This is a genomic window from Citrobacter sp. S-77 (genome assembly GCF_963864895.1).
Taxonomy (GTDB): domain Bacteria; phylum Pseudomonadota; class Gammaproteobacteria; order Enterobacterales; family Enterobacteriaceae; genus Citrobacter; species Citrobacter murliniae.
The window spans coordinates 1,503,671-1,560,849 of sequence record NZ_CAWLWU010000002.1; the positions used below are offsets into that span (position 1 = coordinate 1,503,671).

At 51.7% G+C, this 57,179-nt stretch carries 59 protein-coding genes and 2 pseudogenes (1 of these 61 cut by a window edge); 43 read left to right on the top strand and 18 right to left on the bottom strand.

The window, feature by feature from the left end; all coding sequences use genetic code 11:
- On the top strand, positions 1–102 hold a 102-nt coding region (locus AACS05_RS07715; RefSeq protein ID WP_045441309.1), incomplete at its 5' end, for a M15 family metallopeptidase.
- 15 nt (positions 103–117) lie between these two features.
- Positions 118–345, top strand: coding sequence for a hypothetical protein (locus AACS05_RS07720; protein ID WP_045441310.1), 228 nt, complete (start codon positions 118–120; stop codon positions 343–345).
- 169 nt (positions 346–514) lie between these two features.
- Here AACS05_RS07720 and AACS05_RS07725 read toward each other — a convergent pair whose 3' ends face one another.
- Both AACS05_RS07725 and AACS05_RS07730 read right to left on the bottom strand, forming a co-directional pair.
- Positions 515–730, bottom strand: coding sequence for a hypothetical protein (locus AACS05_RS07725; protein ID WP_045441311.1), 216 nt, complete (start codon positions 728–730; stop codon positions 515–517).
- Positions 731–940: 210 nt separating this feature from the next.
- Positions 941–1,132 (bottom strand): hypothetical protein, encoded by a 192-nt coding sequence (locus AACS05_RS07730; RefSeq protein ID WP_045441312.1) that lies wholly within the window; start codon positions 1,130–1,132, stop codon positions 941–943.
- 384 nt (positions 1,133–1,516) lie between these two features.
- Between AACS05_RS07730 and AACS05_RS07735 the strand changes: the two genes are divergently transcribed.
- From AACS05_RS07735 to pepN, 27 genes and pseudogenes are all read left to right on the top strand, one after another.
- Positions 1,517–2,065: a terminase small subunit gene (locus tag AACS05_RS07735; protein ID WP_045441313.1), complete on the top strand. Its 549-nt coding sequence runs from the start codon at positions 1,517–1,519 to the stop codon at positions 2,063–2,065.
- Positions 2,037–3,953 (top strand): phage terminase large subunit family protein, encoded by a 1,917-nt coding sequence (locus tag AACS05_RS07740; RefSeq protein ID WP_045441314.1) that lies wholly within the window; start codon positions 2,037–2,039, stop codon positions 3,951–3,953. Before AACS05_RS07735 ends, AACS05_RS07740 begins: the two co-directional genes overlap by 29 nt.
- 3 nt (positions 3,954–3,956) lie before the next feature.
- Positions 3,957–4,166 carry a phage head-tail joining protein gene (locus AACS05_RS07745; RefSeq protein ID WP_000640654.1) on the top strand — a complete coding sequence of 70 codons (210 nt, stop codon included), beginning with the start codon at positions 3,957–3,959 and terminating at the stop codon, positions 4,164–4,166.
- A 44-nt stretch (positions 4,167–4,210) separates the two neighbouring features.
- Positions 4,211–5,734 carry a phage portal protein gene (locus tag AACS05_RS07750; protein ID WP_045449529.1) on the top strand — a complete coding sequence of 508 codons (1,524 nt, stop codon included), beginning with the start codon at positions 4,211–4,213 and terminating at the stop codon, positions 5,732–5,734.
- Positions 5,724–7,070 (top strand): annotated as a pseudogene (locus AACS05_RS07755) (S49 family peptidase); the annotation flags it as partial. The gene AACS05_RS07750 and the pseudogene AACS05_RS07755, both read left to right, overlap by 11 nt.
- Before the next feature lie 307 nt (positions 7,071–7,377).
- Positions 7,378–7,716 carry a head decoration protein gene (locus AACS05_RS07760; RefSeq protein WP_045441316.1) on the top strand — a complete coding sequence of 113 codons (339 nt, stop codon included), beginning with the start codon at positions 7,378–7,380 and terminating at the stop codon, positions 7,714–7,716.
- Between the two features lie 70 nt (positions 7,717–7,786).
- The gene (locus AACS05_RS07765; RefSeq protein ID WP_045441317.1) at positions 7,787–8,815 is read left to right on the top strand and encodes a major capsid protein; all 1,029 of its coding nucleotides are present in this window, start codon (positions 7,787–7,789) and stop codon (positions 8,813–8,815) included.
- A gap of 52 nt (positions 8,816–8,867) precedes the next feature.
- Entirely contained in the window at positions 8,868–9,245 is a 378-nt protein-coding gene (gene gpFI, locus AACS05_RS07770; protein ID WP_045441318.1) for a DNA-packaging protein FI, read from the top strand.
- Positions 9,229–9,603, top strand: a complete 375-nt coding sequence (locus AACS05_RS07775; RefSeq protein WP_223306981.1) for a head-tail joining protein — start codon at positions 9,229–9,231, stop codon at positions 9,601–9,603. Before gpFI ends, AACS05_RS07775 begins: the two co-directional genes overlap by 17 nt.
- Positions 9,604–9,624: 21 nt before the next feature.
- Positions 9,625–10,317 carry a hypothetical protein gene (locus AACS05_RS07780; RefSeq protein WP_045441319.1) on the top strand — a complete coding sequence of 231 codons (693 nt, stop codon included), beginning with the start codon at positions 9,625–9,627 and terminating at the stop codon, positions 10,315–10,317.
- A gap of 7 nt (positions 10,318–10,324) precedes the next feature.
- Complete coding sequence (locus tag AACS05_RS07785) at positions 10,325–10,888, top strand: hypothetical protein (RefSeq protein ID WP_045441320.1); 564 nt, start codon at positions 10,325–10,327, stop codon at positions 10,886–10,888.
- Positions 10,881–11,501: a phage baseplate assembly protein V gene (locus tag AACS05_RS07790; protein WP_045441321.1), complete on the top strand. Its 621-nt coding sequence runs from the start codon at positions 10,881–10,883 to the stop codon at positions 11,499–11,501. Before AACS05_RS07785 ends, AACS05_RS07790 begins: the two co-directional genes overlap by 8 nt.
- Positions 11,502–11,539: 38 nt before the next feature.
- Entirely contained in the window at positions 11,540–13,009 is a 1,470-nt protein-coding gene (locus AACS05_RS07795) for a phage tail sheath C-terminal domain-containing protein (RefSeq protein WP_045441322.1), read from the top strand.
- The gene (locus AACS05_RS07800) at positions 13,006–13,512 is read left to right on the top strand and encodes a phage major tail tube protein (RefSeq protein WP_045441323.1); all 507 of its coding nucleotides are present in this window, start codon (positions 13,006–13,008) and stop codon (positions 13,510–13,512) included. The genes AACS05_RS07795 and AACS05_RS07800 overlap by 4 nt, the downstream gene beginning before the upstream one ends.
- 53 nt (positions 13,513–13,565) lie before the next feature.
- The gene (locus AACS05_RS07805) at positions 13,566–13,865 is read left to right on the top strand and encodes a phage tail assembly protein (RefSeq protein WP_045441324.1); all 300 of its coding nucleotides are present in this window, start codon (positions 13,566–13,568) and stop codon (positions 13,863–13,865) included.
- A gap of 102 nt (positions 13,866–13,967) precedes the next feature.
- Entirely contained in the window at positions 13,968–15,599 is a 1,632-nt protein-coding gene (locus AACS05_RS07810; RefSeq protein ID WP_045441325.1) for a hypothetical protein, read from the top strand.
- Complete coding sequence (locus AACS05_RS07815; RefSeq protein ID WP_223306982.1) at positions 15,596–16,078, top strand: phage tail protein; 483 nt, start codon at positions 15,596–15,598, stop codon at positions 16,076–16,078. Before AACS05_RS07810 ends, AACS05_RS07815 begins: the two co-directional genes overlap by 4 nt.
- On the top strand, positions 16,053–16,268 hold the full coding sequence (locus AACS05_RS07820; RefSeq protein ID WP_045441327.1) for a tail protein X: 216 nt from the start codon (positions 16,053–16,055) through the stop codon (positions 16,266–16,268). Before AACS05_RS07815 ends, AACS05_RS07820 begins: the two co-directional genes overlap by 26 nt.
- 1 nt (position 16,269) lies before the next feature.
- Positions 16,270–17,388 carry a contractile injection system protein, VgrG/Pvc8 family gene (locus AACS05_RS07825; protein WP_045441328.1) on the top strand — a complete coding sequence of 373 codons (1,119 nt, stop codon included), beginning with the start codon at positions 16,270–16,272 and terminating at the stop codon, positions 17,386–17,388.
- A 2-nt stretch (positions 17,389–17,390) separates the two neighbouring features.
- On the top strand, positions 17,391–17,744 hold the full coding sequence (locus tag AACS05_RS07830; protein WP_045441329.1) for a GPW/gp25 family protein: 354 nt from the start codon (positions 17,391–17,393) through the stop codon (positions 17,742–17,744).
- The gene (locus AACS05_RS07835) at positions 17,728–18,636 is read left to right on the top strand and encodes a baseplate assembly protein (RefSeq protein WP_045441330.1); all 909 of its coding nucleotides are present in this window, start codon (positions 17,728–17,730) and stop codon (positions 18,634–18,636) included. Before AACS05_RS07830 ends, AACS05_RS07835 begins: the two co-directional genes overlap by 17 nt.
- Entirely contained in the window at positions 18,636–19,190 is a 555-nt protein-coding gene (locus AACS05_RS07840) for a phage tail protein I (RefSeq protein WP_045441331.1), read from the top strand. Before AACS05_RS07835 ends, AACS05_RS07840 begins: the two co-directional genes overlap by 1 nt.
- A 2-nt stretch (positions 19,191–19,192) precedes the next feature.
- Positions 19,193–20,284 (top strand): phage tail protein, encoded by a 1,092-nt coding sequence (locus AACS05_RS07845; RefSeq protein WP_052369274.1) that lies wholly within the window; start codon positions 19,193–19,195, stop codon positions 20,282–20,284.
- A 2-nt stretch (positions 20,285–20,286) separates the two neighbouring features.
- Entirely contained in the window at positions 20,287–20,832 is a 546-nt protein-coding gene (locus tag AACS05_RS07850) for a tail fiber assembly protein (protein WP_045441332.1), read from the top strand.
- 22 nt (positions 20,833–20,854) lie between these two features.
- A pseudogene (locus AACS05_RS07855) lies at positions 20,855–22,151 on the top strand (prophage tail fiber N-terminal domain-containing protein); the annotation flags it as partial.
- 468 nt (positions 22,152–22,619) lie between these two features.
- On the top strand, positions 22,620–23,189 hold the full coding sequence (locus AACS05_RS07860; protein WP_045441333.1) for a DUF4376 domain-containing protein: 570 nt from the start codon (positions 22,620–22,622) through the stop codon (positions 23,187–23,189).
- A 382-nt stretch (positions 23,190–23,571) separates the two neighbouring features.
- A complete protein-coding gene (pepN, locus tag AACS05_RS07865) occupies positions 23,572–26,184 on the top strand; it encodes an aminopeptidase N (RefSeq protein ID WP_045441334.1) in 2,613 nt (870 codons plus the stop codon).
- Between the two features lie 37 nt (positions 26,185–26,221).
- Here the strand turns inward: pepN and ssuB are convergent, their stop codons facing one another.
- From ssuB to ssuE, 5 genes are read right to left on the bottom strand one after another with little or no spacing between them, the layout of a single operon-like run.
- Positions 26,222–26,989, bottom strand: a complete 768-nt coding sequence (gene ssuB, locus AACS05_RS07870) for an aliphatic sulfonates ABC transporter ATP-binding protein (protein WP_045441335.1) — start codon at positions 26,987–26,989, stop codon at positions 26,222–26,224.
- Positions 26,986–27,777, bottom strand: a complete 792-nt coding sequence (gene ssuC, locus AACS05_RS07875) for an aliphatic sulfonate ABC transporter permease SsuC (RefSeq protein ID WP_045441336.1) — start codon at positions 27,775–27,777, stop codon at positions 26,986–26,988. Before ssuC ends, ssuB begins: the two co-directional genes overlap by 4 nt.
- Positions 27,778–27,788: 11 nt before the next feature.
- Positions 27,789–28,934: an FMNH2-dependent alkanesulfonate monooxygenase gene (gene ssuD, locus AACS05_RS07880; RefSeq protein WP_045441337.1), complete on the bottom strand. Its 1,146-nt coding sequence runs from the start codon at positions 28,932–28,934 to the stop codon at positions 27,789–27,791.
- On the bottom strand, positions 28,931–29,905 hold the full coding sequence (locus AACS05_RS07885) for a sulfonate ABC transporter substrate-binding protein (RefSeq protein ID WP_045441338.1): 975 nt from the start codon (positions 29,903–29,905) through the stop codon (positions 28,931–28,933). Before AACS05_RS07885 ends, ssuD begins: the two co-directional genes overlap by 4 nt.
- Positions 29,898–30,473, bottom strand: coding sequence for an NADPH-dependent FMN reductase (gene ssuE, locus AACS05_RS07890; protein WP_045441339.1), 576 nt, complete (start codon positions 30,471–30,473; stop codon positions 29,898–29,900). The genes AACS05_RS07885 and ssuE overlap by 8 nt, the downstream gene beginning before the upstream one ends.
- 244 nt (positions 30,474–30,717) lie before the next feature.
- Between ssuE and pyrD the strand changes: the two genes are divergently transcribed.
- Positions 30,718–31,728 carry a quinone-dependent dihydroorotate dehydrogenase gene (pyrD, locus tag AACS05_RS07895; protein WP_045441340.1) on the top strand — a complete coding sequence of 337 codons (1,011 nt, stop codon included), beginning with the start codon at positions 30,718–30,720 and terminating at the stop codon, positions 31,726–31,728.
- A 166-nt stretch (positions 31,729–31,894) separates the two neighbouring features.
- Positions 31,895–32,437: a cell division protein ZapC gene (gene zapC, locus AACS05_RS07900; protein WP_045441341.1), complete on the top strand. Its 543-nt coding sequence runs from the start codon at positions 31,895–31,897 to the stop codon at positions 32,435–32,437.
- On the opposite strand, the gene AACS05_RS07905 is transcribed toward zapC, so the two are convergent.
- Entirely contained in the window at positions 32,434–33,543 is a 1,110-nt protein-coding gene (locus AACS05_RS07905; protein ID WP_045441342.1) for a YcbX family protein, read from the bottom strand. The two genes, zapC and AACS05_RS07905, sit on opposite strands and share 4 nt — an antisense overlap.
- A 98-nt stretch (positions 33,544–33,641) precedes the next feature.
- On the opposite strand from AACS05_RS07905, the gene rlmKL reads away from it, so the two are divergent.
- From rlmKL to rmf, 6 genes are all read left to right on the top strand, one after another.
- Positions 33,642–35,750, top strand: coding sequence for a bifunctional 23S rRNA (guanine(2069)-N(7))-methyltransferase RlmK/23S rRNA (guanine(2445)-N(2))-methyltransferase RlmL (gene rlmKL, locus AACS05_RS07910; RefSeq protein ID WP_045441343.1), 2,109 nt, complete (start codon positions 33,642–33,644; stop codon positions 35,748–35,750).
- Positions 35,751–35,762: 12 nt separating this feature from the next.
- Positions 35,763–37,670, top strand: coding sequence for an ABC transporter ATP-binding protein (locus AACS05_RS07915; protein ID WP_045441344.1), 1,908 nt, complete (start codon positions 35,763–35,765; stop codon positions 37,668–37,670).
- A 14-nt stretch (positions 37,671–37,684) separates the two neighbouring features.
- Positions 37,685–38,938, top strand: coding sequence for a membrane integrity-associated transporter subunit PqiA (pqiA, locus tag AACS05_RS07920; RefSeq protein WP_045441345.1), 1,254 nt, complete (start codon positions 37,685–37,687; stop codon positions 38,936–38,938).
- A 4-nt stretch (positions 38,939–38,942) separates the two neighbouring features.
- Positions 38,943–40,583 (top strand): intermembrane transport protein PqiB, encoded by a 1,641-nt coding sequence (pqiB, locus tag AACS05_RS07925; RefSeq protein ID WP_045441346.1) that lies wholly within the window; start codon positions 38,943–38,945, stop codon positions 40,581–40,583.
- Positions 40,580–41,143 carry a membrane integrity-associated transporter subunit PqiC gene (gene pqiC, locus AACS05_RS07930; RefSeq protein WP_045441347.1) on the top strand — a complete coding sequence of 188 codons (564 nt, stop codon included), beginning with the start codon at positions 40,580–40,582 and terminating at the stop codon, positions 41,141–41,143. Before pqiB ends, pqiC begins: the two co-directional genes overlap by 4 nt.
- Before the next feature lie 256 nt (positions 41,144–41,399).
- A complete protein-coding gene (gene rmf / locus AACS05_RS07935; RefSeq protein ID WP_003035871.1) occupies positions 41,400–41,567 on the top strand; it encodes a ribosome modulation factor in 168 nt (55 codons plus the stop codon).
- Positions 41,568–41,674: 107 nt separating this feature from the next.
- Here rmf and fabA read toward each other — a convergent pair whose 3' ends face one another.
- Positions 41,675–42,193, bottom strand: coding sequence for a bifunctional 3-hydroxydecanoyl-ACP dehydratase/trans-2-decenoyl-ACP isomerase (fabA, locus tag AACS05_RS07940; RefSeq protein WP_010429339.1), 519 nt, complete (start codon positions 42,191–42,193; stop codon positions 41,675–41,677).
- Positions 42,194–42,261: 68 nt separating this feature from the next.
- Positions 42,262–44,022, bottom strand: a complete 1,761-nt coding sequence (locus tag AACS05_RS07945; RefSeq protein WP_045441348.1) for an AAA family ATPase — start codon at positions 44,020–44,022, stop codon at positions 42,262–42,264.
- A gap of 185 nt (positions 44,023–44,207) precedes the next feature.
- On the opposite strand from AACS05_RS07945, the gene matP reads away from it, so the two are divergent.
- Entirely contained in the window at positions 44,208–44,660 is a 453-nt protein-coding gene (gene matP / locus AACS05_RS07950; RefSeq protein ID WP_045441349.1) for a macrodomain Ter protein MatP, read from the top strand.
- An 86-nt stretch (positions 44,661–44,746) separates the two neighbouring features.
- Here the strand turns inward: matP and ompA are convergent, their stop codons facing one another.
- Together ompA and sulA are read right to left on the bottom strand one after the other, a co-directional pair.
- Entirely contained in the window at positions 44,747–45,805 is a 1,059-nt protein-coding gene (gene ompA / locus AACS05_RS07955) for a porin OmpA (RefSeq protein WP_045441350.1), read from the bottom strand.
- Between the two features lie 355 nt (positions 45,806–46,160).
- Positions 46,161–46,670 (bottom strand): SOS-induced cell division inhibitor SulA, encoded by a 510-nt coding sequence (gene sulA / locus AACS05_RS07960; RefSeq protein WP_045441351.1) that lies wholly within the window; start codon positions 46,668–46,670, stop codon positions 46,161–46,163.
- A 216-nt stretch (positions 46,671–46,886) separates the two neighbouring features.
- Between sulA and AACS05_RS07965 the strand changes: the two genes are divergently transcribed.
- Positions 46,887–47,501, top strand: a complete 615-nt coding sequence (locus tag AACS05_RS07965) for a TfoX/Sxy family DNA transformation protein (protein ID WP_045441352.1) — start codon at positions 46,887–46,889, stop codon at positions 47,499–47,501.
- On the opposite strand, the gene yccS is transcribed toward AACS05_RS07965, so the two are convergent.
- A complete protein-coding gene (yccS, locus tag AACS05_RS07970; protein ID WP_045449538.1) occupies positions 47,479–49,632 on the bottom strand; it encodes a YccS family putative transporter in 2,154 nt (717 codons plus the stop codon). The two genes, AACS05_RS07965 and yccS, sit on opposite strands and share 23 nt — an antisense overlap.
- Positions 49,633–49,650: 18 nt before the next feature.
- Complete coding sequence (locus tag AACS05_RS07975; RefSeq protein WP_045449541.1) at positions 49,651–50,097, bottom strand: YccF domain-containing protein; 447 nt, start codon at positions 50,095–50,097, stop codon at positions 49,651–49,653.
- A 125-nt stretch (positions 50,098–50,222) separates the two neighbouring features.
- Between AACS05_RS07975 and helD the strand changes: the two genes are divergently transcribed.
- The gene (gene helD / locus AACS05_RS07980) at positions 50,223–52,277 is read left to right on the top strand and encodes a DNA helicase IV (RefSeq protein WP_045441353.1); all 2,055 of its coding nucleotides are present in this window, start codon (positions 50,223–50,225) and stop codon (positions 52,275–52,277) included.
- 32 nt (positions 52,278–52,309) lie between these two features.
- Here helD and mgsA read toward each other — a convergent pair whose 3' ends face one another.
- Both mgsA and csgI read right to left on the bottom strand, forming a co-directional pair.
- Positions 52,310–52,768, bottom strand: a complete 459-nt coding sequence (mgsA, locus tag AACS05_RS07985) for a methylglyoxal synthase (protein WP_045441354.1) — start codon at positions 52,766–52,768, stop codon at positions 52,310–52,312.
- 93 nt (positions 52,769–52,861) lie between these two features.
- Entirely contained in the window at positions 52,862–53,524 is a 663-nt protein-coding gene (gene csgI / locus AACS05_RS07990; protein ID WP_045441355.1) for a curli synthesis inhibitor, read from the bottom strand.
- A 172-nt stretch (positions 53,525–53,696) separates the two neighbouring features.
- Between csgI and AACS05_RS07995 the strand changes: the two genes are divergently transcribed.
- Positions 53,697–54,110 (top strand): CoA-binding protein, encoded by a 414-nt coding sequence (locus AACS05_RS07995; RefSeq protein WP_045441356.1) that lies wholly within the window; start codon positions 53,697–53,699, stop codon positions 54,108–54,110.
- A 105-nt stretch (positions 54,111–54,215) separates the two neighbouring features.
- Here the strand turns inward: AACS05_RS07995 and hspQ are convergent, their stop codons facing one another.
- A complete protein-coding gene (hspQ, locus tag AACS05_RS08000; protein WP_045441357.1) occupies positions 54,216–54,533 on the bottom strand; it encodes a heat shock protein HspQ in 318 nt (105 codons plus the stop codon).
- A 57-nt stretch (positions 54,534–54,590) separates the two neighbouring features.
- On the bottom strand, positions 54,591–55,802 hold the full coding sequence (gene rlmI / locus AACS05_RS08005) for a 23S rRNA (cytosine(1962)-C(5))-methyltransferase RlmI (protein WP_045441358.1): 1,212 nt from the start codon (positions 55,800–55,802) through the stop codon (positions 54,591–54,593).
- Positions 55,803–56,014: 212 nt separating this feature from the next.
- Between rlmI and AACS05_RS08010 the strand changes: the two genes are divergently transcribed.
- Both AACS05_RS08010 and AACS05_RS08015 read left to right on the top strand, forming a co-directional pair.
- Positions 56,015–56,563 carry a kinase inhibitor gene (locus AACS05_RS08010; RefSeq protein ID WP_045441359.1) on the top strand — a complete coding sequence of 183 codons (549 nt, stop codon included), beginning with the start codon at positions 56,015–56,017 and terminating at the stop codon, positions 56,561–56,563.
- A 15-nt stretch (positions 56,564–56,578) separates the two neighbouring features.
- Positions 56,579–57,179 carry the 5' portion of a helix-turn-helix transcriptional regulator gene (locus AACS05_RS08015; protein ID WP_045441360.1) on the top strand. 188 nt of this gene lie beyond the right edge of the window, so the window shows 601 of its 789 coding nt (coding positions 1–601); it begins with the start codon at positions 56,579–56,581; the stop codon falls past the right edge of the window.

The following is a 57,179-nucleotide window of genomic DNA, read 5'->3' on the forward strand; positions in this document are numbered from 1 at the left end:
TGGGCATTTAAGCAAGCTGCAGCAGAGCTGGGAACACCCATTGAATGGGGTGGAGACTGGCGCACGCTGAAAGACGGACCTCATTTTCAGTTAAAACGTTAGTGTGCTGGTGGTGATATGAAGCGAAAGCACTGGACACACCGAACGCCACGCGCGGCAGCAAGATGGGCACTGGTATCGATACTGGTGCCTTTTTTGTTGGTGGGCTGTGTCAGCCTGGATAAGGCGCGTCAGCTTTTCGATATCGCTTCTCAGGTCTGCCAGCTTATTGATGGCGTTCGGCGGTGTGTAGGTGGGGTAGATAAATCTAGCGCAAACCATTCCCCGATATTTATTCAGGAGTAAATATGTTTATTTTTCCAAAGGCTTTTAATCTCGCCATGAAGTCAAAATTATCAAAACTTCTTAATAAAAAACCTGAGAAAGTACTAGATGATGCAGGAGCGCTTTCCTTAAAAGGAAAGATTACGTACACAAGGTAAAAAAGGGGGGAATTCCCCCCGATTTATTCAACTTATACCTTGGGATTGAAGTTGCTATATAAGCTGGCCTCTTCATTCAGCCCGAGTCCTTTCAGGTCAGCAATAAATTCATCACGCTGCTTTGGTGGTAGTTTAGCCAATAATATTCCAATCGTAACTTTTAGACGGGAGATTTCAGAAGCCACGTCGGCAAAGGTATCTACCTTTGTTGTCACATTTACGTTTATGTTAAAGGTTGTCATTGTCATTGTCATTCCTTGTGTGGGCTCGTCAGCCAAGGCCCTTTTTCACTGTTCATCCAGTGTCCAATCACTGGAGGGCTGAGGTTATATTTTAACAAGGGATAAAACACATAAAAACCAGGATATTCAAACAGTAAACAACAAAGATGAGTTTCATTAGCAGCATTACAGCAGCCCTTCAATGAGGGGCTGCGCTAATACTTTTTGATGGTCAGATTACAGGATAAAAATTAGATCGAAGTAATAACCTCCTTCCATTGTGATTTTCCCTTCATGGTATAAATCGCAAAGAGAATCGAAAGTTTCTTCATGATTATCGTTCTCAGGGAACCATGCTGGCTGGAAAGCAACTTTTCCTTTTTCATTCATTACTTTTAACATATAAGGAATTATCTCTTGTTTTTTCATAAAAACACCTCGTATTTTAATTGAAAAGTTTTACGTGGCTTTTAGAGTACTTGAAGTCACTTCTCATCTTTAACGCTCTCCGCAAATACATCGAAAACAATAATCACTTTGTGATTTGTAGTTACCTCGGAAAGGCACATGACTAACGAGAATTACTCTTATTTTCACGGGTCCTTCCTGAAATCTGAAACACCGAGGGGCGGCAGACGCGCAAAAACGCGCTATTTATGAAAATTTTTCGGGGAAAATCAGATCCGTTCTTCTTCTGTCTAACTTGTTGTTTAACAATATTTTCTTTAAAAAAAGAAAGGATCTGGTATCGGTGATTTTTCGCTAAAAAAGGCGTTTTGAGATCCTTTCTTATTTTTGTGAGGAATTTGTGTTGTGAAGGTTAACAAAAAGAAACTTGCGGAGATTTTTGAACGGGATGTCAGAACAATCACCGCCTGGCAAAGTCAGGGGCTGAAGGTTTTGTCGGGGGGAGGTAAAGGCGTTGAGGCCATGTTCAATTCTGCAGAAGCAATTGAGTGGTACGCTCAGCGGGAAAAAGATATCGAGAATGAAAAACTCCGCCAGGAAAATGCAGATTTACGAGCGGCGGCGGAATCTGAATTACAACCTGGCACTATCGAATACGAGCGCTATCGTCTCACCAAAGCGCAGGCCGATGCACAGGAACTGAAAAATGCCCGTGAAGAAAGTCAGGTGCTGGAAACGGAACTGTTTACCTACATTCTGCAACGTGTGGCACAGGAGATATCGGGGATCCTTGTTCGTGTACCGTTGACATTACAACGGAAATATCCGGATGTATCACCAGCGCACCTTGATGTGGTGAAAACTGAAATCGCGAAAGCCTCCAATGTTGCAGCTAAAGCCGGTGAAAACGTGGGCAGGTGGATCGATGATTTCAGACGCACAGAAGGCGGCTAATGCAGCTGGTGCGATAGCTACAGGCCTTTTATCTCTCAACATTCCGGTTCCCCTGACAACAGTTCAGTGGGCTGATCGGCACTATTATCTGCCGAAAGAATCTTCATACACACCAGGGCAATGGGAAACACTGCCGTTTCAGGTCGCCATCATGAACAGCATGGGGAATGACCGGATCCGCACTGTTAATCTGATTAAATCGGCACGCGTTGGTTACACCAAAATGCTCCTGGGGGTGGAAGCTTATTTTATTGAGCATAAATCCCGTAACAGTCTGCTTTTTCAGCCAACAGATTCTGCAGCCGAAGATTTTATGAAATCCCATGTTGAACCAACGATAAGGGATGTTCCTGTATTGCTGGAGCTGGCGCCATGGTTTGGGAGGAAGCACCGCGACAATACGCTCACCCTGAAACGTTTTTCTTCGGGCGTCGGTTTCTGGTGCCTGGGCGGTGCTGCTGCCAAAAACTACCGTGAAAAATCTGTGGATGTGGTCTGCTATGACGAACTCTCCTCGTTTGAACCGGATGTGGAAAAAGAAGGTTCGCCGACACTGCTTGGCGATAAACGTATCGAAGGTTCGGTATGGCCTAAATCCATACGCGGTTCAACACCAAAAATTAAAGGCTCCTGTCAGATTGAAAAGGCCGCGAATGAATCTGCGCACTTCATGCGTTTTTATGTGCCTTGCCCTCATTGCGGGGAGGCCCAGTATCTGAAGTTTGGCGACGATGCCACGCCGTTTGGTCTGAAATGGGAGAAGGGCAAGCCGGAAACGGTGTACTACCTGTGTGAACACAGCGGCTGTGTGATCCGCCAGTCAGAGCTGGATCAGACAGATGGGCGCTGGATTTGTGACAACACCGGAATGTGGACGCGTGACGGTCTGGCATTTTACAGCGCCAGTGATGAGGAAATGCCGCCGCCGCGTTCAATCACATATCACGTGTGGACGGCCTATAGCCCATTTACCACCTGGGCGCAGATTGTTTACGACTGGCTGGATGCGCTGAAGGATCCTAACGGCGTTAAAACATTCATTAATACTACGCTAGGCGAGCCGTATGAAGAAGCGGTGGCTGAAAAGCTGAGTTTTGAGCTGCTGCTGGAAAAAATCTGCCATTACGGTGCGCCGGTTCCCATGCGGGTGGTTTACCTGACTGCCGGGATCGACTCCCAGAAAAACCGCTATGAAATCTATGTCTGGGGCTGGGCACCTGGTGAAGAGGCCTTTCTGGTGGATAAGCAGATCATCATGGGGCGACCGGAGGATGAAGATACTCTCAAGCGTGTCGATGCGGTGATCAGAAAAAAATACCGCCATGCTGATGGCACGGAAATGTCCATTTCCCGCGTCTGCTGGGATACCGGCGGTATTGATCAGGACATTGTGTACAAGCGCTCCAGAAAGCACGGCACCTTTTTTGTGCTCCCCATAAAAGGGGCTTCAGTGTATGGCAAACCGGTGATCACCATGCCCAAAAAGCGAAATCAGCGCGGGGTGTTTTTGTGTGAGGTGGGCTCTGACACTGTTAAAGAAATGCTGTATGCCCGTTTTGCCCTTCCGGTGGTCTCTGTCAGCGAACCCTCACCCTATACCTTCCATTTTCCGGATAACCCTGATGTTTTTTCTGATGTTGAGGCGAAGCAGCTGGTGGCGGAAGAACTGGTCGAAAAGGTGGTTAACGGACGAGTGAAACTTCAGTGGGACGCTAAAAAACGGCGCAACGAGGCGCTGGACTGTCTGGTTTATGCCTATGCTGCCCTGCGTGTGTCAGTACAGCGCTGGCAGCTGGATCTTGAAGAACTGGCGAAGGCCAGAAGAGATGAGCAGGCCGACGATGAGATGAGTCTGGAAGAAATCGCGGCTGCACTGAGTGGAGGATAAGTGATGATTTATACGCATGAGATGCTTTGTGATGCCCGGCGGGCGTTACATGAACTGATGATCGGGCGTGCTGTGGTTTCCGTCAGCAAGGATGGCAGACAGGTTCAGTATTCGCGGGCAACCATCGGTGAACTACGACAATATATTGAAGAGCTGGAAAGTGCGTTGGGCGTATCTGGACGGCGTCGCGGCCCGGCAGGAGTGGGGCTGTGAGCGGAGAACTGGTGGATCTGCATGGGAAGCCCCTGCGGCAGAGTATGGGATATTCCGGTGGTGGTACCGGATTTGGCGGACAGCTTGCGGAATGGCTGCCTGCACCGGAAAGTGCCGATGTGGCGCTGTTACCTTCCATTCAACTGGGGAATGCCAGGGCGGATGATCTGGTCCGTAATAACGGGATTGCTGCTAACGCGGTGGAGATCCATAAGGACCATATCGTTGGCCATATGTTCCGTCTGAGTTACCGCCCCAACTGGCGATGGTTGGGGATGTCTGAAGCGGATTCGCATGCCTTTATCGAGGATGTTGAGGCCGCCTGGATGGAGTACTGTGATCCAACATTTGGCACGATGGATGTGGAAGGTCGGCGCTCATTTACCGAATTTATACGTGAAGGCGTGGGTGTCCATACTTTTAACGGTGAAATTTTTGTTCAGCCTGTGTGGGACGCTGAATCCACTACGTTATTCAGAACGAAATTCAAAACCGTCAGCCCGAAGCGGGTGAACTCACCCGGAAATGGTATCGGCGAGCGTTTTATGCGTGCCGGAGTGGAAATCAACCGGCACGGAAAGGCGCTGGCTTACCATGTTCAGGATGATGACTGGCCCGGCTACAGCGTCAGCAAATGGACGCGGATTCAGGCCACACTGCCCTCCGGGCGACCGGGGATGATTCATGTGTTCCAGCCACAGGAAGACGGACAGACGCGCGGCGCCAACCAGTTTTATTCCGTAATGGAACGTCTCAAGATGCTGGATACGTTGCAGGCCACGCAATTGCAGTCGGCGGTGGTGCGGGCGATGTATGCCGCAACAATTGAATCCACGCTGGATTCAGAAAAAGCATTTGAATATATCGCCGGTGTGGGTGAAGGCGGTAAAAACCCGCTGAATACCATCATGAAAGGTTATGCGCGTTATTACGCTGCCAACAAAATTAAGCTTGGCGGTGTGCGTATACCGCATCTTTACCCGGGGGATTCACTGAATCTGCAGACTGCACAGAATGCGGATAATGGTTTCTCTGAACTGGAAAAAGCGCTGTTACGTTACATTGCCGCCGGGCTTGGTGTGTCGTATGAGCAGCTTTCCCGTGACTACTCTCAGGTCAGTTATTCCAGTGCCAGGGCGTCAGCCAATGAGTCGTGGCGGTATTTTATGGGGAAACGAAAATTTGTGGCCAGCCGCCTGGCGTCACAGATGTTTGCCTGCTGGCTGGAGGAGGCGCTGATCCGTGGGGTGATACGTCCGCCAAAATCCCGTTTCTCATTCTGGGAGGCCCGTTCCGGATGGTGCCGTGCCGAGTGGATCGGTGCCGGTCGCATGGCAATTGATGGCCTCAAGGAAGTGCAGGAAGCGGTAATGCGTATTGAAGGTGGCCTGAGCACTTATGAGAAGGAGCTGGCGTTGATGGGGGACGATTACCAGGAGATTTTCCGTCAGCAGTTGCGGGAAAGTCAGGAGCGACAGGCCGCTGGTTTGCCGCGCCCCATCTGGATAAAGGACACGTTTCAGCAGCAGATCCGACAGACAACGGGAGAAAAAGGCGATGCGCCGTAATTTATCGCATGTTGCCGCAATGGCATTTAATGAGCCGCTTTTACTGGAACCCGCCTATGCGCGGGTTTTCTTTTGCGCGCTGGGTAAGGAGATTGGGGCGGGCAGCCTTGCCGTTCCGCAGCAGAACGTTCAGCTCGATGCGAGCGGAATGCAACTGGCGGTGACGGACTATATGGCAGATGGCCAGCGTCCGGCAAAAAATTACCAGGTGAAAAATGGCATCGCCATTCTGCCTGTCAGTGGGACGCTGGTCCATAAACTGGGCACCCTGCGACCTTTTTCCGGCATGACCGGCTATGACGGCCTGACGGCCCGCCTTCAGATGGCGGTGAATGATCCGGATGTACGCGGCATTTTGCTGGATATCGACAGTCCGGGTGGTCAGGCTGCCGGGGCGTTTGACTGTGCTGACATGATTTACCGTCTACGGGAACAGAAGCCCGTGTGGGCGTTGTGTAATGACATGGCCTGTTCAGCCGCCATGTTGCTGGCGGCAGCCTGTACGCGTCGACTGGTCACGCAGACGGCAAAAATTGGTTCGATTGGCGTGATGATGGCGCATACCAGTTACGAGAAGCAACTGGCACAGGAAGGGGTGGATATCACGCTGATTTATTCCGGGCAGCACAAGGTTGACGGCAACAGTATTCAGGCATTACCGGCAGGTGTGCGTGCAGATTTTCAGCGCCGTATTGATGAGGCCCGTCAGATGTTTGTCGACAAGGTGGCGCTTTATACGGGGCTGAGTGCTGAGGCGGTAATGAAAACTGAAGCCGCCGTTTATGACGGCCAGGCCGGAATAGATATCGGGCTGGCTGACCAGTTAATTAACGCTGCAGATGCTGTCGATACGATGGTTTCTGCACTGAATGACTCTGTTACAAAGGAGAATGCAATGACCGTTAAAAATCTCACCGTTGCTGAAGCGGTGGCCCAGGAAAATCAGCGTGTGATGGGGATCCTGAATTGTCAGGAGGCCAAAGGACGCGAACAACTGGCGCAGATGCTGGCAGGGCAACCAGGAATGTCGGTTGAGCAGGCGAAAACGTTGCTGGCGGCAGCGCCGATTGCCGGTACTGACAGCATGGGTGAGCAGATTATGGCGCTACCGGAAGCAAAGGGGCGTGAACAGCTGGCGCAGATGCTGGCAGGCCAGCCGGGAATAACGGTAGAACAGGCGAAAGCGTTTCTGGCGGCAGCCCCTGATGGCGGTGCAGCCAGCACAGGCGATGAGATTATGACGCTGCCGGAAGCAAAAGGGCGCGAACAACTGGCACAGGCGCTGGCAGGCCAGCCGGGAATAACGGTAGAACAGGCGAAAAGGTTGCTGGCGGCGGCGCCTGCTGCCGGGGCAGTCAGCACAGGCGATGAGATTATGGCGCTGCCGGAGGCGAAAGGGCGCGAACAACTGGCGCAGGCACTGGCCGGTCAGCCGGGAATGACGGTTGAGCAGGCGAAAACGTTGCTGGCAGCAGCTCCCGCGTCATCGCAACCGTCACAGGAAAATCTTTTTGACCGTTTTATGGCGCAGCATTCTTGTCCTGTAGTCTCTGGTGGTGGTTCAGCCAGCACTGAGGAAGAAAATCTGTTGCTGAGTCTGCCGTAAGCAGCTGCGGTTATTTTAATAAACTAGGAGTCGGGTTATGACCATTAAAACTACAACAGAAAAACGTGCGGATGTCCGCATTTTTGCCGGAAGCGATCCGGCGTATACCGCAACAGCCAGCTGTGGTATCAGTGCCGCCACACCAGTACTGACACCGCTGATGCTCGATGATGCCAGCGGTAAACTGGTCGTATGGGACGGTCAGAAAGCCGGAACGGCAGTGGGTGTGCTGGCGCTGGCACTTGCCGGAACAGAGCCCACGCTGACGTATTACAAAAGCGGTACGTTTGCCACAGAATCACTGGTATGGCCCGCGTCGGTAGATGCAGTGAAAAAAGCAAACGCGTTTGTGGGAAGTGCCATCAGCCAGGCCTGATGGTGAAGTGATTGACTGAAAAAACGGGTCGCGATGCGGCCCGTTTGTGTTTTTAAAGGATAGAGAAATTATGGGGTTATTTACCACACGCCAGTTGCTCGGTTACACCGAGCAGAAGGTGAAATTTCGTGCATTGTTCCTTGAGCTGTTTTTTCGTCGCACAATCACATTCCATACTCAGGAAGTGATGCTGGATAAAATCACCGGAAAAACGCCGGTTGCGGCGTATGTGTCTCCGATTGTGTCAGGTAAAGTGCTGCGCAGTCGTGGTGGTGAAACGCGCGTGTTGCGACCCGGTTACGTGAAACCGAAACACCGCTTTGATTATCAGCAGGCGGTTGAACGCCTTCCGGGAGAAGATCCGGCTCGCCTTAATGATCCGTCCTACCGTCGTCTGCGTATTCTGACCGATAACCTGAAACAAGAAGAGCAGGCCATTGTGCAGGTGGAAGAAATGCAGGCGGTCAGTGCCGTTCTGCAGGGTAAGTACACCATGAGCGGTGAACAGTTTGAGACGGTGGAAGTGGATTTTGGTCGCTCCGCTGCAAATAACATTACGCAGGCGGGTGGGAAGGAATGGTCACAGCAGAATGTTGACACCTTTGATCCGACGCATGATCTGGATGCGTACTGCGATTTTGCATCGGGAACCATCAATATCGCCATTATGGATGGCACGGTCTGGCGTCTGCTGAACGGTTTTAAACTGTTCCGTGAGAAACTGGATACTCGTCGCGGCTCCAAATCGGAACTGGAAACCGCCGTGAAAGACCTGGGTTCTGTGGTCTCCTTTAAAGGTTACTACGGCGATCTGGCCATCATGGTGGCAAAGACGACTTATGTCGATGAAAACGGCGATGAGCAGCGTTATCTGCCGGAAGGCACATTGATTCTGGGCAACACGCAGGCGGAGGGGGTTCGTTGTTATGGTGCCATTCAGGACAGCCAGGCACTGAGTGAAGGGATTACTTCGGCAACCCGTTATCCCAAACACTGGCTGGAAGTGGGGGACCCGGGTTGTGAATTCACGATGACACAGTCGGCACCGCTGATGGTATTACCTGATCCGGATGCGTTTGTGGTGGTGCAGGTTAAATAAGGCGAGGGCGGGATATTCCCGCCTTTTTCTTTATGTTCAGAGGGTATGCGCAATGACAAAAGAGCAGATGACGGAACGCCTGCAGGCGCTGGCGGCGATTCTGGGGCGTGGAGCGGATATTTCCGGTTCAAAGGCTGATCTTGAGCAGCGTCTGGCGGAATGGGAAGAAGAAGCAGAATGTATTCATCAGACTGATGATATTTCTGACGAAGTTTCAGAAGCCCAAAAAACAGAGAGAGTTACGCAAAATGCGACTGACCGGGTTCATGTGCGAATGAAAGTGACAGCTCACCTTTGTGCTTTTGATGAGCACGGTACCCGCCGGGTGGAATTTGCTCTTGCAGGTCAGGTTGTCTGTCTGGAGTCTCATCGCCTTGCCAGCGTAATTGCTGCCGGAGTGGCAGAGGTTTGCCATGCTGCCGATGCCTGATAATGATTTTGACCGGGCAATGGCGAAAGCCGATCACGCGATACTCAGGGCGATGGGGCGCGAGTTTCATATTCAGGCCGGTGGGCGTTCTGTCCATATCCGGGGGGTACTGGATGAGACTGAGTCTGATGTTCTCCTGAAAAAAGGAGGAGGGAGGTTTCATGATGTGGCTCCACGACTGTTTGTTCGCACACGTGATATCGCAGGCGTATCAAAGAAAAGCCGGGTTGAGTGCGATGGTGTTGTTTACTGGGTGGTCAGTATTGGCCCGGACGACAATGGTTTCTGTTATCTGACACTGGCGCGTGGTGAGCCTGGTACGTCACTGCCGGTTATTGACGGATGGAGTAAAAAGTAAACTGTATAAGGGGATATCACAATGGCGCGGGCATCACGCATCCGGCGAAATCTGTTGTTTGATATCGATGTCGATGAATTGCGGGATATTGTGGCGCAGGTCGGCGCGACGCAGCATCAGTTTCGTCTGTCATATTCCCGGGCACTTAAGCGTACCGCATCCAAAATGCGCATGAAGGCGCTGGCAGAGCTGAAAACCGGTCTGGCTCCCCGCAAAATGGACATGCTGCGCAAGCGTCTTTTTTCCAGTCGCATTACCCGTGGTAATGCAATGGATGAAGCCCGCTTCTGGTTTGGCCTTAATGCGATAAAAATAAAGGATTTGCGCGGGCGCATTCGTGGGCGACGTGTTCGTCATCATGACCTTCGTGATCCGGTAACCGGACGGTTTATTAAGGCTGAACGCGTCAGGCGTCGCCGCCGCAAAGCCAGCGATCCGGTTTTTGAGCCTAATGGTTCATTTTTATCGCCCACCGCGTATGAAAACGGCCTGGTGATACGCAGCCGTAAAGAGAACCGGCGAACGGTCATCATCAAAAATCCGGAAAGCGGACGTGTTCGTGAGGCTGAGGCCAACATTTACGCCCGCACGATGGATTACGTGGAGGATGTGGCCTTTGCGGACTGTCTGGAGATTTTTATAAAAGAGTTTGAGTCCGATATCCGGCGCCGCGCGAAATACGGCATTACCGTTGCGCCAGTGAAAAAAGCTTGAGGAAGCAATGGCTGAACCATTATGCATGGCGTCCTGGCATGCCGCAGTGCTGGATGCCCTGAAAAAACTCAAATGGATAAAAGATGCGGACACCTATCCTGAACGGGTTACGCAGCTGGTTACTCCGGCAGTTTTCCTCGCCGTGGAAGGCTGGGATGCGAAAAGCAATACAGACGGACAGATGACGGTGGTGTTGTCTGCCGCGTTGTGGGTGCTGGTTGACCGTGCCGGAGAGCCGGAGGAAGAAAAAACGGTGATAGCAGCAAAGCCGGATGTTTTTATCCGTGCGGCGGCAGCCGATCTGACGCACTGGATCGACGGGCAGACGTTTGGCCTCGAAAACGTGGAGCCTGCCGTTTTTATTTCTGCGGATGCGGATGAAACCGATCCGCGTCTGGATGATTACCTGGTCTGGCAGATTTCATTTAACCAGACGGTCACATTTGGTGTGGATCCCTTTGCCACGGATAACCTGCCGTTACAGCGCGTATGGCTTGGCGTGGCACCGCAGATCGGGCAGCAGCATGTGGACGATTACCGCCTGATTTTTGAGGGAGCGCCGCGTGAGTGAAATTCTGGGGGATTTGCAGCGCCGCCTGGCAAATATGGTCCGGCGTGGGGTGATCCACTCGGTGCGACTGGAAGGCGGTTTTCCAGAATGCCGGGTGGATCTGGGGGATATTGTGACCACCTGGCTGCCGTTGTGTCAGGGATTTGCCGGAAAAAATCGCGCTGATTTCGAGCCGTTTTCCGTGGGGGATGCGGTCACTGTGCTGTCAGAAGCCGGGGAACTGAATAACGGTCGCGTTTTTCCTGGCTGGAATACTGGGGCAGTGCCGGTGCCGGAGGGCCGCGACAGTGAGCATATCACCCGGTATGGCGATGGTACGGAGATCCGTTATGACAGAGAGGCTCATGCCCTGACAATTACGCTGGTCGGTTCCGGCACCTACAGGATCGTTGGCAAGGGTACGCTTGATGGCCCGGTTGAAATCACCGATACCCTGACCGTGCAGGGGGAAACGCAGATTAATGCGGATACGAAGGTGAAAGGGAATATTGGTGCGTCAGAGGAGATTACGGATAAAACCGGCAGCATGAGCCGGATCCGGGAAACCTTTAATAACCATGATCACCCCGGCGACAGTGGCGGAACCACGAAAAAACCGAATCAGAAAATGTGACCTGCTGCGGCAGGTTTTTTTATGTCCGGAGAACGCAAATGGGACAATTACATGGTGTGGAAACCATCGAGTTGACGGCTGGCACGGTGGCAGTAACCACAATTGAGACAGCCATTATTGGTGTGGTGGGAACAGCACCGGAGGCTGCCGGGGCTGTGACAGCAACACTGACAGCGGGGACACCGCTGCTGGGTAACGAGCTGACATTTACCGCAAAGAGCGGTGGACGGGCAGGAAACACTATCAGGATTATTGCGGAATCTGCACAGCCGTCAGCAAAAGAAAAAAGCGCGGGCGCGGTTCCCACGTCAGCAAAATGGGAAAACGGAAGTCTGTTGATTACGCTGGGATGCGGTGAAGACGGGGCGGGTAATGCCACTGTCAGCGATGTCGTGACGGCAGTCAATGGTGCGTCCGGAGTCGGGGTTAATGCCACCGGCAGCGGTGACGGCATGGTGTCGCCGTTTTCCGGCACGCTGAGTGGCGGAGAGGATGAGCCATTCCCGCTGAATACACCGGTGGCGATGGCAGGTACAACCGCGCTTTCGCGTCTGGGCAACGCCGGGACACTGAAACAGGCGCTGACAGAGATTAACAATCAGCGTAATGCCCTGTCGGTGATTGTCCGGGTGGAGGAAAAAACGAAGCCGGAAGAGCAGCGGGCTGCCATTCTTGCCGGGATCAGCATGTTGTCGTCGGCAAAATCGGTGACCACGTATCAGCCGCGCATCGTGATCGCGCCGGGATTCAGTGAAGACGATGCGGTGGGTAAGGCGCTGGAAACCGTGGCCGGAAAACTGCGTGCGGTGGCGTATGTGGACTGTGCGGCAGGCGCAACACTGCAGAAAGTGGTACAGCGCCGCCAGTCCTACGGTGCCAGGACTGAATTACTGCGCCCGCGTGTACAGGTCAGCAACGCAGACGGCCAGCTGGTGTACCGCCCGTATTCGGCCTTTGCTGCCGGGCTGCGTGCCCGTATTGACTACGAAAAAGGGTGGTGGTGGAGCAAATCGAACCAGGAGGTTTACAACATCCTGGGTGTGGAGCAGGTGGATGAATTTATCCTCGGTGAGCGTAACTGCGATGCCAACCTGCTCAATATGCAGAACGTCTCCACCCTTATCCGCCGGGCTGGATTTAAACACTGGGGCAACCGTCTGTGTTCGTCCCATCCTCAGTGGCATTTTGAGTCCGTTCGTCGTACCGCCGATGTGATTGAAGACAGCATTCAGGAAGCGATGCTGGGCTATGTCGACCGTCCGCTCGATCGCCAGAATGCGGACGACATTATCGGGTCGGTGAATGCCTATATGCGCCGACTGGTCGCAGAGGGGGCGATTTTTGGCGGACGGGCCTGGCTGGATCCGGAGCTGAATACCGCTGAAACGCTGGCAGCCGGTGAACTGTACATCAACTATGACTTCGGCCCCAAATCGCCGACGGAGCTGATCAGCATGCGGGTGAGCGTCAACAACGAATACGGTATTAAGGAGATGACGGCAACATGAGCAGTAAAAACACATTACGGGCCTGGACTTTTTTCCGCCAGGGGATCCGCATTCAGGGGGCGCATGAATTCACCCCACCAACGCTGTCCATTGTCAAAACGGATTTACGAACGGGTGCGCAGGATGCGCCAACCCCGGTTGATGATGGTATGGAAGCGCTGACCTGTCAGATTAAGTTTTATGGTCTGGATACGGATATGCTGTCCAGCTTCGGGTTTGTGAGTGGCAACCGTTCGCGATTTACGGCCTATCAGGGGTATCTGGCGAACGGCAGAGCCATGGGGACGACCGAAGAAATCGAAGGCTTCGTGATGACGGTGACGCCGGATGCACGGGGCAACAGCAATCTGTCGGAAAATGCCATCACAGTGGACATCGCGGTCAGTTACTACCGCCAGACGCTCGAGGGCATGGAGCTCATCATGATTGATACCGAGCGCTTTGAACGCCGGATCAACGGTGTGAACGTTCTGGCCGGACTGTCGGCAAAAGTGCGCCTCTGATTTTTTCGTTTTACTTATCACGGCCTGCGGGCCGTTTTTTTATGGAGCCGATTATGAACATTCCGGGAGAAACCCGCACCATCACACTGTACACCCCTGTCACCCTGGACGGGGGGGCCGTGCTGGAACAGATCACCATGCGTGAACCGCTGGTGCGCGATCGCATTGCCTTCACCAAAGACCGTGGCACAGAGGAAGAAAAAGAGGCTCGCATGATTGCGCAGCTCTGCAACCTCAGTGAGCAGGATATCTGGCTACTGACGGCGGCGGATTATGCTCAGCTGACGGATGCCTTTAACGTTTTTATGCTGCCACCCGGGAAGCGACCGAAGCCGAAATCATCAGAGGCTTAAGGTTTCTCGGGCGGCGGCTGCATTTTCCTCTTTCTGATTATCTGTCCATGCCGTTTGGCATGTTTACGGTTTTTCTGCTGGATGAAGTGGAGGCAATGAAACGTGGGAAGCGTAAGCCAGAACCTTAAGGCCACCGTGTCATTCGGGGGCAAACTTGACAGCTCATGGCGTCGCTCGGCAACAGATCTGCGCAAGAATTTACAGGATGTGGAGCAGCAGGCTGCGCGTTTGCGTAAGGAGCAGGCGGAACTGACGGCAGAAATGAAGCGGGCGGCGCTGGCAGGGAAGCGTTTTAAGTCGATGGAGGATGAATACGCACGCCTCACGGCTGAAATAAAGAAAGCAGACGCTGCCCAGAAAAAACTGAACAAGAGCCTCGAGCGGAGGGAAACGCTCGGGCGCTTTATGGGCAAAGGAAAAAGCCTGGTGGCCGGGACGGGTAAATTTGCCTGGAATGCAGGTCTGGCCATGGGCGGTGGGGTGGTGACCTCCGCGCTGGGGGCATTGATTGCCCCGGCAGCGGCAAACGCTGAAATGGCCGAAACGGTCGGGAAGGCGACGGCTTATGGTGTGGATGCGCAGACCTACATGAACTGGGACGCGCTGGCAAAGCAGTACGACATGACCGGTGACCACATTGGCGATCTGTTTGAGGAGTATCTGCATAAGTCCGGTGAGTATAAGCAGACCGGCAAACAGAACTCGCTCAATGATGCGTTTGAAACGCTGGGTTTTGAGGCGGGTGATCTCGCCGGACTGAGCGATATGGCGCAGTTTGAAAAAATCATTGATCGGGCGCTGGCGCTTGATGATGAGTCGAAAGCCTCCTTTGCGCTGGATTCATTGTTTGGGGGGGAGGCCAGCAAGCTGCTGATGCTGATCAAACGTTCGGGCAAAAGTTTTCAGGCGCTGATGGAAGAGCAACAGCGCTATAACCTGGTCACAAAACAGGGGACTGAGGGGGCGCTGGAGGGGCACAGGGCATTCAGCGATCTGCGAACGGTTTTTTCATCCGCTATCTCTGAAATTTCGGGGCAGCTTGGTGCTGAATTGTCCCCGACTATCAGGCAGGCGGCGACAGATCTTGCTCAGTGGTTCAAAAACGGCGGGATCACAAAAATCGTCAATTTTCTGCAACACACACTGTACCCGGCAGCCCTGAAATTTGGTGAAGGGGTGATTCTGGTCGGGAAAGTGGTTTTTGCGGTGGCCAAAAAACTGTCCTGGCTGTTACTGGATGAGCAGGGGGCGCAGAGTGATGTGCTGGAATACCTCGGTAAGTGGGGAAATCTGGATGTGGCCAGACGTATTGCTGAGGAAAACGGGCAGAGCGAGTGGCTTGAAAAGTTGTTAAAGGATAATCCCGGTTTTGTGGATGACGTGAAAAAAGCCTGGAGCATGTCACAGGGGCGCTTTTTTCATGACGGGGATGTCTTTAAAAAGGCAACTGAAAAATACCTGACGCCGGAAACAACGTTCGGTTTTTCCCTTCCTCAGCCAGAAGAGGGCAGTTCTGCTTACTGGAACAGCATCCGCGACGGGCTTAACGACCCTGACAGTGGATACGTCTCATCTCAGCTGACTGACAACAGGAAATTCTCTTACCAGTTTATGCTGAATACCCAGCCGGGGCAGAGTCCGGAAGCCATCGCGGATGCGATTGCCGGGATGACAAAAACAAACCCGGCGTTTAACGGTAATAACGCGCTATGGGACGGGGGGAGCGTCTGGTGACTATAGCAGGGCAAATAAGAGCCATCAGCGAAGATGACTTTCAGCAGCGAAACAGCGCCATCCGTGGCGCAGCAGATGCCCGGGTGATGATGATGCTCGGTGATTTTGCGTTTTCCGTTGATACCGCTGCCTATAACCAGCTGGCGCGTGAGGCGGCGTGGAAATGGAGCGAACAGGGCCGTATTGGTCAGCAAAGCCTGCTGCAGTATACCGGGAAAAATGGACGCACTGTCCGCGTTGAAGGTGAGTCCCATGCTTTTTTCGGGAAATCCGGCACTGAGGCGGTGGACACGCTTTATGACATTGCAGATCGGGCTGAACCCCTGCTGCTGGTGAGTGGTGAAGGAGATGTGCTGGGATGGTGGGTGGTGGAGCGTTTTTCTGATTCCACTGACCGCTTTTTACCGGGAGGTGGGCACCGTAATAAAAAATGGACTCTGGAGATGAAACATTATGCCGACGATCTGGACAACCCGTGACGGGGATGTGCTCGATGCGATTTGCGCTTCCCATTATGGCACAGAAAACCTTTCTGCCTCTGTTACCCGCGTACTCGAGGCGAATCAGGGGCTGGCAGATAAGGGCGCAGTTTATCCGGCGGGGGTAAGGATCATTTTGCCGGACGCAGTGCAACAGGTCACTGCGTCACCGTATAACCTGTGGGATTAAAATGGCGAAACAGACTAAATCTGAGTTTGCCCCGGCTTACCATGTGACAGCCGAAGGGCGGGATATTACACGTGTGCTTCAGCGGTTTCTCGTTGAACTGGCACTCACCGATTACGGTGGCGCCACGGCGAAATCGGATGAACTGAAGATCACGTTGTTGTCCGGGACACTGCCATTGCCGACAAAAGGTGCGCGTATACGGGTGGCACTGGGGTTTAACGGTAAGCTGGTGGATAAGGGCTGGTTTGTGGTCTGTGGCGTGAGCAGCAGTGGCCCGCCGCGTCGGATCGAGATCTATGCGACAGCGGCCCCGATGAATGCTCGGAAACAGCGCGGCGATGTGCTGAATCAGAAAACCCGTAGCTGGGATAATCTCACGCTGGCTGACCTGGTGAAAACCGTGGCCACGGAAAATGGCCTGAAAGCCCGGGTGGCGGAAAAGCTGGCGGGGATCCGTATTACGCATGTGGATCAGATAGCAGAATCTGATGCCAGCCTGCTTTCCCGTCTGGCACGGACCTATAACGCCGTCAGTAAGCCCGCCGGGGGATACTGGTTGTTTCTGGAGCAGGGGGCAGGAACCACGGTTTCCGGAAACGCTCTGAAAACGCTCACGCTGACCCCATCGGTAGTGTCCTCCTGGCATTATCAGGAAGGTGAGCGCGGTAGCTCAACGGGTGGCGCTGGCGGAGAGAAAAAAGAGAAAATCACGGTTCGTTATTTTGATAAGGCTGACGGGCGGACGAAAACGGCAACTGTGGAGCATGACGGTTCGTCAGTGACTAACCCATACACCCAGCCGGAAAAAGAGACGGCAGAACAACAGGCAAAATCGAAAAAAACGCAGGCGCAACGCAACAGCCGAAAAATGACACTGAGCGGCCCCTGTCGCCCGCCATTTGTTGCAATGACAGCCGAGTCCGGGGTGATAACATCCGGATTTGGCAAACGGGAAGACCGCCAGTGGGTGGTGGAATCCCTGGTATTTTCCCTTTCTTCTTCGGGCTTTTCCTTCACGTTTAATCTTGTTGCTGAGATTAAACGTGCCAGTAAATCAGACAAAAAATCCGGCGATAAAACAGGGCCGGACTATTTTGGTACCGGATCAGGAAAAAAATAATCATGAATGGTGTGAATTGCCGGACGGGAAAACGCCTGTCCGGTACGGCGCATCTGCGCCAGTCTGTCAGTGACATTCTGAATACCCCTGTCGGAAGTCGTGTTCTGGTCAGGGATTACGGCAGCGATCTTTTTGAACTGGTTGATTCGCCCCGCGATGATCTGTTGCGGCTGCGCATTATTGCCGCCACGGCGACGGCCCTGACGCGCTGGGAGCCGCGCCTGAAAGTCTCAAAGGTCACGGTGACGTTTCCGGCGGATGAGTCAGGGTGCGTGGTGGATATCAGCGGCACGAATCTGGAGAACAACACCCCGGTGACAACAGGAGGGATAGCGGTTTATGGCCGGAAGTTATGACGTGATCACGCTTTCAGACCTGCCCGTGCCGGATGCGATTGTGGTGCCGGATGCATCGACAATTTTCAGTGCCTGGCTGGCGCGCCTGCGTGAACTGGATCCTGAGTTTGATGCGCTTGTGGAGTCTGACCCGACGTATAAACAGGGGGAGGTGACTGCCTGGCAGCTCACTCTGGCCTTTCAGCGAGTGAATGATGCGGTGCGGGCGGTTTTTCTGGCCAGTGCGAGGAAGGCTGATCTCGACCAGATTGGGGCGGCGTTTAATGTTGAGCGGATGGTGATCGTTCCGGCAGATCCGGACGCCGTGCCGCCGACAGATGCGGTAATGGAAGAGGATGAGGCATTTCGTGAACGTATTCAGTTGTCCTGGTCACAGCTGAATACAGCGGGTGCCCGTAATGCCTACCGCTTTCATGCCCGCTCGGCGGATGAGGATGTGCTGGATGCCGATGCTTACGGGCCGGAAGACCATGGACGCGCGGGGGAGGTGGATGTGTACGTGCTGTCGAGGGAGGGGAATGGCTCCGCCTGCGAGGCATTGCTGAAAGCGGTCAGTGCGCGACTGAATGCCGATGAAATTCGCCCGCTGACAGATTTTGTGACGGTGAAGAGCGCCGTTATTAATGACTATTCTGTGACGGCAGAGCTTGAAATACCGGACGGTCCGGATGCTGGCGAAGTACTGGAAAATGCGAAAAACACGCTTATGTCTTATACCCGACTGGCAAACCGGATTAATGGCATGGTGCCGGTATCTGCCATTTATGCCGCACTGCAACAGACCGGAGTGACGCGAGTTATTCTGACCAGTCCTCGTACTGATATCGAACCGGCAACCGGCACGGCTCCCCGTTGTGCTGCCGTTAATGTGACGCGCAGAGAGGTGTGGTGATGACGGAGACGTTTCATTCACTTCTGCCGCCTTCTGCCATCAGGCCAGAAAGGGCACAAGAGCAGGCCACAACAGAAAGTATCCTGACGCTTGATACGGATATGGTCAGAAAGGTGAAGAACCCCGTCACCTGTCCGTCGCATCTGTTGCCGTGGCTGGCCTGGGAATTTGCGGTGGATTTCTGGCAGGACGACTGGGGTGAAGAACAGAAACGGCAGGTACTGCGCGATGCGGCATATGTGCATCAGCACCGTGGGACGGCTGGCGCTGTACTGCGTGCGCTGAGCGCGGTAGGGGTTCCGGCCACGATTAAAGAGTGGTGGCAGGATACGCCCAGAAAGGCACCGTACACCTTTCGGGTGGAGTTGACTCTGCGGGAAGGGGCGGACAGCGTACTTTACAGCCGTGTCAGGGCACTGGTGGTTAAGGCCAAAAACCTACGCAGTGGCCTGAGCACCATTGATCTGAACACAGATATCGGAAAAGACAGCGCGTTTTATGTTGGTGGTGCAGTGACGGCGCATACCGATGTAGTAATTGAGGCAGGAGAGTAAGCGTGGCCACGAAAAATTACAGCATTCTGACAAACAGGGGTAAGGCACTGGAAGCGGCTTCTGCAGCAGGAGGTGATCCTGTTGTTTTAAAAAAATTTGTTGTGGGTGATGGCAACGGGCAGGTGGTGACGCCGGATGCAGCACAGACGGCGCTGGTCAGGGAGGTGTATCGCGGCACGATATCGTTACTGGAGGTCTCACCGGAGCAGGAAAATCAGTTTATTGCGTATCTGTCGCTGCCGGAAGGCGTGGGGAATTTTACCGTCAGAGAGGCCGGGCTGCTGACAGATAACGATGAACTGTATGCGGTCGGGAGCTGCGCGGCGATTGAGAAGCCGGAAAATGGCGTGACGGTGACACTGCAGTTCAGGCTGGCGGTATCGGAAAGTGCGCAGATTACGCTGCAGGCGTCGACCGGGGACGGGCTGTTTCTGCGACAGGCCGCAAACCTGAGCGATGTCAGGGATAAACCGCAGGCTGTTGAACATCTTGGGCTAAAACCCACGGTGGATAAAGCGAACAATGCCGTTCAGCGCGACGGCGATACCATGACGGGTAAGTTGATACTACCGCAAACATCGGCGTTCGGTGTGAATACCGACAATGCCATCGGCGGTAATTCAATAGCTATCGGCGATAACGACACCGGCCTTAAACAGCAAGGCGACGGCATTCTTGATGTTTTTGCCAATAGCGCACATGTTTTCCGATTCATCAACGGTAACAATGAAAGCCTCCGCTCACTGGTTGTTTACGGGAACTGCCATGCAACAGGGGAAGTTCTATCTGGTAACGGGGCAGCCAAGATTGCTACAGACGGTAATATCTACGGGCCGGTCTGGGGAGGCTGGCTCTCTGCTTATCTGCAGGGCAGGACGGGAGTGCAGGACATTCGCCTGGGGGCAGTTGTCTGGGTGGGGCCATCAGCAAATGGTTCGAACGCGTCACTAACAGCCCCGGATGGACACGTATTAACAGCAATACTTGATGGAGATACAGTTCGCTGGCCAATGCCGGACAGTCCTGATGCGGCTTATGCGCGTCCTATTCAGAAATTGGTTAATGGGACCTGGTACAATGTAGGGAGTGTTTAACCGTGTTGCATTTTAAAAATATCACTATTGGGAATCCTAAAACACCAGAACAATACCAGCTAACTAAAAAAGAAGGTATTACCTGGTTGTATTCTGAGGATGGGAAGAACTGGTACGAAGAACATAAAAAATTCGCACCAGATACAATTAAAGTAGCCTATATCAAAACCGGACGGGTGGTCTGGGTCGGGAAAGATGCTTCTGCGATTAATCCTAAAGGTATGAGCGTTATTGAAATTGCTGATATTACAGCCAATCGTCGGATTGATATTTCGGGGTACTGGTTTTACAGGAATGATGAATTCACGTTTGATTATGCCCTTAAAGCAGAAGATGAGCGGAATATTTTACTGAGCAAAATCAGTAGCAAAACGTCTGAATGGGAAAAAGACCTGCTGCTGGGCTTAATCAGTGAGGAAGATAAAGAGAGGTTGAAAGCCTGCCGGGTTTACGCGAAGGCGTTACAGGCTATGGATTTTAGCATCGTAGCTGATAAAGCCTCATATAGTGCCATCCAGTGGCCTGCATTCCCGGAAATTTCTTTCTGAACTAATTCGCTACGAGAAATTTATGGCTGTACAAATATCTGGTGCGCTCATTGATGGCGCAGGCATCCCCATGTCCGGATGCCATATTATTCTGAAATCCCGCGTGAATACATCAGAAGTAGTGATGCGCACAATTGCTGATGTGGTGACGGGAAATAACGGGGAATATTCGTTTGAGGCGCAGGTTGGTAAATACTGCGTTTATCTCAAACAGTGGATTAGTGATGATTATGAGTATTGCGTTGGCGATATCTCGGTTTACTACGACTCAAAGCCCGGTACGCTGAACGACTTCCTGACGGCCCTCGATGAGGGAGATTTAAAGCCTGATGTGGTTGCCCGGTTTGAGGAAATGGTGGCGCAGGCGCAGCAGAGCGCCCAGGCGGCTGCGGAAAGTGAACAACAGGCAGGTCAACATGCCGCTGATGCGCAGCGGGCAAAAGAAGACAGTCAGAACCTGGCAGACGAGACACGGCAGAATGCGAATGCTGTAGCTGGTGACAAGCTGCGAGTCGAGAAACTGGCCGCAGAAGTTGCGCAGAACGCCGGGCAGGTGCAGCAGGGCGTCCAGGATGCAGGAGAGGCAGTGAGAGCGGCGCAACAGGCTGCAGAAGAATCTGCATCCAGCGCCGCAGAGTCAAAGGCCAGCGCTGAATATTCGGCACAGTGCGAGCAGAATGCACAACAGCACGCGCAGAATGCAGAGCAGAATGCGCAGAAAACCTCTGAGGACAGAAAGGCCACGACTACGGCCCGTGCTGATGCAGAGCAATTTGCCGCGGAGTCCCGGCAGAATGCTGAAGCTACAGCACAGGACCGGATTGCGACGGCTGAAAATGCCAGACAGTCGAAGCTAAATGCTCAGGCATCGGAACAAAGTGCGCAGGAGGCTAAAAGCTATCGTGACAGCGCGCAACAGATAGTTGATGGACTGAATGCAACTAACGCCACGACGACACAAAAAGGCCTGGTACAGTTAAGCAGTGCCACGGACAGCGACAGCGAAGAACTGGCAGCCACGCCAAAGGCTGTCAAAATCGTTATGGATGAGACGAATACAAAAGCGCCACTCGACAGCCCGGCGCTGGTCGGTGAGCCGACCGCACCAACGCCAGATTTAAATGCGAAAGGCCGCGAAATAGCGACTGCTGCTTTTGTCCGGGCGCTGATAGCGGCGCTGGTTGGTTCATCCCCCGAAGCCCTGGACACACTGAACGAACTGGCTGCCGCTCTCGGCAATGACCCGGAGTTTGCGACCACCATAACCAACGCGCTGGCGGGAAAACAGCCGCTCAGTGAAATCCTGACGTCTTTATCAGGGCTGGTTACTGCCGGGAATAAGCTGCCTTATTTCAGTGACAAAAACGTGTTGGCGCTTGCAAACCTGACGGCGGTCGGACGTGTCCTGATAGGACAGAACTCGCGGAGTGAAGTGCTTCAGTATCTTGGAATAACGGACATGCTTTCTTCCACAACCGGTAATCTGTGGGGGAGTCCTGGAATTGGCGGGCTTATCATGGCTGCATACTGTGGTGAATCCGATGATGACAATAACAGAAAATTGATTAGGGGGAATATTGTCCCGGGCTCGCGGCTGGGCATGATTACCCTTTCAGGCTCATACAGCACGACAGGTACATATGTTTCCACGCCGCGACTGTCAGTAGTAACGCCGAATAATTATCCGCAGGCGGGCACATTTATAGCATTATCGGGTAACACCATGAATACAGGTGATAAAACAAGCGCCCTGGTGGGTTTATTTGTTCGGATTGCGTGAGGTACGAATGAATATAAAAGAAATTAAAAACGCCCGTTATCTTGAAGGTGGTGAGATTGACTGCGATGTGCTGTTTGAGGGAATGGAGGACACGCTCCCATATACGGCAACGGCAGACGATACCGCATCGACAGGCCAGAAAATCTGGCAGGAACTGCAAAGCGGCAAATGGGGCGAAATAGCCCCGTTCACAGTAACGCCTGAAATGCTGGAGTCAGCAAAAGAGGCAAAACGCCAAGAAATCGAAGCCTGGCGTATAAAGCAGGAGGCGCAGCCGTTCACATTTGAATGGTGTGGTCGCACATGGAATGCCGGACACGACTCGCTGGCTCGTTTGTCTCCAGTGACAATGGCAATGCGGCCTGAAAATGCGCGCGATGCGTTTGTCTGGAATGATGCCAGTAACGAACCGGCACACATGACAATGGCCCTGGCTGAAGAACTGGCAGCAGTAATGGCCCAGGCGCAACTGGATCGGAACAATGAAATTTATCTGCGACAACGGGAAATGAAGGAAGAACTGAATGGCTTGAATGATTTACACTCAATCAGAGAACTGACAATCAGCAGCAATTAGTGGTCAATTCTGGGCTTCTTGATCGCACCGCCACTGTTCAGGATTGTGTGTCAACTGGCTCAGAAAAAATTGTGAAATTACATGCCTGCAACGTTGATGGCATCTAATGTTAGCTGAATTTAGCTGTGGGGCATGGATGGGGCAAAAGTGCTCTGTGAAGTTTGTTAAAGTTTGTTAATCCTGTTTTTTATCGATCTCGTTCATCCCTTATTTCATGCGCTCCTGGACGATCTTTATCGATTTTAAAAACTATGAGTTCATATTATTAAAATGTAGCAAAAAGGGTGTTTGTGCCTGAAAAGATGAACATTCTGCGTAGCGCGATTTACGCAACAGGAATAGACTGAAGCCGAGACTCTACAAAAGATGCTAAAGGTTTTTTATGACACAACAGCCACAAGCCAAATACCGTCACGACTATCGTGCACCGGATTACCAGATTACTGATATTGACTTGACCTTTGACCTGGATGCTGAAAAAACCGTGGTCACAGCACTGAGCCAGGCTGTCCGCCATGGTGCGTCTGATGCTCCTCTTCGCCTGAATGGCGAAGACTTGACCCTGGTGTCAATCCACGTGAACGATGTGCCGTGGACAGAGTATAAAGAAGAAGAGGGTGCTCTGGTCATTAGCCACCTGCCGGAACGTTTTACCCTGTGTATCGTAAATGAGATCAGCCCGGCGACAAATACCGCGCTGGAAGGGCTGTATCAGTCCGGCGATGCACTTTGTACACAGTGTGAAGCGGAAGGTTTCCGTCACATTACCTGGTATCTTGACCGTCCGGACGTGTTGGCGCGGTTTACCACTAAGATCATCGCTGATAAAACCAAATATCCTTTCCTGCTTTCTAACGGAAACCGTATTGCTCAGGGTGAGCTGGATAACGGTCGTCACTGGGTCCAGTGGCAGGATCCGTTCCCGAAACCGTGTTATCTGTTCGCGCTGGTAGCCGGTGATTTTGACGTGCTGAGCGACACCTTTACGACCCGTTCCGGGCGTGACGTGGCGCTGGAATTGTACGTCGATCGTGGCAATCTGGACCGCGCACCGTGGGCAATGACCTCCCTGAAAAACTCCATGAAATGGGATGAGGAGCGTTTTGGCCTGGAGTATGACCTCGACATCTACATGATTGTCGCAGTGGACTTCTTCAATATGGGCGCGATGGAGAATAAAGGTCTGAACATCTTTAACTCCAAATATGTTCTGGCGCGTACTGATACCGCCACCGACAAAGACTACCTCGATATTGAGCGCGTCATTGGCCATGAATATTTCCACAACTGGACTGGCAATCGCGTGACCTGCCGCGACTGGTTCCAGTTAAGCCTGAAAGAAGGTTTAACCGTGTTCCGCGATCAGGAGTTCAGCTCCGATCTGGGTTCCCGTGCGGTCAATCGCATCAGCAACGTGCGTACCATGCGTGGTTTGCAGTTTGCCGAAGATGCCAGCCCGATGGCGCATCCTATCCGCCCGGACATGGTCATCGAAATGAACAACTTCTATACCCTGACCGTGTACGAAAAGGGTGCAGAAGTGATTCGCATGATCCACACCTTGCTGGGTGAGGCTAATTTCCAGAAAGGGATGCAGCTCTATTTCGAACGCCATGACGGTAGCGCCGCGACCTGTGACGATTTTGTTCAGGCGATGGAAGATGCCTCAAATGTCGATCTCTCACATTTCCGCCGCTGGTACAGCCAGTCCGGAACGCCCATTGTGACAGTGCGTGATGACTATAATCCAACAACAGAGCAGTACACGCTGACTATCAGTCAACGTACGCCAGCTACGCCGGATCAGGCGGAAAAGCAGCCATTGCACATTCCTTTTGCCATTGAGTTGTACGACAACGAAGGTAAAGTGATCCCATTGCAAAAAGGCGGGCACCCGGTGAATTCGGTGCTCAACGTCACGCAGGCTGAGCAAACATTCGTCTTTGATAATGTCTACTTCCAGCCAGTTCCGGCACTGCTGTGCGAATTCTCCGCACCGGTGAAGCTGGAATATAAATGGAGCGATCAGCAGTTGACGTTCCTGATGCGTCACGCACGCAACGATTTCTCTCGTTGGGACGCAGCGCAAAGCCTGCTGGCGACGTACATTAAGCTGAACGTTGCCCGTCATCAGCAGGGACAACCATTGTCGCTGCCGGTACATGTTGCCGACGCATTCCGCGCGATTCTGCTGGATGAGAAAATCGATCCGGCTCTGGCGGCAGAGATCCTGACGCTACCTTCGGTGAATGAAATTGCTGAGCTGTTTGAGATTATCGATCCAGTGGCGATTACGGAAGTACGTGAGGCGCTAACCCGTACGCTGGCAACCGAACTGGCAGATGAATTCCTGGCAATTTATAACGCCAATCATCTTGATGAATACCGTGTTGAACATGCCGATATTGGTAAGCGCACTCTGCGCAATGCCTGCCTGCGTTTCCTGGCTTTTGGTGAAACCCATCTGGCGGATACCCTGGTTAGTAAGCAGTACCGCGAAGCCAATAATATGACTGATTCGCTGGCGGCTCTGTCTGCAGCAGTAGCAGCGCAGTTGCCATGCCGTGATGCATTGATGCAGGAGTATGACGACAAGTGGCATCATGACGGCCTGGTAATGGATAAATGGTTTATCCTGCAATCCACCAGCCCGGCGGACAATGTGCTGGGAACGGTACGTGGCCTGTTGCAGCATCGCTCCTTTAGCATGAGCAACCCAAACCGTATCCGTTCTTTGATTGGCGCTTTCGCGGGCAGCAACCCGGCGGCATTCCATGCAGAAGATGGCAGCGGTTATCAGTTCCTGGTCGACATGCTCACTGAACTGAACAGCCGAAATCCACAGGTTGCCTCTCGTCTGATTGAACCGCTGATTCGTTTAAAACGTTATGATGCAAAACGACAGGCGAAGATGCGAGCGGCACTGGAGCAATTGAAAGGACTGGAGAATCTCTCTGGCGACCTGTTCGAGAAGATCACCAAAGCGTTAGCCTGATAATTTTGCCGGATGGTTGCATCACCATCCGGCATTATCAGCCGTGTCGACGAACCGGCTGCTCCGTATATCCGCGTTGCATGACCCGATTCAATACCTCCGCTTCAAGCTCGGCTAATCGTACCGACCCCAGCCGACGCGGACGCGGAATATCTACAGTCAGATCCAGTCCGATTTTCCCGTCTTCAATCAGCAACACGCGATCGGCCATTGCTACAGCCTCGCTGACATCATGCGTCACCAGCAAAACGGTAAATCCGTGTTCCTGCCACAACGAAACAATCAGGTCCTGCATTTCGAGGCGGGTTAATGCATCCAGCGCACCAAGCGGTTCGTCGAGCAGCAGTAGGCCGGGCCGGTGTATCAATGCACGCGCCAGTGCGACGCGCTGTTTTTGTCCACCAGAAAGAGCAGCAGGCCACTCTGTCGCCCTGTTTTCCAGCCCCACTGCGGTTAGTGCCTTGCAGGCAGCATCTCGCCAGTTACCTTTGAGGCCCAGACCCACGTTATCGATCACGGATTTCCACGGCAGCAGGCGGGCATCCTGAAACATCATTCGGGTGTCATCCTGAATATCAGCCAGTGGAGTGATTCCGGCAAGTAACTCACCTGCGGTGGGCGATTCCAGCCCAGCAAGCAGTCGCAATAAAGTACTTTTTCCACCACCGCTGCGACCGACTACCGCAACAAATTGCCCTGCGGGAATATGCAAATCTAACTGATTCAGTACCGTATTCCCGGCGTAGCGTTTCGTCACGGCGCTTAGCAAAAGCGGCGTTCCCTGATTTAAACGAGCAGTATTCATACTGTAGCCTCCTTCACGTGGTAAGCCGGGTTCCAGCGTAGCCAGATACGCTCCAGCAATTGCGCGCTGACGTCGGCAAGTTTGCCAAGCAGGGCGTAAAGAATGATCGCCACCACCACCACATCCGTTTGCAGAAATTCGCGGGCGTTCATCGCCAGATAGCCAATTCCGGCATTAGCGGAAATGGTTTCTGCCACGATCAGCGTTAGCCACATCAGCCCGAGGGCAAAACGCACACCGACCATAATTGAGGGCAGGGCACCGGGTAAGATGACATGAATAAAAAGTGAAACGCCGGATAAACCATAGCTGCGAGCCATCTCCACCAGCCCGCGATCGATATTGCGGATCCCGTGCCAGGTGTTAATGTAAATCGGGAACAGGGTGCCCAACGCGACGAGAAAGATCTTGGCGGATTCATCTATACCGAACCACAAAATCACCAGTGGGATCAGCGCCAGGTGTGGCACATTACGCAGCATCTGTACGGAGGTATCCAGCAGGCGTTCGCCCCAGCGGGATAAACCACTTATCAGCCCCAGCGTCAGTCCAATGGATCCACCAATTGAAAACCCGATCAGCGCCCGCCATGAGCTGATCGCCAGATGCTGCCAAAGTTCACCGCTGGATGAGAGCGTCCAGAAGGCCTCTATAACACCCTCTGGAGAGGGCAGAATACGGGTGGACAGCCAGCCCATTGAGGATGCCAATTGCCAGAGCGTCACCAGACTTACTGGTAAAAACCAGGGGGCAAGACGCAGCAGCCATGTATTTTTCGGCGTTGCCATCAGCATACTCCTTAGCTTTGCGCGGCTTTACGCGGGATAAATTCATTAGCTACCGCTTCGCCTTGTTGATGCAGGTGCTGGGGTTGCGGTATTTCCGGGATCGCAACATCCAGATGCGGGAACAGCAGTTCACCGACTCTCCAGGCTTCCTCCAGGTGCGGATACCCGGATAAGACAAAACTGTCGATACCCAGTGCGGCATACTCGTTAATACGTGCTGCAACCGTGGGACCGTCACCAACCAGCGCCGTGCCTGCGCCTCCACGCACCAGACCTACGCCAGCCCACAGATTTGGGCTAATTTCCAGTTTGTCGCGCTTACCGTTGTGCAATGCCGCCATTCGATGCTGGCCGACAGAGTCCGTTCTCAAGAACGCAGCCTGAGCTTTTGCAATAGTTTCATCATCAAGATGGGCTATCAGACGATCTGCCGCCTGCCACGCCTCTTCAGTGGTTTCACGTACAATCACATGCAGGCGAATACCGAAACGGATCTTGCGTCCCTGTGCCGCTGCTTTTTCCCGGACCTGTTCAATTTTCTCCTTCACCAGTTCAGGTGGTTCACCCCATGTCAGGTAGAGATCGACCTGTTCAGCGGCAAGATCCTGTGCCACATCGGAAGAACCGCCAAAGTAAAGTGGAGGATGAGGTTGTTGTATCGGTGGAAAAAAGAGCTTCGCCCCGCGAACGTGAATATGTTTGCCGTTGAAATCCACGGTTTCGCCCTGCAACAGACGTCGCCATACCCGAGTGAACTCAGCAGAGGCTTCATAACGCTCAGTGTGATCGAGAAAAACACCATCACCCGCCAGCTCTTGCGGATCACTACCTGTGACCAGGTTAAACAGCGCCCGACCATTAGACAGTCGGTCAAGCGTTGCGGCCTGGCGAGCGGCAACCGTTGGCGACGTCACGCTTGGACGCAGAGCGACCAGAAATTTTAACCGCTGTGTAACCGGGATCATTGAGGCGGCGACCAACCAGGCATCTTCGCATGAGCGACCAGTTGGGATCAGTACGCCGGTAAAACCCAGACGATCGGCAGTTTGCGCGATTTGTTGCAGATAACTGTGATCGACCGGACGTGAACCTTCTTCTGTCCCCAGATAGTGCCCATCACCGTGTGTAGGTAAAAACCAAAACATATTCAGACTCATAATTTTGCTCCTGCCTGCTGAGTGGGTTGCCAGATGCGTTGGCGAATATCGATTTTTTTCGGTACCAGACGGTTGTCATAAAACAGATCGGCGGTTTGCTGCTGTAATGCGGCGACTGTGGTACTGACGGGCGTAATGGTGGTTGGTGGGCGATGATCCAGCCAGGAGGCAATAACCGGTTCTGGCAGCCCAATGGTTTTAGCCAGCAGCGTGATGCTCTGCTGACGTTGGCTGAGCGTTAAGGCATCGGCCTGGCTAAAGGTGTCGAGGACGCCGAGGATAAAAGCGCCATTTTTCTCGGCATAAGGACGTGCGGCGAGATAAAAAGAACCGGTCTGCTTGAGGTCGGTACCGTCTTTCAGCACGCGAACGTCACCTTGCAGCAAGGCTGCGGAGTAGTACGGATCCCAGATAGCCCAGGCATCAACGTTTCCCTGTTCGAAGGCGGCACGGGCGTCAGCGGGCGTCAGATAAGTAGCTTGAATGTCGGTAAATTTCAGCCCGGCCTGTTGCAGGGCACGGAGCAGTAGATTGTGTGAACTTGAGCCTTTCTGGAAGGCGACTTTGTGCCCTTTCAGTTCTGCAACGGTTTGAATTGGGCTATTTTTCGGCACCAGAATGACTTCGGCTTTCGGCTTGGCGGGTTCGACGCCCACGTAGACCAGGTCGGCTCCGGCAGCCTGGGCAAAGATCGGCGGAATATCACCGGTGCTGCCCAGATCGATGCTGCCGATATTCAATGCTTCCAGCATTTGCGGGCCGGCTGGAAATTCTACCCAGGAGATTTTCGTCTGCGGATAGCGTTTTTCCAGTAGCTGATGGTTTTTTGCCAGCACCATGCTGATGCTACTTTTCTGATAGCCGATACGCAGTACGTCTGGCGCCGCGTCTGCGGCGTGAGCCAGTGTTGACAGAGAAAGCAGTCCGCTCAGCGCCAGCCACGAAGTGTGACGCTTTAGTAAATTAAACATGGGCCGCACCTCGCAGAGCGTTCAACGGTGGAAGCTGCACATCGCGGCGATGCAACGCCAGCCAGAAAGTGTCGAGCGCGCTGTCCAGGCGCAATTGCAGGTTTGGCGTAAACTGCGGCTTATGTTGATAATCGATGATCTGCGAATCGTCGGCAAAAACGCCGTGCAGGATCTCCTGGGCTTTGAGTGCGCTCAGCACCGGTTTCAGCGCGTAATCGACAGCCAACAGATGTGCAACTGTGCCGCCGGTCGCCAATGGCAGAACAACTTTTCCTTCCAGCGCGCGTTCAGGAAGCAGGTCGAGCAACGTTTTCAGAGCGCCAGAGTAAGCGGCTTTATATACAGGAGTGGCAACAATCAGTCCGTCAGCATCTTTTAACTGTTCGATAAACGCCTTCAGGGCTGGGCTGTCAAAGCGTGCATAGATCAGATCTTCTGGCTCAAAATTGTGAAGGTTCCAGTGGTAAACGTCGACATCCTGCCCGTTCAGTTTTTCTCGTGCATATTCCAGTAAGGCACTGGAGCGAGAGGGAAAGCGTGGGCTTCCCGCCAGGGTGATAACGCGCATAATTTATAAACTCTCCTTATAACTAATTGTTCGATTTTATTTAACATTGATAACAATTTATGCAGTCTGGCAGAGAGATTTTGTTTATCGAAATGATTTATACGGAATAGAAAAGCTGAAAAATGCATAAAACGAACCTCGGGAGGGAAACGTTTGCTATTTATTGCCACAGGTCAATTCCCTTTTTGCTCGCGATCGCACATAATACGCCCCCGGTTTGCACACCGGGAATCCAGGAGAGTTCATGTACTACCCCTTCGTTCGTAAAGCCCTTTTTCAGCTCGATCCTGAGCGCGCTCATGAATTTACATTCCAGCAATTACGTCGCATTACGGGCACGCCGCTTGAAGCGCTTGTCCGTCAGAAAGTACCCGCAAAGCCGGTTACCTGTATGGGGCTGACGTTTAAAAATCCGCTTGGCCTGGCAGCCGGGTTGGATAAGGACGGGGAGTGCATTGATGCACTTGGCGCAATGGGATTCGGCTCGATTGAGATAGGCACCGTGACGCCACGACCTCAACCGGGTAACGATAAGCCGCGCCTTTTCCGTCTGGTGGATGCAGAAGGTCTGATCAACCGTATGGGGTTTAATAATCTGGGTGTTGATAACCTGGTGGAGAACGTTAAGAAATCGCATTTTGACGGCATTCTGGGGATTAATATTGGTAAGAATAAAGATACCCCGGTAGAGAATGGCAAAGATGACTATCTGATTTGTATGGAAAAAGTCTATGCTTATGCTGGTTATATTGCGGTGAATATTTCCTCGCCAAATACCCCAGGATTACGCACGCTGCAATACGGCGAAGCGCTGGATGATTTGCTGACGGCAATTAAAAATAAACAAAACGATCTGCAAGCGATCCATCATAAATATGTTCCAGTGGCGGTAAAGATCGCGCCGGATCTTTCTGAGGAAGAACTGATCCAGGTGGCTGATAGTTTAGTTCGCCATAATATCGATGGCGTTATTGCCACTAACACAACACTCGATCGTTCTCTGGTTCAGGGAATGAAAAATTGCGATCAAATGGGTGGGTTGAGTGGTCGACCGCTGCAATTAAAAAGTACGGAAATTATTCGCATGTTGTCTCGTGAATTAAAAGGGCAACTGCCAATTATCGGTGTGGGCGGTATCGACTCCGTTATTGCTGCGCGTGAGAAAATAGCAGCGGGTGCTTCGCTGGTTCAGATTTATTCCGGCTTTATTTTTAAAGGTCCGCCGTTGATTAAAGAAATCGTCACCAATATCTGAACTTTGCCTTAATCAGACAACCAGGGCTTTATTTCTAGTCCTGGTTGTTTTATATTCCTTTACTGTTGCTTATTTAAACATTTTAGGCTTTTATTATTAGGGCAATTAGCGAAGCGGAAAAAGGATACTACCGCGACGGCGATGATTAAGGAAAGGAGAGAAACTGATGCGAATTAAACCTGACGATAACTGGCGCTGGTATTATGATGAAGAGCACGATCGTATGATGCTCGATTTAGCCAATGGCATGTTATTTCGCTCGCGTTTTGCTCGCAAAATGCTCACCCCTGATGCATTTTCTCCGTCCGGTTTTTGTGTTGATGATGCCGCACTTTATTTTTCTTTTGAAGAAAAATGCCGTTACCTGGATTTAGCCAAAGAACAAAAAGCTGAACTGGTGCTTAATGCGCTGGTGGCTATTCGTTATCTCAAACCGCAGATGCCAAAAAGCTGGCACTTTGTAGCGCATACCCTTAACTGGTCTCCGACCGTGGGAGATGCTGCCTGTGTCTGGTTAAGTGATACCGAAGAACAGGTGAATTTGTTAGTGGTTGAACCTGGTGAAAATGCCGCGCTTTGTCTGCTCGCACAGCCTGGAGTCGTTATTGCCGGACGCACGATGCAACTCGGTGACGCCATCAAAATTATGAACGACAGACTGAAACCGCAGATCCCTGCCGACAGTTTCAGCCTGGAGCAGGCGGTTTAACTCTCCAGCCTGATTGCCGTTTTCGGCACACAACTGCAGCAAAGAATCGTCCCGTCATCACCAATTGCTGTTTTTTTCAGCGGGCTGACTTCACCTTCTACCAGTCGAATTCGACAGCATCCGCAAATCCCCGCCCGACATGAATAGGGTACACGGATCCCCTGGTTTTCCAGTTGCTCAAGTAATACCTGCTGATTGTTTCCGCGAAAGGTTTGTCCCTGCCAGTCAATAAGTAGTGTTGCATCAGGAGACTGTTTTTCCGGTACGGTATCGTCAGATTCTGCCGCGCCATAGACTTTAGCTGGGGCGGTTGCCAGGATTTCGACTTCATCGCCAACACGGATCACGCCGCTGTTACGGGCAATGAGGTTTTGACCGAAATCGACGTCGCCGTTATCTGGCGCAGTACGGAAAGTTTGCAGTGTAGCCAGCGGTTCACCAGACGGGTGCTTCTGACCTTTTTCTGGGCTGACGGTGGTAAAAATACAACGGCTGCAGGGTTTGACGACGTCAAAGATAACGTCGCCAATGCGTATAACCTTCCAGGTATCTTCTTCCCATGCCGCGGCTCCCGAGACTACGAGATTGGGGCGAAACTGCTCCATCTTGACGCTTGCCGGGCAGCGCTGTTGTACGTCACGCAGTGATGCTTCATTAGTCAGGAGATAAGGAAAACCATCGGCGAAAGATAAAGGCACGCCAGCGTGGCGTTTTACCCGACGCGTCAGATGCGGACCAACCCAACGCAATTGTACTTCGCGGGAGAAAAAGCCGCTGAGCCACTGGTTGATCGCCGCCGGTGCGATACGCGCGGTAAAATGGTTTCCCCAGACTTCCGTTGGTGCATCCTGCGTGGCGAAGTCGGCAAAACGAACCAGTGCGCTACTGCCGTCTGGAGCTGTGAGATGCAGCCCGTCATGCAAAGGTGAGGGGGTGAAGCGTACCATCTGTGGGAACTGTCGGGCGGTGATGAACGTTCCGTCAGGTTCGGTAATCATAAATATGCGATCAAAGGCCAGACCGCTAACGTCTGCCAGGGCGTGTGTAAGCCCAATGCCGCGCATTGATTTAACCGGATGAATAAAAAGTCGGGTTAACGTTACCACTGTAAAGTCCCTCGAACGAAAATAAGCCTTCAACTTTATGACATGCGCGTGAGATTGGCTATAATGCGCAGCAATTTTCCTGGAGTAAAAGTGACATTATGAATTCTCTGTTTGCCAGTACGGCCCGTGGGCTGGAAGAGCTGTTAAAAACTGAACTGGAAAACCTCGGCGCCGTGGAGTGTCAGGTAGTTCAGGGTGGGGTCCATTTTAAGGGCGACACGCGGCTTGTTTACCAGAGCCTGATGTGGAGCCGCCTGGCCTCGCGCATTATCCTGCCGATGGGAGAGTGCAAGGTTTACAGCGATCTTGATCTGTACCTCGGTGTTCAGGCAATCGACTGGACAGAGATATTTAATCCGGGGGCTACATTCGCAGTTCACTTTAGCGGCCTGAACGATACGATTCGCAACAGCCAGTACGGCGCGATGAAAGTAAAAGATGCGATTGTCGATGCCTTTACCCGAAAAAATCTCCCGCGACCGAATGTGGATCGCGAATCTCCTGATCTACGTATCAACGTCTGGTTGAATAAAGATACCGCCAGTATTGCGCTTGATCTGAGCGGTGATGGTCTGCACCAGCGCGGCTACCGTGAGCGTGCAGGGCAGGCACCAATCAAAGAGACGCTGGCTGCCGCGATTGTTATGCGTTCTGGCTGGCAGCCGGGGACACCGTTACTCGATCCAATGTGTGGTTCCGGTACGTTGCTGATTGAAGCGGCGATGTGGGCAACCGATCGTGCACCTGGCCTGCATCGTGGCTACTGGGGTTTTAGCGGCTGGGCACAACATGATGAAGCTGTCTGGCAAGAGGTTAAAGCTGAAGCACAGGTTCGTGCGCGTAAAGGACTAGCGGACTATACGTCGCATTTCTATGGATCCGATAGCGATGCTCGCGTCATTGAAAAAGCGCGCAGTAACGCCCGTCGCGCCGGTATTGGCGAGCTGATGACTTTTGATGTCAAAGATGTGGCTAAACTGAGTAATCCGCTGCCGAAAGGGCCGTATGGTACGGTTATCAGCAACCCGCCATACGGTGAACGTCTGGATAGCGAACCGGCGCTGATCGCGTTGCACAGCCTGCTGGGACGCACGATGAAAAACCAGTTTGGCGGCTGGAACCTGTCGTTGTTCAGCGCCTCCCCGGATTTGCTCAGCAGCCTGCAGCTTCGTGCTGATAAGCAGTTCAAAGCGAAAAATGGTCCGCTGGATTGTGTACAGAAAAACTATCACGTTGCGGAAACGACAGCGGAGAGCAAACCTGCAACGGTGGCAGAAGACTATGCTAACCGTCTGCGTAAGAATATTAAGAAGCTGGAAAAGTGGGCGCGCCAGGAGGGGATTGAGTGCTATCGCCTGTATGACGCCGATCTGCCGGAATACAATGTTGCGGTAGATCGCTACGGTGACTGGGTAGTGGTTCAGGAATATGCGCCGCCGAAGACGGTTGATGCGCAGAAAGCGCGCCAGCGTCTGTTCGACATCATTGCCGCCACGCTGTCGGTGTTGGAGATCGCACCAAACAAACTGGTGCTGAAAACCCGTGAACGGCAAAAAGGGAAAAACCAGTATCAGAAGATGAATGAAAAGGGTGAATTCATTGAGGTTAGCGAGTACAACGCGCGCCTGTGGGTTAACCTGACCGACTATCTTGATACCGGTCTGTTCCTCGATCACCGTATTGCACGCCGCATGCTGGGCCAGATGAGCAAGGGTAAAGATTTCCTCAATCTGTTCTCTTATACCGGCAGCGCCAGCGTACATGCGGGATTAGGCGGTGCACGTAGCACCACAACGGTAGATATGTCACGCACCTATCTGGAGTGGGCGGAACGCAACCTGCGACTCAACGGGCTGAGTGGTCGTGCACACCGCTTAATTCAGGCCGACTGCCTGGGCTGGTTACGTGAAGCCAATGAACAGTTTGATCTAATCTTCATCGATCCACCGACGTTCTCTAACTCTAAACGTATGGAAGACTCGTTTGACGTGCAGCGCGATCATCTGGCGCTGATGAAAGATCTGAAACGTCTGCTGCGTAAAGACGGCACGATCATGTTCTCCAACAACAAACGTGGGTTCCGTATGGATCTTGATGGGCTGGCCGAGCTGGGACTGAAAGCACAAGAAATTACCCAAAAAACGCTTTCTCAGGACTTTGCCCGTAACCGTCAGATCCACAACTGCTGGCTGATCACCTCAGCCTGAAAGGAAAAGTAAATGTCATTAATCAGTATGCATGGTGCATGGCTGTCGTTTAGCGATGCGCCGCTTCTTGATAATGCAGAACTGCATATCGAGGATAACGAACGCGTCTGCCTGGTTGGCCGTAACGGCGCAGGCAAGTCGACGCTGATGAAGATCCTTAACCGTGAGCAGGGTCTTGACGACGGACGTATCATTTATGAGCAGGATTTGGTTGTGGCGCGTCTGCAACAGGATCCGCCGCGTAACGTGCAGGGTAGTGTCTACGATTTCGTCGCTGAAGGGATTGCAGAACAAGCGGTTTACCTCAAGCGTTACCACGATATCTCGCATTTGGTGATCACCGATCCGAGCGATAAAAACCTGCAGGAACTGGCGAAGGTTCAGGAACTACTGGATCATCACAATCTGTGGCAGTTGGAAAACCGCATTAATGAAGTACTGGAGCAGCTTGGGTTGGAGCCAGACATGGAGCTGGCATCGCTCTCTGGCGGCTGGCTGCGTAAAGCGGCGCTGGGCCGGGCGTTAGTCAGCAATCCGCGCGTATTGTTGCTGGATGAACCGACAAACCACCTGGATATTGAAACCATTGACTGGCTGGAAGGGTTCCTGAAAACCTTCAACGGAACAATTATTTTCATTTCCCACGACCGTTCGTTTATTCGCAATATGGCAACGCGTATCGTCGATCTCGATCGCGGCAAGCTGGTGTCATATCCGGGGGATTATGATCAATATCTGCTGGATAAAGAAGAAGCGCTGCGAGTAGAAGAGTTACAGAATGCGGAGTTTGATCGCAAACTGGCACAGGAAGAAGTCTGGATCCGCCAGGGTATTAAAGCGCGTCGTACCCGTAATGAAGGTCGCGTCCGTGCGCTGAAGGCAATGCGTAGGGAACGTGGCGAACGCCGAGAAGTGATGGGCACGGCGAAGATGCAGGTTGAAGAGGCGAGCCGCTCAGGCAAGATTGTCTTCGAGATGGAGAATGTTGATTACCAGGTTGAGGGTAAACAGCTGGTGAAAGACTTCTCCGCGCAGGTGCAACGTAGCGACAAGATTGCCTTAATTGGACCTAACGGCTGCGGTAAAACGACGCTGCTCAAGCTGATGTTAGGTCAGCTTCAGGCAGACAGCGGTCGTATTCATGTCGGGACAAAACTGGAAGTTGCTTATTTCGATCAACATCGTGCGGAACTCGATCCCGATAAAACCGTAATGGATAACCTTGCTGAAGGTAAGCAAGAAGTCATGGTTAATGGTAAGCCGCGTCATGTTCTGGGCTATCTTCAGGACTTCCTGTTCCATCCGAAACGTGCGATGACACCTGTGCGTGCTCTTTCCGGCGGAGAACGAAATCGTCTGCTGCTGGCGCGTCTGTTTTTGAAGCCCAGTAACCTTCTGATCCTCGATGAACCAACTAACGATCTCGACGTCGAAACTCTGGAACTGCTTGAAGAACTGATTGACGGCTATCAGGGCACCGTTCTGCTGGTGAGTCACGATCGTCAGTTTGTCGATAACACGGTAACCGAGTGTTGGATCTTCGAAGGCGGCGGCAAAATTGGTCGTTATGTGGGCGGTTACCATGATGCGCGTGGTCAGCAGACACAATATGTGGCGTTTAAACAGCCTGTAGCGAAAAAAACAGAGGAAGTTGCTGCCCCTAAAGCAGAAATTGTAAAACGCACGACTAGCAAACTAAGCTATAAACTACAGCGCGAACTGGAGCAGCTCCCCGTATTGCTTGAAGAGCTGGAAGCTAAACTGGAAACGTTACAGGCTCAGGTTGCTGACGCTGACTTTTTCAGCCAGCCGCATGAGCAAACGCAACAGGTACTCGCTAACCTGAGCGAAGCGGAACAAGAACTTGAGCAAGCCTTTGAGCGCTGGGAGTATCTTGAGTCTTTGAAGAATGGCGCATAATTAAAGGAGCACATATGTGCGAACATCACCATGCCGCGAAGCATATATTATGCTCGCAGTGTGACATGCTGGTGGCGTTACCTAGCCTTACGCATGGTCAGAAAGCGGCATGTCCACGATGTGGCACTACGTTAACCGTTGAGTGGGACGCGCCAAGACAGCGTCCCACTGCCTATGTTTTAGCGGCGCTTTTTATGCTGCTTTTATCCAACCTCTTTCCCTTTGTAAACATGAACGTAGCAGGGGTGAGAAGTGAAGTGACGCTGCTGGAGATCCCCAGCGTTCTCTTTTCAGAGAACTATGCCAGCCTCGGGACTTTCTTTTTATTATTCGTTCAACTGGTTCCCGCTTTTTGCTTGCTGACCATCTTGCTGCTGGTGAATCGGGTTCAGATGCCTGGCCGGCTTAAAGCCCGGTTAGCACGTGTCTTGTTCCAGTTAAAAAGCTGGGGAATGGCGGAAATCTTTCTTGCAGGGGTGTTAGTCAGCTTTGTTAAGTTGATGGCCTATGGCGATATTGGCGTGGGCAGCAGCTTCATTCCGTGGTGCTTCTTTTGTATTTTGCAACTACGCGCATTTCAGTGTGTCGATCGTCGCTGGCTGTGGGATGATATCGCACCCATGCCGGTTATTAAGCAAGTTTTAAAGCCTGGCGTTCCCGGTATTCGACAGGGGTTACGTTCATGTTCCTGCTGCACGGCTATTCTTCCTGCTGATGAACATGTCTGCCCCCGCTGTCAGACAAAAGGCTACGTTCGACGTAAAAACAGCCTACAGTGGACGCTGGCGTTATTGTTCACGTCGATCATGCTTTACCTTCCAGCCAATATTTTGCCGATCATGATCACCGATTTGTTAGGGTCAAAGCTGCCGTCAACGATTATTGAGGGTGTTGTTTTAATCTGGAGCGAAGGTTCATACCCGGTGGCTGCGGTAATATTTATCGCCAGTATTCTGGTGCCAACGTTAAAAATGATCGCTATTGCCTGGTTGTGTTGGGATGCGAAAGGGCATGGTAAACGTGACAGTGAGCGGATGCATTTCATTTATGAGGTCGTAGAGTTTGTTGGCCGCTGGTCAATGATTGATGTCTTTGTTATTGCGGTACTCTCTGCGCTGGTGCGCATGGGAGGGTTGATGAACATTTATCCTGCAATGGGTGCTTTGATGTTTGCTTTAGTCGTCATTATGACAATGTTTTCTGCGATGACGTTCGATCCACGTCTGTCGTGGGACCGTGAACCAGAACCAGATCATGAGGAGTCCTGACAGCATGGAATCTAAAAGTGGGGAAGCCAAAGTGCAGAAGGTGAAGAACTGGTCACCCGTATGGATATTTCCGATCGTCACTGCGCTCATCGGCGCATGGGTGCTGTTTTATCATTACAGTCATCAGGGGCCGGAAGTCACGTTGATCACGACCAATGCTGAAGGTATCGAAGGTGGTAAGACAACGATTAAAAGCCGCAGCGTTGACGTCGGCGTGGTTGAGAGCGCGACGCTGACAGATGATTTAACTCATGTAGAGATTAAAGCCCGTCTCAATTCTGGTATGGAGAAGCTGCTGCATAAAGATTCTGTCTTTTGGGTGGTGAAGCCACAGGTGGGACGTGAAGGCATCAGCGGTTTAGGTACGTTGTTATCCGGGGCTTATATTGAACTGCAACCCGGGAATAAAGGTAGCAGACTGGAAAACTATCAACTGTTGGACTCTCCTCCGCTGGCACCACCAGATGCGAAGGGGATCCGTGTAATCCTCGACAGTAAAAAAGCCGGCCAGTTAAGCCCTGGCGATCCGGTACTGTTCCGGGGATATCGCGTGGGGTCGGTTGAGACCAGTATGTTTGATGCGCAAAAACGTACGATCAGCTATCAGCTTTTCATCAATGCACCAAACGATCGCCTGGTGACAAGCAACGTACGCTTCTGGAAAGACAGCGGAATTGCAGTGGATCTCACCTCGGCAGGCATGCGTGTGGAAATGGGTTCTCTTACCACGTTGTTTGGCGGCGGAGTCAGTTTTGATGTACCGGAAGGACTAGAGCAAGGCCAGCCGGTTGCGCAGCAGGCCTCATTTACTCTCTATGATGATCAAAAAAGTATTCAGGATTCCCTGTACACAGACCATATCGATTACCTGATGTTCTTTAAGGATTCGATTCGTGGGTTGCAACCAGGAGCACCGCTTGAGTTCCGAGGTATTCGCCTTGGTACAGTAAGCAAAGTGCCTTTCTTTGCACCGAATATGCGCCAGGTCTTCAACGATGATTACCGCATTCCGGTGCTGGTACGTATTGAGCCTGAACGCCTGAAAGCGCAGTTAGGTGAAGATACTGATGTCGGTGCCCATCTGGCTGAATTGCTCAAACGTGGATTAAGAGGATCGTTGAAGACAGGGAACCTGGTAACGGGGGCTCTGTATGTCGATCTCGACTTCTATCCGAAAGATCCGCCGATTACGGGTGTGCGTGAGTTTAATGGTTATCAAATTATCCCGACTGTTAGCGGTGGCCTGGCGCAAATCCAACAGCGTTTAATGGAAGCGCTGGATAAGATAAACAATCTGCCGTTGAACCCGATGATTGAGCAGGCGACAAGTACACTGACGGAAAGCCAGCGTACGATGAAGCATTTGCAAACCACGCTGGATAACATGAATAAGATAACCGGTAGCCAGTCGATGCAGCAGCTTCCGGCGGATATGCAGAACACGCTGCGCGAGCTTAATCGTAGTATGCAAGGCTTCCAGCCTGGTTCCGCGGCCTACAACAAGATGGTGGCAGATATGCAACGTCTTGATCAGGTTCTGCGTGAACTGCAGCCGGTGCTGAAAACGCTGAACGATAAGAGCAATGCGCTGGTGTTTGAAGCGAAGGATAAAAAAGATCCAGAGCCGAAGAGGGCGAAACAATGAAAAAGTGGCTAGTGGTGATGATGGTGGTCTGGCTGACGTCATGCAGCTCCAGTGGAGAAAATAAAAGCTATTACCAGCTTCCCATTGCGCAGGGCGGTGTGCAGAGTACGGCCAATCAGGGGAACCGTCTGCTGTGGGTTGAGCAGGTAGCGGTGCCGGATTATCTGGCGGGAAATGGGGTTGTGTACCAGACCAGCGATGTTAAGTACGTCATTGCCAACAGTAATCTTTGGGCCAGTCCGTTAGATCAGCAATTGCGCAATACGCTTGTCGCCAACCTCAGTATGCAGTTGCCGGGATGGGTTGTTGCTTCTCAGCCTCTGGGAAGCACACAGGACACGCTTAATGTGACGGTGACAGGCTTTCATGGCCGCTATGACGGGAAGGTGATAGTGAGCGGCGAATGGCTGCTGAACCATCAGGGACAGCTGATCAAGCGTCCGTTCCACATCGAAGCCGTACAGACTCAGGATGGCTATGATGAGATGGTGAAGGTTCTGGCTGCTGCCTGGAGCCAGGAAGCGACGGCTATCGCTCAGGAGCTGAAAAGGATCCCTTAAGTTTAAATAATTGTAAATTTTACCGCCTCTGGTTTAGTGCCCGGGGCGGTTTTTTTTATTTTTTTAGCGGTTGAGATAGCTGTTCTGACAGCAAATTTTTGTACAAATGATTTACCAGCTAGCTCACAAATATGACACTGGCGTGAATTTTGCGCATTGACGGGCATGATGTTTCGGGGTATTCGTTTAGTGTGATTGCATACTTAGTAATCACTGTTTTCTTTTCCACCAGACCTAAAAATGAGGGAAACGAGGCATGAAGAGACAAAAACGAGATCGCCTGGAACGGGCACATCAACGTGGTTATCAGGCCGGCATTGCCGGACGCTCAAAAGAAATGTGTCCCTATCAGACGCTGAATCAAAGGTCATACTGGCTGGGAGGCTGGCGAGAAGCCATGGGGGATAGGGTGTTAATGGCCTGATTCTGTCTCTTTAGATAAAAGAAACCTCCGCACGCGGAGGTTTCGCCTTTTTGTAGGCCTGATAAAACGTAATAACGTCGCTATCAGACAGTCTACGCAGTCCTGAATCAGAACGCAGAAGTATCCTGGAAAAGACCTACTTTCAGATCATTAGCCGTGTAGATCAGACGGCCATCAACCAGCACTTCACCATCAGCCAGGCCCATGATCAGACGACGGTTAACGATGCGTTTGAAGTGGATGCGGTAAGTGACTTTCTTCGCGGTCGGCAGAACCTGGCCAGTAAACTTCACTTCGCCTACGCCCAGTGCACGGCCTTTACCTTCGCCGCCCAACCAGCCGAGATAGAATCCAACCAACTGCCACATAGCGTCCAGACCCAGGCAGCCTGGCATCACCGGATCGCCGATAAAGTGGCATCCGAAGAACCACAGGTCCGGGTTGATATCCAGTTCAGCTTCAACATAACCTTTGTCGAAGTTACCACCGGTTTCGGTCATCTTGACGACACGGTCCATCATCAGCATGCTTGGTGCAGGCAGTTGTGGGCCTTTTGCGCCAAACAGCTCACCGCGACCAGAGGCAAGAAGGTCTTCTTTTGTATAGGATTCGCGTTTATCTACCATGTTCTCTGTAAGCCTTATTTTATTGAAGCACGCAGGATAGCTAACACGTGTACGCTGAACAAGTCCGATCAGTTCGGAATAAATGCATTCAGCCAACGTAGCGGCCAGGGGAAACGATGACGACCTTCCTGTTGCGTTGCCGTGGCAATGCGCTCCTGGATAGTTTGCATCAGCGTTGTCTGGCCTTCACCATCCCACACAAGATTTAACAAAAGCGGCAGCGCATCGGTCACGTCGTCCACCGCCCAAATAGTGAATTTTTCTTCTTCAACGGCCTGTAGCAGAGCTGGTTGTAGACTCAGGTGCCTGACGTTGGCTGAAGGAATAATGACACCCTGAGTACCGGTTAATTCACGCTGCTGGCAGATAGTAAAGAAGCCCTCAATTTTCTCATTCAGGCCACCGACAGGCTGTGCGCGACCAAACTGATCAACAGAGCCGGTGATCGCAATGCTTTGATTTACAGGCACATCTGCGAGAGCGCTGATCAGCGCGCACAGTTCTGCCATTGATGCACTGTCGCCATCCACTTCGCTGTACGATTGCTCGAAAGTCAGTGAGGCAGAAAACGGGATCTGCTGTTCAAGCTGCAGCTCCGACATCAGGAAAGCCTGCATTATCATCATGCCTTTAGCATGAATATTTCCGCCAAGCTCGGCTTTACGCTCGATATCAGTAAATTCGCCATCGCCAATATGAACGACGCAACTGATACGTGAAGGTTCACCAAATGCGCGTGGATGACCCGGAAATTCAATCACTGACAGGGCATTGATTTGACCAATACGCTCACCTTCAGTCTCGATAAGGATCTGCTCTTGCAGGATCTCATCCTGCATACGTTCGGCGAGAAAACCTTCGCGCCATTCACGCTGTGCAAGCATCAGGCTGAACTGTTCGGCGTTGCAAGTATCCCCATCGCATAAAGGAGCTACTTCCTTAAGCTGTCGGATGATCCACAGTGGGTTAAGCGGCAAAGTATCCTGCTCACCGGTGTAGCGAACAGCTTCACGGATCAATACCTGCCAGGCATCAGGGGCGGGGTAAGGCAGAGCGTTGCGTCTGGCGGTATGCGTCACCCATTGACACCATTGCGTCATGGTTTCGGCATCCACTATCTGCAAATTATCTTCAAACTCGCTATAAATTGCCTGCTCTGCCAGTTCCGGCTCCATTTCCTGGAAGTCTGCCAGTGATTCGCGCTCTCCCACTAACACCACTTTCATTTTAAGCGGCATAGAAGGAACGGAGACAGGAAGTGGGCGAGACTCATCAAAGGCCACCCAGTCAAAGCGCTCGTGGCTGACAATGGCTTTCAGGCGCATCCACAGCAGTGGTTGAGCCAGAAGCGTGCGTAATGAGATAACCAGTACGCCGCCGTTGGCCTTATGTACCAGACCCGGTTGCAGGGTAATTTCGCCATTAAACTGACGCAGGCAGCCAAACAGTTGTTCGGCTTCAACCCAGTCAGCATTTACCACCTGAGTTAAGGTCGCAAAATTGTCTTCTGCATTTTCTGCTTCACGGTAACGAATAGTGTGGCCAGAGATATCGTAGTGACCCCCGGTCAAGCTTCCGGCATCCGTGTGCAATGTGCGTGCAGCTGATGAAATAAGATTGAGATACTCAAGCTCTTCCGGCGCTTTCACCAGCATAAAGGAGGACGTCGTCCAGTGCTGAAGAAGCTGCTCTAGCGCAAATTGTAAACGTGGCTGAGTATCACTGAGTAAGGTGTCGGTTTCGTCAGTGACGTGCGGCTGTGCAAATATTTCCTGATAACTGTCGGTATCAGGAACCAGATCACGCCATGCAAGTTTCGTAATGGTCAAAGTTGATGTTTTTTAGTCTGTTGTAAAAAACGAGATTATACCGTAACCGTCAGCACTGCACACGCGGAAAGCACGGCTAAACAGATGCGATGACGCGCGACAGTTCACAGGCTGGATATTCTTTTCTTCAGATGCCCAAAAAGCTGATATTCTGATAAGAGTTACACGGTAACATTGAGATCGCAATGAAATATCAACAACTTGAAAACCTTGAAAGCGGCTGGAAATGGAAGTACCTGGTGAAGAAGCATCGTGAGGGGGAGTTGATTACCCGTTACGTGGAAACCAGCGCTGCCGAAGAAGCCGTTGATTTGTTGCTAACCCTCGAGAATGAGCCGGTTCGGGTCAATGCCTGGATTGATGAACACATGAACTCTGCGCTGCAAAATCGTATGAAACAGACTATACGGGCGCGGCGTAAACGGCATTTTAATGCTGAACATCAGCATACGCGTAAGAAATCTATCGATCTGGAGTTCATCGTCTGGCAGCGATTAGCCGGACTTGCGCAACGGCGCGGCAAAACGCTTTCAGAAACGATCGTGCAACTGATTGAGGATGCAGAGCATAAAGAGAAGTACGCCAACAAAATGTCCACGTTGAAACAGGATTTGCAGGCATTGTTGGGAAAAGAGTAGGCAATGATATTTTCAATGTGTTGAGCAATGGTGTTCTTCAGATAAAAAAAACCCCGCATAGCGGGGTTTTTTTATAAGACGAAAACTTAAGCCTGAGGCTGAGTTACAACGTCTTTGATGCCTTTAACTTCGATCTCAACGCGACGATCCGGAGCCAGGCAGTCGATCAGTGCAGCGCGAGCTTTCACGTTGTCACAGGTGTTGCCGGTAACCGGGTTGGATTCGCCCATACCACGTGCGGAGATTTTGTCAGAAGGAATACCTTTAGAGATCAGGTAATCAACAACGGACTGAGCACGTTTCTCAGACAGACCCTGGTTGTAAGCGTCAGAACCGATGCGGTCAGTGAAGCCCAGAACCACTACGGAACCGTCTTTCGGATCCAGGTTGCTCAGCTGGCTGTACATCTGATCCAGAGCCTGCTGGCCTTCTGGTTTCAGAGTTGCTTTGTTGAAGTTGAACAGAACGTCAGACTTCAGGGTGAAGTGCTTGGTCTGTACTTCTGGAGCCGGAGCCGGAGCCGGAGCAACTACTGGAGCTACTTCACCCTGGCCGAAGCGGTAAGAAACACCAACGCTCAGCAGGCCGTTATCCGGACGACCACCAACTGTGTTCGCGTCACCGATGTTGTTGGTCCACTGGTATTCCAGACGGGTAGCGATTTCAGGAGTAATTGCATACTCTACGCCGCCAGCGAATACTGGGGATACACCAGTGTCGTGGTCTTTGAAGCCTTCGTTGTTTTTAGCGTCTGCACGCCAAACCATACCACCCAGACGAGTGTAAACGTCCAGATCGTCAGTGATTGGGTAACCCAGTTTAGCGGTCAGCTGAACGCCCTGAGCTTTGAAAGCGCCGTTTTGATGAGTAGAGTCGGTGTAGCCTTTGTACGGCATACGACCTAACCAATCGTAACCCATTTCAAAACCAACGTACGGGTTAACCTGATAACCACCGAACGCACCAGCACCCAGTTGGCTTTCATGGGTAGGACCAGCGTTGTTGATCTGGTTGTTGCCGATATCATGGTACTGAGACCAGCCCAGTTTAGCACCGGTGTACCAAGTGTTATCTTTCGGAGCGGCCTGCGCCACGGTAGCGAAACCAGCCAGTGCCACTGCAATTGCGATAGCTGTCTTTTTCATTTTATGCGCCTCGTTATCATCCAAAATTTGCCATGAATATCTCCAACGAGATAACACGGTTAAATCCTTCACCCGGGGACCAGTTCAATAGTTACTCTACCGATATCTGCGGCTTAAGCCGAGCACCCCTGGCGATGTAAAGTCTACAACGTAGTTGAAAACTTACAAGTGTGAACTCCGTCAGGCATATGAAAAAAAAAAGCTTGTATACACAATATTTAACATTTATGGATGATTAATTGTACTGCAAACATCGCGGAAACCGCTTCACACAGGCGTTCTCACAAAAAAAGTGTTAAAGCTCAAAGTCGAATTTGGACATGAAAAAAAATTCCAGGATAATTCCTAATTTTACTCAATGATACAAATTCGAGTGAATTTTTAGCCCAGAATGCTGTCTCCCGGCAAGAGACTGCGCACGAACAGGACGCATGATAAATCCCATCGCATTTCCCTCATCTGCAGCTTTTACCAGTTCAGTATGTTCATCTTCCGTTAATTCTTCGGTCAGCCAGCCGATTACCACACTGTAATTGCCTGTTCGCAAAGCGCGAACCATTGACTCCAACGTATGGCACGGTGAGAGTTGGCTAATTTGCATGACTTTTGTTAAAGGCAGCCCTGCAGACTGTACCCATTCACGGCTCAATTTTTGCTGAGGTGTAAGCCAAAGCTGCCAGCGCGATTGCTGCCCTAATTGCTGAAGCAAGGGGAGCAGCAGTAATTGCGTCATCATGGGCTGGTCCTCGCGATAGACCACTTCACTGATAAGCCCGGCGGTAACGTTCTCTGAAGAAACGCGCGCAATATTGCTTGATGTGGAAGAGAACGACGAAGAACGATTTGCGTAGCCTGAAGTGTACATAATCAATCCAGCCCTGTGAGTTACTGTATGGATATACAGTAACCCTGCTATCCATAAAGATCAACTTTATTTTCGGAAACTGGTTCGCAATTTTTCGCTGTCATAACAGCAAAAACAAAATTCATCTTGCTCCCTGAGAATAAGTTGCCTATTTTCGTCATTAACGGATCCGCTACTGCAAATCATTCTCTTATATTATGATTTAAAAGGATTTTTATGAAAAAGCTCTCTTATGACAAGATCTATAAATCACAAGAATGCCTGGCCTCTTTGGGGACGATTCGCTATCGCTCATTGTTTGGTAGCTACAGTCTAACGGTTGAGGATACGGTCTTTGCAATGGTCGCCAGCGGTGAGTTGTACCTTCGAGCTTGTGAGCAGAGCGTACAGTACTGTGTAAAACATTCGCCAGTCTGGCTGACGTTTATGAAGCGCGGACGACCGGTTATTCTCAATTACTACAAGGTGGACGATGCTTTGTGGCGAAACCAACAACAGTTGGTGTCTTTATCGAAGTTTTCGCTGGATGCAGCAGTGAAGGAAAAACAGAGCCGCTTTTTGCAACACCGCCTGAGAGAGCTGCCGAACATGACATTTCATCTCGAGACTCTGCTTAACGAAGCGGGTGTTAACGATGAAAGTACATTGCGTATGCTGGGAGCTCAAATGTGCTGGCTTAAATTACGGCAGATTAATCCTGCTCTGACAGTGAAAATACTCTATGCCCTCGAAGGGGCGATTGGCGGGGTCCATGAGGCGGCGCTCCCGGCGATTCGTCGCCAGGAGCTTGTTGAGTGGGTACGCTCACTTACTCCGGAACTGGAGTATTAGACGGCAAGGCGGCAATTTGCTGCTGGAGTCGCCTGATTTCCGGTAGCAATGCAATCAATAACCCAACTTGCTGAACGACCAGCGGTTCTTTACTGTCCGGGCGCGGTTCAAGATGCTGAATCCGTTGCTTCAGACCTTCAAGTGCCTGGTATACGCGTTGTTCATCAGCTGGCTGATGATGAAGCGCATCATCTACATAGCAGACGGCATCATCCAGTAACGCCAGAACGTCCGGGTTGGTCAGTTGTTCCCGGTGTGCACCCAGAGCCGAAATATAGCTGGTAAAAGTATGGTTGAGGCACAGCAAGCGGAATGCTGTTTCCCGCGTTTGCGCTGTGACGTCAGGTTCACTCGACATATTCGACACTACGGACGCAAGCTCAGCATCGCGATTATGTGCATCACGTCGGGCAATACGGTATGCGAGCCGATTATCACGACCCTGATGATATTGTTCGAGAATAGCGTCGAGGTAGCGACAGTTAGAGTCAGTTGCTCGTTCAATTACTCGTGGCAGATTACGAAAACGCCAGTCTGGCCAGATAAAACTGACGGCCGCCCAGGCGATTGCGCAGCCGATCAGCGTATCAATTACGCGTGGCAGGGCGACTTCGAAACCTTCGCCAAGCAGGTTAAAGCACAGCAGTACCAACAGAGTGATAAACATAGTTGCATGAGCATACTGTACGTTGCGAAATGCAAAAAAGAGCACGCCAGTAATCACTAATAGTATCAGTTGCCCTTCAAGTGAGGGAACGAACCACAAAATGGGCAAGCCGATGGCTATTCCCACTAGTGTGCCGATAATCCTTAGTGCCAGGCGATGGCGGGTGGCGTTGTAGTTAGGCTGACAGACAAACAGACTGGTCAGCAGAATCCAGTACCCATGGTTCATTCCAGTGATCTGAATAATGGCGTAACCGACGCAGAGCACCAGTGACATGCGGATAGCATGGCGAAAAAGGGCGGATTCAGGTGTGAAATTACGGCTCAGACGCAACCAGATGTCGCTGAAACCATGTGGGCTGTCATCAGCAAGCTGATTTTCTGATTCATTACGCGAGATTGCCTGAGCCTGTTCGGACTCAATGGTAGCCAGCTGTGCGTCGATGGCACGCAGGTTTGAGAGCAAAAATCCCAGTGTATTGAGCAGATCTGAAGGGGCACCGTTAGTGCGCATACGCTCGAGTGCGGCGTCTATATGCGTAAAGGCGCGTTCAAAGTGTGGATCGTGCTGGTATGGGGTGCGCAAGATAATGCAGCGCGACAACTGTGTGCAGGCTTGTCCCTGCATTGACATTAATCTCTGGAAGCGAAACATCACGTCGCTGTGACGGAAATGGTCGCGCAGCGTTTGGTATTGAATATGCGAGGAGCTTGCGCGCTCGTGGATATCCTGTGCCACAAAATAATAATGCAGTGTACGACGTGTTCCCCGCTGCCCTCGGTCACCGCGCAAGCGGGTCAGTAATGACACTTTAGTTTGGTTTAGCGTGGCCATTAGTTGCCCATTGGCCAGCGCTAAGTCATAGAGTGGTGCCTGACTTTCATCTTCGATATCAGGATCGAAAAGACGCGATTTCAGCTCCAGATAGTGCGCTAATTGTTCGTAGCTACGAGCCAAATTATCCTGCAGGGGGCGAATCGGGAACAAGAGATGTCCGGTCAGCGTAAGCAGGTTGTACCAGATGGCGCCAGCGAGCAGAAGTATTGGTTGCTGATACCACTGATCGTAGAGTGAAGTCCCCAGCATGGTATAAATCGCGATGAGCAATGCCCCAAAGGCGATTGTCGCATAACGCTGGCCTAATCCACCCAGCAGAATAAATCCGCTAGTGGAGATGGTTAATCCAATGGCAAAAAGCCATGGCCAGGGGAAGAGCAGTTCGACGGAGGCAGAGGCAATAAAGAAGCAGATCAGCGTAATGATCAAATTGCGTAGTCGTCCCGCAAGACGATCGTCCAGATCGGTAAGCGCAGCAGCAACCATGCCCAGTGTGAGTGGGATAGTGAGTTTTACGTCGCCCAACCACCAGGGCAGAGCCGTTGTGCCGCAAAGCGCGATGAATATCCGCACGTAATACAGCCAGGTGCTGTTCCAGGTATAGCGTTTGAGCAGAGGACTTAACATAAAGACCATGCGTCCTGATTATTCAAAGCGGCGACGCGCATTGGCTTCGCGAGCTGCGCGGGCAGTTTCTACTGACACCACGCGACGTCCGACGGGCCAGAGTGCAATCGCGGCGATCTTAAAGTTCGCAATGCCTACAGGAATACCAATAATCGTAATGCACTGGGCAATACCGGAGACAATATGCATCAGGCACAACCACCAGCCGAAGAAAATCAGCCAAAAAATATTGAGTAATGTCCCGCCGGTATTCATCAGTACACTTTGACCTGCTGGGTTGAGTTCATCAACATGAATCGCTTCGTTGCCAAAAGGGAACAATGAGAGGCGAGTTATCTCCCAGCACGAACGGGTCAAGGGCAGGGTGAAAATAAGCACGATACTGACCAGCGTAGCCAGTAACCAGGCTAAGGTAGTGGCGAACCCGCCCAGCACAAAATTTAAAATATTCAGAACAGTACGCATAAACTCTCGGTTAACTCTGGTTTTCAGTGAATTTGGCAATTGTAACGTTTTTTTGGGCTGGAGCACGTTTTCTCTGGCGGTTACACTGATAAGTAAACCTCTTCGTATGGATCCGCGTAAGTCTTATGGAACTGAAAGCAACTTCTCTTGGAAAACGTCTGGCGCAACACCCTTACGATCGAGCCGTTATTCTCAATGCCGGGATAAAGGTTTCCGGCGATCGTCATGAGTATCTTATTCCATTCAATCAGTTACTGGCTATACATTGCAAACGAGGCCTTGTCTGGGGGGAGTTGGAGTTTGTGCTTCCGGAAGATAAGGTTGTACGCCTGCACGGTACAGAGTGGGCTGAAACTCAGCGTTTCCATCACCATTTGAATACACTCTGGCAGCAGTGGAGCCAGGAGATGAGCGAAGTGGCAGCCGGTGTTTTGCAGGAGCAACTGCAGGCGATAGCCGTTCGTACCGGGGAGAATAAATGGCTGACGCGTGATCAAACCTCTGGGTTACAACAGCAGATCCGCCGCGCCTTTGCCGCGTTGCCTCTACCGGTTAATCGATTAGAAGAATTTGATAATTGTCGTGAGGCATTACGACAATGTCAGGCCTGGTTGAAGGACATTGAAGTGTGTCGTTTACAACATAATCAGGCGTATACCGACGCAATGTTGGCGGAGCATGCTGAGTTCTTTGCACATATCGAATCCTCGCCGCTGAATGCGGCCCAGGCGCGAGCGGTAGTAAATGGTGAGAAATCACTGTTAGTGCTCGCGGGAGCCGGAAGCGGCAAGACCTCTGTTTTGGTGGCTCGCGCTGGGTGGCTGTTGATGCAGGGGGAAGCCGTTGCTGAACAGATTCTGCTGTTAGCCTTTGGTCGCAAAGCAGCCCAGGAGATGGATGATCGTATCCGCGAGCGACTGCATACAGAAGAGATCAGCGCACGGACATTTCACTCGCTGGCGCTACATATCATTCAGCAGGGCAGTAAAAAAGTTCCAACGGTAAGTAAGCTTGAAAACGATACTGCCGCGCGGCATAAACTCTTTATCACCACCTGGCGTCAGCAGTGCAGCGAGAAAAAGGCGCAGGCCAAAGGCTGGCGGCAGTGGTTAGAAGAGGAGATGCAGTGGACTGTGCCTGAGGGCAATTTTTGGGACGACGAAAAGTTGCAGCGTCGTTTGGCCACAAGATTAGATCGTTGGGTTGGACTTATGCGCATGCATGGCGGAGCGCAGGCTGAAATGATTGCCAATGCCCCGGAGGAAATTCGCGATCTGTTCAGTAAACGCATTAAACTGATGGCGCCGCTGCTTAAGGCCTGGAAGGGAGCTCTGAAGGAAGAAAATGCTGTCGATTTTTCCGGGTTGATCCATCAGGCAATTGTCATTCTGGAAAAGGGGCGCTTTATCAGCCCCTGGAAACATATTCTGGTCGATGAATTTCAGGATATTTCCCCACAGCGTGCCGCTCTGGTGGCTGCATTACGTAAGCAAAACTCGCAGACCACTTTGTTTGCGGTGGGGGATGACTGGCAGGCGATTTATCGTTTTAGCGGCGCGCAGCTTTCGTTGACTACCGCATTCCATCATACCTTTGGCGAGGGTGATCGCTGTGACCTGGATACCACATACCGTTTTAATAGCCGCATTGGCGAGGTCGCAAACCGGTTTATCCAAAAAAACCCACATCAGCTTGCGAAACCGCTCAACAGCCTGACGTCAGGGGATAAAAAAGCGGTGACGCTGTTGGAGGAAAGTCAGCTGGATTTATTGCTGGATAAGCTTTCTGGATTTGCGAAAGCTGAAGAGCGAATTCTGGTGTTGGCGCGTTACCATCATCTAAAACCCGCCAGTCTGGAAAAAGCGGCTACTCGCTGGCCCAGGCTACAGCTTGAATTTATGACTATCCATGCCAGTAAAGGGCAGCAGGCAGATTACGTTATTGTCGTCGGGCTGCATGAAGGAAATGATGGTTTTCCGGCGCCGGCCCGCGAGTCAATTATGGAAGAGGCGTTGCTTCCTGTTGTTGAAGACTTCCCTGATGCAGAAGAGAGAAGGTTACTGTACGTGGCGCTAACACGTGCGCGGCATCGGGTATGGTTACTGTTTAACAAAGACGCGCCGTCGTGTTTTGTCGATGAACTTAAACAACAGGATGTACCGGTAAGCAGAAAACCCTGATAAGCAGGCTGCATGTACCGCCTGCCTGACTATTATTTGAGGCGCTCTGCCAGGTAACGGGCGTAATCCGGGATCAGGATTTCTGTCGCATCGCTGAAGTTTGGCGACTGGATGATAAAATCGGCGGTAGAAACGTTGGTCGCGACCGGAATGTTCCAGACCGTGGCCAGGCGCAATAGGGCTTTTACATCAGGATCGTGAGGGACGGCATTGAGCGGATCCCAGAAGAAGATCAGCACATCGATTTTCCCTTCAGAGATCAGCGCACCCACCTGCTGGTCGCCGCCCATTGGGCCGCTCAGCATAGCATTTACATCCATACCAGTAGCGCGTTGAATTAAGTTTCCTGTCGTTCCTGTCGCGTAGAGAACGTGTTTTTCCAGCAACGGTTGGTGGCGTTCTACCCAGCTCATCAACATCTGTTTACAGTGATCATGTGCAACCAGCGCAATATGCTTGCGCGCTGGCAAAGTGCGAGTCGTCAATTCCATAGTACAGCTCCCAAGTTAACCTCGTTACAGAGTACTGGAAGCACTTGACGCTGCAAGAGAAAGACAAAAAAAATGCGTATATAAACATAAATGTCATGAAGGTGGCTGTTTTTGCGCCCATTGCAAAAAGTTACTTCGCGTTTGTGAGTCGGCTTGCTGAAACCAATATTTTAAACGCTGCTCGGTGAGTGTTTGCGACTGAGGCGGAACCCGGTCCAGTTCAGAAACTCCGGAGAGCAATGAGCTGTCATCTGCCATCATGGGGGCAAATTGCGGTAACGAGGCATGCCTGGCGGCTTTGTTATAGCGCTCAGTCTCAATTTCATAATCCACGATTTTTGCCTTTGAAGTGATCGCCATAATATCCAGTTTCACTGGAATGGGCATGGAGTCCCCGTCAAGCAATTCGACGCGCGGGGCGCTATCAAAATGTGTTGCGTCACGCTCGTTGCTCAGGCGCGGAAGATGAAAATTAACCTGACTGACCATTTGAGTATTAAAGCTGATGACCAGTGGTGGGGAAATATAGAGGCGTTCTTCATGGCTGGACAGGCGGATAGTTTTCTCTACGCGAAAAACAAGCTGATGGGGGCCATTCTCAAGCTCAATACTGTCGGCACCACGCAGTAATGAGCTTGAGACCTTTTTTCCGTCCAGTACCAGTAGATCAATATCATTAGACAAACGTAGTGAGGTGGCCAAAACGGTTACCGGCAAACACAGGGCAATCAAGACTGTCACAATGCCGGCTCTCATAGGTTTCTCCTGTCCAGAAAATGCCTGAGTAAGATGTATCAAAATTTTTCGGTAATCATGTTTACTAACATATAGACATATTTGTCAGTTTAGCTCTCATGCGCCAGTATGGGATGAATGGTTGCAACGTCAGGTTTGTCGTACACTTTGCAAAACAGCCTGGAGGAAGATAATGAAAGAGACCGATATTGCTGGCATTTTGACATCCACCCGTACGATTGCGCTGGTGGGCGCGAGTGATAAACCCGAGCGCCCTAGCTACCGGGTGATGAAATATTTGCTCGATCAGGGCTATCACGTTATCCCCGTTTCACCCAAGGTTGCCGGGAAAACGCTGCTGGGACAGCAGGGCTATGCGACCCTTGCAGATGTACCTGAGAAAGTGGATATGGTGGATGTCTTCCGTAATTCAGAAGCAGCCTGGGGCGTTGCGCAGGAGGCAATTGCCATTGGGGCGAAAACTTTATGGATGCAGCTAGGGGTGATCAATGAACAGGCGGCTGTGCTGGCACGTGATGCCGGTATGGCGGTGGTGATGGATCGTTGTCCGGCAATTGAGATCCCTCGACTCGGGCTGGCGAAGTAAGCCTGTGTTATTGCCGAATGGCGCGTTACTTATCCGGCCTGCGGTTCGTGGCCGGATAAGACGCGTAAGCCCGATAAACGAAGCGTCATCGGGCAAGTGCTAAAATCAGTTGCGCAGGCGTGGAGCCTGAAGCTGTTTGCGGATTGTCCGCGCCAGTTCATCCATTGAGGGTTGCTCCGGATGCTCTTCCTGTAGCTCACTGCTCAACTGTGCTTCCGCCAGATACGTATGTACTGGCAGGCCATTATCATCTTCCATCACCACGTGATACCAGGGAGCGGCGCGAAGTTCGTCGTTTACCGCCAACTCATCGGGTGACGGTTCATCAAGCGAATATTCCGGGTCGATATCCACGACCACTCCGAGGTAACCTAACAGGGAATGGCGGACCTGCTGGCCGATACCGAATTTGCTGGCAATCATAGTCACCTCCCGGGAAATAGATACCCTTTATGTAAGGGTAATATTCCACTTTTCAAGTTACATGATGCGACAGGCAAACCCTTTCAGATACAGCCCTTCCGGGTAGGTAGCGATCACCGGATGATCGGCGGCCTGACGGAACTGCTCTATAAATTGTATATCACGACCAGCATCTATTGCGGCATCAGCGATGATTTTCTGAAATAAATCGGTGGTCATCAGGCCGGAGCAGGAGAATGTCAGCAGCACACCGCCAGGATTCAGAAGCTGAATAGCCAGCATATTGATGTCCTTATAGCCACGACAGGCGCCCATCAGCTGGTTTTTGTTTTCAACAAACTTCGGCGGATCCATCACGATGACATCAAATTTCTCTCCGCGATCGCGATAGGCTCGCAGTAGTTTGAACACATCATCACGCACAAACTCGGCTTTAGTCAGATCCAGTTTATTCAGTTCAACGTTTTGTCTGGCGATGTCGAGCGCTTCCTGAGAGGTGTCAACGCTCACGACCTGGCTGCATCCCCCCATTAATGCCGACACGGCAAAACCGCCGGTATAAGAGAAACAGTTCAGAACGCGCTGATTTTCGACGTAGCGACGCGTCGCCAGACGGCTGTCACGTTGATCCAGGTAATAACCTGTTTTGTGACCGCGCTGAATATCAACCAGCAGCTTCATACCGTGTTCTTCGATTGGCAGCAGAGCAGGGGGCAGTTCGCCGGTAACAGGTCCCTGCGTAAGCTCCATACCTTCTTTCTTACGTACGGCAACGTCGCTACGGTCATAAATGGCGCATTCAGGGAAAACTATCTGCAGGGCGCTAATCAGTGCGGCACGTTGATATTCGGCCCCTGCGCTGAGCAGTTGCAGAACCAGGAAGTTAGCGAAGCGATCAATGGTGACACCGGGCAGCCCATCAGATTCACCGGCAATCAGACGGTAGCTGTCCAGCCCGTCTTTCTTCGCCAGCCAGTCGCGCCACTTCTGCGCTTGTTGCAGACGACGGACAAAGAAATCAGTATCAATGGATTCAGATTTGTCGAATGTCCAGACACGCGCACGGATCTGTGATGCAGGAGAATATGCACCGCGTGCTAACCATTTACCCTGATGGTCAACAATATCGATGGTCTCACCAAGGTTGGCTTTGCCTTCAATACGTGCGACGGCACCGGAGAATACCCATGGATGGCGGCGAAGTAATGATTTTTCGCGCCCTTTAGCTAACACCATGCGGGGATATTGCGGAAATTTAGATTCAGTCATGCGGAGCAACCTCTCACAAACAGCGATGCGGGCTGGATGAGAACCAACCTGATACCGTTAAAACAAAATGGCGCGTAGGGTAGCACAGATGAAGGGGGCAATCATCAGAGTATGGTTGCGAGCATTTCAGCACAAAATGGAATCACAGCAGCACAGTTTCCTTAAAGCATAACCATTACATTGATATTTCTTCATATGGTTAAGGAAACACAATGAAAACAGTCTCTTCTCTGCTAGCCATGACGATAACGGCCATAAGTTTTAATGTAACTGCGGCATCAGCGTTCCGTATTAGCAGTACGGATATTACAGATAACCTTCAATTAACACAGAAACAGATTTTTAATGGTTTTGGCTGTAATGGTGAGAATATCTCGCCACAACTGAGCTGGCAAAACCCGCCAGCCGGGACCAAAAGTTATGCCATTACGTTATTTGATCCAGATGCCCCAACAGGAAGTGGTTGGTGGCACTGGACGGTGGTGAATATTCCAGCACACGTTCAGACTCTTCCATCTGGCGTTGGAAAAGATAAGTTACCCGCAGGGGCTATTCAGGGGAGGAATGATTTCGGTTATTCTGGATTTGGCGGTGCCTGTCCACCAGCAGGCGATAAACCTCATCGTTACCAGTTCACCGTGTGGGCGCTGAATACGGAAATGTTGCCCATCGATAGTAATGCGAGCGGTGCGCTGGTGGGTTTTATGCTTAACAGCCATGTCATCGCTAAAGCTGAATTAACGGCCACATACGGAAGATAAACTGAGGGACACACGGTGCAGGACGTATATTTCAAACATAATGTGCTTACCGCGGCAGAGGTAAACTCCAGCCAACTGCACCGCTTGCATCGTGTTAAGCTTTTTTCTGCGGCGATATGTCACATCACTCACGGTAGTAAAGTCATCATCCAGGATGATAACCGTCTGGTTGCCGGCACAGGCGAATTGCTTATTATCCCTGCAGATTCCTGTCTTGAGATTATCAATCAACCCGCACAGGGCGCTTTTCGTTCAGATTTGTTGCTACTCTCGCCTGAGATCATTACGCGATTTAAAAGTTCGTATGTGCAGGATTATCCCCCCGCGAAGCTAAGATCGTTATGTACACCAATGAGCCATAGCCTGGCGTTTATGTGGGCGAGTTTGCTGGATGCTGTGCGTAAGGGCCTGCCGGTAAAACTACAGGAACATCAGGCGATGGGATTACTTCTGGCTCTCTTACATGAAGGAGCTGCCGGGCCACTTCTGATTGAGCGCAGTTTTAAGCTGGTGGAACAGGTGAGGCAACTCATTATGTTGTCGCCTGCTAAGCTATGGACAGCAGATGAAATTGCCGGTCGTTTAGCGATGGGCACCTCTACATTACGTCGAAGGC

Bases quoted from the DNA above. Each gene is read 5' to 3' on its own strand.
- AACS05_RS07720 (WP_045441310.1), top strand. From the start codon at position 118: ATGAAGCGAAAGCACTGGACACACCGAACGCCACGCGCGGCAGCAAGA.
- AACS05_RS07725 (WP_045441311.1), bottom strand. From the start codon at position 730: ATGACAATGACAACCTTTAACATAAACGTAAATGTGACAACAAAGGTA.
- AACS05_RS07730 (WP_045441312.1), bottom strand. From the start codon at position 1,132: ATGAAAAAACAAGAGATAATTCCTTATATGTTAAAAGTAATGAATGAA.
- AACS05_RS07740 (WP_045441314.1), top strand. From the start codon at position 2,037: ATGATTTCAGACGCACAGAAGGCGGCTAATGCAGCTGGTGCGATAGCT.
- AACS05_RS07745 (WP_000640654.1), top strand. From the start codon at position 3,957: ATGATTTATACGCATGAGATGCTTTGTGATGCCCGGCGGGCGTTACAT.
- AACS05_RS07750 (WP_045449529.1), top strand. From the start codon at position 4,211: ATGGGATATTCCGGTGGTGGTACCGGATTTGGCGGACAGCTTGCGGAA.
- AACS05_RS07760 (WP_045441316.1), top strand. From the start codon at position 7,378: ATGACCATTAAAACTACAACAGAAAAACGTGCGGATGTCCGCATTTTT.
- AACS05_RS07765 (WP_045441317.1), top strand. From the start codon at position 7,787: ATGGGGTTATTTACCACACGCCAGTTGCTCGGTTACACCGAGCAGAAG.
- gpFI (WP_045441318.1), top strand. From the start codon at position 8,868: ATGACAAAAGAGCAGATGACGGAACGCCTGCAGGCGCTGGCGGCGATT.
- AACS05_RS07775 (WP_223306981.1), top strand. From the start codon at position 9,229: ATGCTGCCGATGCCTGATAATGATTTTGACCGGGCAATGGCGAAAGCC.
- AACS05_RS07780 (WP_045441319.1), top strand. From the start codon at position 9,625: ATGGCGCGGGCATCACGCATCCGGCGAAATCTGTTGTTTGATATCGAT.
- AACS05_RS07785 (WP_045441320.1), top strand. From the start codon at position 10,325: ATGGCTGAACCATTATGCATGGCGTCCTGGCATGCCGCAGTGCTGGAT.
- AACS05_RS07795 (WP_045441322.1), top strand. From the start codon at position 11,540: ATGGGACAATTACATGGTGTGGAAACCATCGAGTTGACGGCTGGCACG.
- AACS05_RS07800 (WP_045441323.1), top strand. From the start codon at position 13,006: ATGAGCAGTAAAAACACATTACGGGCCTGGACTTTTTTCCGCCAGGGG.
- AACS05_RS07805 (WP_045441324.1), top strand. From the start codon at position 13,566: ATGAACATTCCGGGAGAAACCCGCACCATCACACTGTACACCCCTGTC.
- AACS05_RS07820 (WP_045441327.1), top strand. From the start codon at position 16,053: ATGCCGACGATCTGGACAACCCGTGACGGGGATGTGCTCGATGCGATT.
- AACS05_RS07825 (WP_045441328.1), top strand. From the start codon at position 16,270: ATGGCGAAACAGACTAAATCTGAGTTTGCCCCGGCTTACCATGTGACA.
- AACS05_RS07830 (WP_045441329.1), top strand. From the start codon at position 17,391: ATGAATGGTGTGAATTGCCGGACGGGAAAACGCCTGTCCGGTACGGCG.
- AACS05_RS07835 (WP_045441330.1), top strand. From the start codon at position 17,728: ATGGCCGGAAGTTATGACGTGATCACGCTTTCAGACCTGCCCGTGCCG.
- AACS05_RS07840 (WP_045441331.1), top strand. From the start codon at position 18,636: ATGACGGAGACGTTTCATTCACTTCTGCCGCCTTCTGCCATCAGGCCA.
- AACS05_RS07860 (WP_045441333.1), top strand. From the start codon at position 22,620: ATGAATATAAAAGAAATTAAAAACGCCCGTTATCTTGAAGGTGGTGAG.
- pepN (WP_045441334.1), top strand. From the start codon at position 23,572: ATGACACAACAGCCACAAGCCAAATACCGTCACGACTATCGTGCACCG.
- ssuB (WP_045441335.1), bottom strand. From the start codon at position 26,989: ATGAATACTGCTCGTTTAAATCAGGGAACGCCGCTTTTGCTAAGCGCC.
- ssuC (WP_045441336.1), bottom strand. From the start codon at position 27,777: ATGGCAACGCCGAAAAATACATGGCTGCTGCGTCTTGCCCCCTGGTTT.
- ssuD (WP_045441337.1), bottom strand. From the start codon at position 28,934: ATGAGTCTGAATATGTTTTGGTTTTTACCTACACACGGTGATGGGCAC.
- AACS05_RS07885 (WP_045441338.1), bottom strand. From the start codon at position 29,905: ATGTTTAATTTACTAAAGCGTCACACTTCGTGGCTGGCGCTGAGCGGA.
- ssuE (WP_045441339.1), bottom strand. From the start codon at position 30,473: ATGCGCGTTATCACCCTGGCGGGAAGCCCACGCTTTCCCTCTCGCTCC.
- pyrD (WP_045441340.1), top strand. From the start codon at position 30,718: ATGTACTACCCCTTCGTTCGTAAAGCCCTTTTTCAGCTCGATCCTGAG.
- zapC (WP_045441341.1), top strand. From the start codon at position 31,895: ATGCGAATTAAACCTGACGATAACTGGCGCTGGTATTATGATGAAGAG.
- rlmKL (WP_045441343.1), top strand. From the start codon at position 33,642: ATGAATTCTCTGTTTGCCAGTACGGCCCGTGGGCTGGAAGAGCTGTTA.
- AACS05_RS07915 (WP_045441344.1), top strand. From the start codon at position 35,763: ATGTCATTAATCAGTATGCATGGTGCATGGCTGTCGTTTAGCGATGCG.
- pqiA (WP_045441345.1), top strand. From the start codon at position 37,685: ATGTGCGAACATCACCATGCCGCGAAGCATATATTATGCTCGCAGTGT.
- pqiB (WP_045441346.1), top strand. From the start codon at position 38,943: ATGGAATCTAAAAGTGGGGAAGCCAAAGTGCAGAAGGTGAAGAACTGG.
- pqiC (WP_045441347.1), top strand. From the start codon at position 40,580: ATGAAAAAGTGGCTAGTGGTGATGATGGTGGTCTGGCTGACGTCATGC.
- rmf (WP_003035871.1), top strand. From the start codon at position 41,400: ATGAAGAGACAAAAACGAGATCGCCTGGAACGGGCACATCAACGTGGT.
- fabA (WP_010429339.1), bottom strand. From the start codon at position 42,193: ATGGTAGATAAACGCGAATCCTATACAAAAGAAGACCTTCTTGCCTCT.
- matP (WP_045441349.1), top strand. From the start codon at position 44,208: ATGAAATATCAACAACTTGAAAACCTTGAAAGCGGCTGGAAATGGAAG.
- ompA (WP_045441350.1), bottom strand. From the start codon at position 45,805: ATGAAAAAGACAGCTATCGCAATTGCAGTGGCACTGGCTGGTTTCGCT.
- sulA (WP_045441351.1), bottom strand. From the start codon at position 46,670: ATGTACACTTCAGGCTACGCAAATCGTTCTTCGTCGTTCTCTTCCACA.
- AACS05_RS07965 (WP_045441352.1), top strand. From the start codon at position 46,887: ATGAAAAAGCTCTCTTATGACAAGATCTATAAATCACAAGAATGCCTG.
- yccS (WP_045449538.1), bottom strand. From the start codon at position 49,632: ATGTTAAGTCCTCTGCTCAAACGCTATACCTGGAACAGCACCTGGCTG.
- AACS05_RS07975 (WP_045449541.1), bottom strand. From the start codon at position 50,097: ATGCGTACTGTTCTGAATATTTTAAATTTTGTGCTGGGCGGGTTCGCC.
- helD (WP_045441353.1), top strand. From the start codon at position 50,223: ATGGAACTGAAAGCAACTTCTCTTGGAAAACGTCTGGCGCAACACCCT.
- mgsA (WP_045441354.1), bottom strand. From the start codon at position 52,768: ATGGAATTGACGACTCGCACTTTGCCAGCGCGCAAGCATATTGCGCTG.
- csgI (WP_045441355.1), bottom strand. From the start codon at position 53,524: ATGAGAGCCGGCATTGTGACAGTCTTGATTGCCCTGTGTTTGCCGGTA.
- AACS05_RS07995 (WP_045441356.1), top strand. From the start codon at position 53,697: ATGAAAGAGACCGATATTGCTGGCATTTTGACATCCACCCGTACGATT.
- hspQ (WP_045441357.1), bottom strand. From the start codon at position 54,533: ATGATTGCCAGCAAATTCGGTATCGGCCAGCAGGTCCGCCATTCCCTG.
- rlmI (WP_045441358.1), bottom strand. From the start codon at position 55,802: ATGACTGAATCTAAATTTCCGCAATATCCCCGCATGGTGTTAGCTAAA.
- AACS05_RS08010 (WP_045441359.1), top strand. From the start codon at position 56,015: ATGAAAACAGTCTCTTCTCTGCTAGCCATGACGATAACGGCCATAAGT.